General features: G+C 59.4%; 41 protein-coding genes and 1 pseudogene (1 of these 42 running past the window's edge). 17 read left to right on the top strand and 25 right to left on the bottom strand.

Annotated features, from left to right (window positions below):
• Together U1A24_RS16230 and U1A24_RS16225 are read left to right on the top strand one after the other, a co-directional pair.
• A protein-coding gene (locus U1A24_RS16230) for a hypothetical protein (RefSeq protein WP_322323024.1) crosses the window boundary here: on the top strand, nt 1–195 show its 3' end. 858 nt of this gene lie to the left of the window's left edge; 195 of the gene's 1,053 nt are visible here — the last part of the coding sequence; its start codon lies off the left edge, out of view; it ends in the stop codon at nt 193–195.
• Between the two features lie 74 nt (nt 196–269).
• Complete coding sequence (locus U1A24_RS16225) at nt 270–557, top strand: ATP-binding protein (protein ID WP_322323023.1); 288 nt, start codon at nt 270–272, stop codon at nt 555–557.
• A gap of 69 nt (nt 558–626) precedes the next feature.
• Here U1A24_RS16225 and U1A24_RS16220 read toward each other — a convergent pair whose 3' ends face one another.
• The 3 genes from U1A24_RS16220 to U1A24_RS16210 form a co-directional block, all read right to left on the bottom strand.
• Nucleotides 627–1,670: a hypothetical protein gene (locus U1A24_RS16220; protein ID WP_322323022.1), complete on the bottom strand. Its 1,044-nt coding sequence runs from the start codon at nt 1,668–1,670 to the stop codon at nt 627–629.
• Nucleotides 1,670–3,403, bottom strand: a complete 1,734-nt coding sequence (locus U1A24_RS16215; protein ID WP_322323021.1) for a site-specific integrase — start codon at nt 3,401–3,403, stop codon at nt 1,670–1,672. The genes U1A24_RS16220 and U1A24_RS16215 overlap by 1 nt, the downstream gene beginning before the upstream one ends.
• 139 nt (nt 3,404–3,542) lie before the next feature.
• A complete protein-coding gene (locus tag U1A24_RS16210) occupies nt 3,543–3,911 on the bottom strand; it encodes a hypothetical protein (protein ID WP_322323020.1) in 369 nt (122 codons plus the stop codon).
• Between the two features lie 1,837 nt (nt 3,912–5,748).
• On the opposite strand from U1A24_RS16210, the gene U1A24_RS16205 reads away from it, so the two are divergent.
• The 4 genes from U1A24_RS16205 to U1A24_RS16190 all read left to right on the top strand — a co-directional run bounded on the left by U1A24_RS16205 (nt 5,749) and on the right by U1A24_RS16190 (nt 9,128).
• Nucleotides 5,749–6,858, top strand: a complete 1,110-nt coding sequence (locus U1A24_RS16205; RefSeq protein WP_322323019.1) for an AAA family ATPase — start codon at nt 5,749–5,751, stop codon at nt 6,856–6,858.
• Nucleotides 6,859–6,901: 43 nt separating this feature from the next.
• Nucleotides 6,902–7,375, top strand: a complete 474-nt coding sequence (locus U1A24_RS16200; protein WP_322323018.1) for a DUF6634 family protein — start codon at nt 6,902–6,904, stop codon at nt 7,373–7,375.
• Between the two features lie 249 nt (nt 7,376–7,624).
• Nucleotides 7,625–8,533 carry a metallophosphoesterase gene (locus tag U1A24_RS16195; protein ID WP_322323017.1) on the top strand — a complete coding sequence of 303 codons (909 nt, stop codon included), beginning with the start codon at nt 7,625–7,627 and terminating at the stop codon, nt 8,531–8,533.
• Nucleotides 8,526–9,128 (top strand): DUF6634 family protein, encoded by a 603-nt coding sequence (locus tag U1A24_RS16190; RefSeq protein WP_322323016.1) that lies wholly within the window; start codon nt 8,526–8,528, stop codon nt 9,126–9,128. The genes U1A24_RS16195 and U1A24_RS16190 overlap by 8 nt, the downstream gene beginning before the upstream one ends.
• A 376-nt stretch (nt 9,129–9,504) precedes the next feature.
• On the opposite strand, the gene U1A24_RS16185 is transcribed toward U1A24_RS16190, so the two are convergent.
• The 4 genes from U1A24_RS16185 to U1A24_RS16170 all read right to left on the bottom strand — a co-directional run bounded on the left by U1A24_RS16185 (nt 9,505) and on the right by U1A24_RS16170 (nt 13,044).
• Nucleotides 9,505–9,711, bottom strand: coding sequence for a hypothetical protein (locus U1A24_RS16185; RefSeq protein ID WP_322323015.1), 207 nt, complete (start codon nt 9,709–9,711; stop codon nt 9,505–9,507).
• Between the two features lie 106 nt (nt 9,712–9,817).
• The gene (locus U1A24_RS16180) at nt 9,818–10,414 is read right to left on the bottom strand and encodes an Isoquinoline 1-oxidoreductase subunit (RefSeq protein WP_322323014.1); all 597 of its coding nucleotides are present in this window, start codon (nt 10,412–10,414) and stop codon (nt 9,818–9,820) included.
• Nucleotides 10,415–10,425: 11 nt separating this feature from the next.
• Nucleotides 10,426–12,582 (bottom strand): xanthine dehydrogenase family protein molybdopterin-binding subunit, encoded by a 2,157-nt coding sequence (locus tag U1A24_RS16175; RefSeq protein WP_322323013.1) that lies wholly within the window; start codon nt 12,580–12,582, stop codon nt 10,426–10,428.
• A gap of 3 nt (nt 12,583–12,585) precedes the next feature.
• The gene (locus U1A24_RS16170; protein WP_322323012.1) at nt 12,586–13,044 is read right to left on the bottom strand and encodes a (2Fe-2S)-binding protein; all 459 of its coding nucleotides are present in this window, start codon (nt 13,042–13,044) and stop codon (nt 12,586–12,588) included.
• 303 nt (nt 13,045–13,347) lie between these two features.
• On the opposite strand from U1A24_RS16170, the gene U1A24_RS16165 reads away from it, so the two are divergent.
• A complete protein-coding gene (locus U1A24_RS16165) occupies nt 13,348–14,733 on the top strand; it encodes an amidase family protein (protein ID WP_322323011.1) in 1,386 nt (461 codons plus the stop codon).
• A gap of 312 nt (nt 14,734–15,045) precedes the next feature.
• A complete protein-coding gene (locus U1A24_RS16160; protein ID WP_322323010.1) occupies nt 15,046–15,879 on the top strand; it encodes an OST-HTH/LOTUS domain-containing protein in 834 nt (277 codons plus the stop codon).
• A 51-nt stretch (nt 15,880–15,930) separates the two neighbouring features.
• On the opposite strand, the gene U1A24_RS16155 is transcribed toward U1A24_RS16160, so the two are convergent.
• The 16 genes from U1A24_RS16155 to U1A24_RS16080 form a co-directional block, all read right to left on the bottom strand.
• Nucleotides 15,931–18,069, bottom strand: a complete 2,139-nt coding sequence (locus tag U1A24_RS16155; RefSeq protein ID WP_322323009.1) for a hypothetical protein — start codon at nt 18,067–18,069, stop codon at nt 15,931–15,933.
• A 222-nt stretch (nt 18,070–18,291) separates the two neighbouring features.
• Entirely contained in the window at nt 18,292–18,870 is a 579-nt protein-coding gene (locus U1A24_RS16150) for a metallophosphoesterase (RefSeq protein WP_322323008.1), read from the bottom strand.
• A 75-nt stretch (nt 18,871–18,945) separates the two neighbouring features.
• A complete protein-coding gene (locus tag U1A24_RS16145; RefSeq protein ID WP_322323007.1) occupies nt 18,946–22,065 on the bottom strand; it encodes a DEAD/DEAH box helicase in 3,120 nt (1,039 codons plus the stop codon).
• A gap of 2 nt (nt 22,066–22,067) precedes the next feature.
• Nucleotides 22,068–23,378 carry an EH signature domain-containing protein gene (locus U1A24_RS16140; protein WP_322323006.1) on the bottom strand — a complete coding sequence of 437 codons (1,311 nt, stop codon included), beginning with the start codon at nt 23,376–23,378 and terminating at the stop codon, nt 22,068–22,070.
• Nucleotides 23,375–24,343 (bottom strand): OmpA/MotB family protein, encoded by a 969-nt coding sequence (locus U1A24_RS16135; RefSeq protein WP_322323005.1) that lies wholly within the window; start codon nt 24,341–24,343, stop codon nt 23,375–23,377. Before U1A24_RS16135 ends, U1A24_RS16140 begins: the two co-directional genes overlap by 4 nt.
• Entirely contained in the window at nt 24,343–26,310 is a 1,968-nt protein-coding gene (locus U1A24_RS16130) for a hypothetical protein (RefSeq protein ID WP_322323004.1), read from the bottom strand. Before U1A24_RS16130 ends, U1A24_RS16135 begins: the two co-directional genes overlap by 1 nt.
• 188 nt (nt 26,311–26,498) lie before the next feature.
• Nucleotides 26,499–29,132: an AAA family ATPase gene (locus tag U1A24_RS16125; RefSeq protein ID WP_322323003.1), complete on the bottom strand. Its 2,634-nt coding sequence runs from the start codon at nt 29,130–29,132 to the stop codon at nt 26,499–26,501.
• Nucleotides 29,129–30,253: a metallophosphoesterase family protein gene (locus tag U1A24_RS16120; RefSeq protein ID WP_322323002.1), complete on the bottom strand. Its 1,125-nt coding sequence runs from the start codon at nt 30,251–30,253 to the stop codon at nt 29,129–29,131. The genes U1A24_RS16125 and U1A24_RS16120 overlap by 4 nt, the downstream gene beginning before the upstream one ends.
• 157 nt (nt 30,254–30,410) lie before the next feature.
• The gene (locus U1A24_RS16115) at nt 30,411–31,736 is read right to left on the bottom strand and encodes an McrC family protein (RefSeq protein WP_322323001.1); all 1,326 of its coding nucleotides are present in this window, start codon (nt 31,734–31,736) and stop codon (nt 30,411–30,413) included.
• A complete protein-coding gene (locus U1A24_RS16110) occupies nt 31,733–34,237 on the bottom strand; it encodes an AAA family ATPase (RefSeq protein WP_322323000.1) in 2,505 nt (834 codons plus the stop codon). Before U1A24_RS16110 ends, U1A24_RS16115 begins: the two co-directional genes overlap by 4 nt.
• A gap of 403 nt (nt 34,238–34,640) precedes the next feature.
• A complete protein-coding gene (locus U1A24_RS16105; RefSeq protein ID WP_322322999.1) occupies nt 34,641–35,348 on the bottom strand; it encodes a metallophosphoesterase in 708 nt (235 codons plus the stop codon).
• Nucleotides 35,341–36,585 (bottom strand): MBL fold metallo-hydrolase, encoded by a 1,245-nt coding sequence (locus U1A24_RS16100; RefSeq protein WP_322322998.1) that lies wholly within the window; start codon nt 36,583–36,585, stop codon nt 35,341–35,343. The genes U1A24_RS16105 and U1A24_RS16100 overlap by 8 nt, the downstream gene beginning before the upstream one ends.
• The gene (locus tag U1A24_RS16095; RefSeq protein WP_322322997.1) at nt 36,582–37,643 is read right to left on the bottom strand and encodes a hypothetical protein; all 1,062 of its coding nucleotides are present in this window, start codon (nt 37,641–37,643) and stop codon (nt 36,582–36,584) included. Before U1A24_RS16095 ends, U1A24_RS16100 begins: the two co-directional genes overlap by 4 nt.
• An 83-nt stretch (nt 37,644–37,726) precedes the next feature.
• Complete coding sequence (locus U1A24_RS16090; protein ID WP_322322996.1) at nt 37,727–38,755, bottom strand: PD-(D/E)XK nuclease family protein; 1,029 nt, start codon at nt 38,753–38,755, stop codon at nt 37,727–37,729.
• Nucleotides 38,756–38,836: 81 nt separating this feature from the next.
• Complete coding sequence (locus tag U1A24_RS16085; RefSeq protein WP_322322995.1) at nt 38,837–39,004, bottom strand: hypothetical protein; 168 nt, start codon at nt 39,002–39,004, stop codon at nt 38,837–38,839.
• Nucleotides 39,001–39,399, bottom strand: coding sequence for a hypothetical protein (locus U1A24_RS16080; protein ID WP_322322994.1), 399 nt, complete (start codon nt 39,397–39,399; stop codon nt 39,001–39,003). Before U1A24_RS16080 ends, U1A24_RS16085 begins: the two co-directional genes overlap by 4 nt.
• 145 nt (nt 39,400–39,544) lie before the next feature.
• On the opposite strand from U1A24_RS16080, the gene U1A24_RS16075 reads away from it, so the two are divergent.
• From U1A24_RS16075 to U1A24_RS16045, 7 genes are all read left to right on the top strand, one after another.
• Entirely contained in the window at nt 39,545–40,480 is a 936-nt protein-coding gene (locus U1A24_RS16075; protein ID WP_322322993.1) for a WYL domain-containing protein, read from the top strand.
• Nucleotides 40,481–40,556: 76 nt separating this feature from the next.
• Nucleotides 40,557–41,252, top strand: a complete 696-nt coding sequence (locus U1A24_RS16070; RefSeq protein WP_304925860.1) for a HEPN domain-containing protein — start codon at nt 40,557–40,559, stop codon at nt 41,250–41,252.
• A gap of 63 nt (nt 41,253–41,315) precedes the next feature.
• Nucleotides 41,316–43,886: a PD-(D/E)XK nuclease family protein gene (locus tag U1A24_RS16065; protein WP_322322992.1), complete on the top strand. Its 2,571-nt coding sequence runs from the start codon at nt 41,316–41,318 to the stop codon at nt 43,884–43,886.
• Complete coding sequence (locus U1A24_RS16060; protein WP_322322991.1) at nt 43,879–47,019, top strand: UvrD-helicase domain-containing protein; 3,141 nt, start codon at nt 43,879–43,881, stop codon at nt 47,017–47,019. Before U1A24_RS16065 ends, U1A24_RS16060 begins: the two co-directional genes overlap by 8 nt.
• Nucleotides 47,019–48,209 (top strand): DUF6361 family protein, encoded by a 1,191-nt coding sequence (locus U1A24_RS16055; RefSeq protein WP_322322990.1) that lies wholly within the window; start codon nt 47,019–47,021, stop codon nt 48,207–48,209. Before U1A24_RS16060 ends, U1A24_RS16055 begins: the two co-directional genes overlap by 1 nt.
• Complete coding sequence (locus U1A24_RS16050; protein WP_322322989.1) at nt 48,196–50,061, top strand: phospholipase D family protein; 1,866 nt, start codon at nt 48,196–48,198, stop codon at nt 50,059–50,061. The genes U1A24_RS16055 and U1A24_RS16050 overlap by 14 nt, the downstream gene beginning before the upstream one ends.
• A gap of 94 nt (nt 50,062–50,155) precedes the next feature.
• Nucleotides 50,156–53,152 carry a helicase-related protein gene (locus U1A24_RS16045; protein ID WP_322322988.1) on the top strand — a complete coding sequence of 999 codons (2,997 nt, stop codon included), beginning with the start codon at nt 50,156–50,158 and terminating at the stop codon, nt 53,150–53,152.
• Between the two features lie 400 nt (nt 53,153–53,552).
• Here the strand turns inward: U1A24_RS16045 and U1A24_RS16040 are convergent, their stop codons facing one another.
• Nucleotides 53,553–54,989, bottom strand: coding sequence for a DUF6880 family protein (locus U1A24_RS16040; protein WP_322322987.1), 1,437 nt, complete (start codon nt 54,987–54,989; stop codon nt 53,553–53,555).
• Nucleotides 54,990–55,191: 202 nt separating this feature from the next.
• Entirely contained in the window at nt 55,192–56,748 is a 1,557-nt protein-coding gene (locus U1A24_RS16035) for a D-aminopeptidase (RefSeq protein WP_322322986.1), read from the bottom strand.
• A 207-nt stretch (nt 56,749–56,955) separates the two neighbouring features.
• Here U1A24_RS16035 and mads1 point away from each other — a divergent pair, with 207 nt between their 5' ends.
• Complete coding sequence (gene mads1 / locus U1A24_RS16030) at nt 56,956–57,165, top strand: methylation-associated defense system helix-turn-helix domain-containing protein MAD1 (protein ID WP_322322985.1); 210 nt, start codon at nt 56,956–56,958, stop codon at nt 57,163–57,165.
• Nucleotides 57,158–57,671 (top strand): annotated as a pseudogene (locus U1A24_RS16025) (restriction endonuclease); the annotation flags it as partial. The gene mads1 and the pseudogene U1A24_RS16025, both read left to right, overlap by 8 nt.

The following is a 57,671-nucleotide window of genomic DNA, read 5'->3' as shown; positions in this document are numbered from 1 at the left end:
CGCCTACACAATTTCGAGCACATTGGATCGGTTGCCTCAGACTGCGACTTGCACCTGGATTTCACACGCGATGAGTGGGAGGTTGGTGGAGAAATCTTTGAGATTGACTATCGGGAAAAAGTTAATGTCCTCGAACGGTTTCGGTTGGACGATGCAGGCGGTCTCCGAAGAGAAGTTTGTGAACAAGTTTTCTAACTTGGCCAAGTTTTTGTCGTGTGGTCATCACGACAAGAACGACCTGTGCTGGGAAAAGCTAACGTGTCGCCCATTTGGGCGGGGGTTTTTATGCACAGGGGAGGCACCGTAATCGAGGCTGGCGGCGATGCTCGACACCGCAGCATCGCCATTGCCGCCAACCGGCCTTCAATGGCTGGGATCAGAACTTCCCTGACAAACCCGTGACGGTCGCCACCATCGACCGCCTGATCCATCGCGCGTCAGTCTTCGAGATGAACGCCGAGAGCTTGCACCAACGAACCGCCGCTGCCAACAAACTGGCACAGGATCATGTCCACCCGACAACCTTAAGCGACAACCAAACCGAAGCAGTAATCTGAACCAGATACCTCAATCTACGCCAACACGATTGGCTCCAAACCGGCCAAGGTGGTTGTCGCGTTACAAGCTTAAATGCGCGCTCCACCGATCGAGATTGAGCTTGGTTTCTGAAGTGCCTTCAGGTGAATTTCTGCCAGAATCTTTTGGCCCTTCTGCGCCCGGAATCGCGCAGCATGGACCTCATAGATTTTTGCAATTTCGACACTGGTCTGACCGCACAGGATGCGCGCCAGATCGGCACCATAGGTCCCATGCTCTGCCAAAGCATCATGCACCAGCGTCCTGACAATATGAGGGGTATGACCCGTCGCTGCCTTGAAGTTGTAGGGAAGCGTTCTTGGGGACAGAAACTCACCCAGTTCTGTTGAAAACAGGGGCGTGCCCATCCGCTGCGCATAATGGAACTCAATAGACCCTTTCGTCCCGAACATGATCAAATCGTCAAGATAGCGGGTGAGGCTGTCATGTAACGGCCCGTTATGGCGATAACCCGTCTTCCCTGACGTCATTTGAAGCCTCCACTGTCCGTCCTGCCGGGAGATACCTTTCCCAATCTCAAGGCGTGTCACGTCTCCGATACGGGCAGGAAGCAGCGACAAAAGTGCGAGAACCCCAGAGCGAATAAACAGGGTGCGGCGGCGGGTTGTGGTCGCCGCATCGTAGGCCTGTTCCCGTGCCTTGACAGCGGCTCGCCCGATGTCAGCCAGAGTGATCGGATTGGCTGCCAGTTTTCTGATCTTGGTCGGCACCTCCAGTTTGAAAGCGTCGCGATAAAATGCGCAATCGCCCAAGATGACCCTGCGTGCTGTTGCAGGATATTTTACCTCTTTAGCGACGGCCTGAACCCCTGCCATGTAACTCAGGCAAGTGCTGTTGCGGAGGCCGCTACCGTCCAAATAGTCTACGAAAGCTCCCAGTCCGTCATACGACAATTCCGGAGGCAATCCCGCTCGCCCGAGGACATAAAGATACTGCCCAACGGCGTTGATGACTGAGCGAATAGACGTTTCGGAATACCGCTTGCGACCGCGGCGCGGGTTTTTCATGCCGTTGATGGCCATCTTGAATTTGCGAGGAAACATCTCAAAAGGAATGGATTTACGCTGAGGCATTACTTCACTCCACGCTTGAGAATATTGTTCTGCAAGTTCGCCAGAATATTTTGGCCTTCTTCGTGCTTTTGAGCCTGGTCGACGAAAACATAGTTCTTGCGAACGGTCGCTTCAGTATCGCCCAGCAAGGCGGAAATGATCGCATAATCAGCCCCCTTCTGATTGGCCATAATGGTGGCGAGTGCATGCCGAACTTGGTGAGGTGTCATCGGCACGCCGTTATCCAGGGTGGTCTCACGCCAGATCGAACTCAGCCGCGAATAGGAAATTCCGCCGAAGAGCAGATTTGGACGTCTGAGGTCCGGTGCCAGATAAGCCTCCATAAGTTTCGGGCGAACCGTAGTGACGAACCATGAGACAATTTCCTGTGGGTCTCCTCCCGGCTTGCTCGTCAGGGTGATGTAGCGGTGAGAATATTTGTTTTTCACGATTGTCGGAGGAGTGGTAAGAACTAGGCCCTTGCGCGGTCCGTGCAGCTGAACATCGGCCTCCACACCGCCATAGGTCAGTCGCAACAAGGTGGAAATGCGCAAGGGCAACGACGTCCAGATGGCGGCTGCACATGCCGCAATGCCCATTGCAATGGCTGCGGCTTTGTGATGTTGGGATGCACTGTCAAACGTAGACATCGCCTTACGGGCATCCCTAAAAATAGTGTCCGGAAGGTTGAGGAAAGCGATTTGTTTCGTGCGGTTGCCAAGAAATTCTTCGCACCAGTCCCTACGGCCACTGGACATCGTCTTGACGTTTTCAAAGGCGTCATACTCCGAAATCAGTTCCCGTAGAGGTTCACTGTCAGCTCCGGCGCCAGCTACAAAAAGCTTCCAGTGGCTGAGATATTCGAACAAGGTCGTGGCCATGATCGAAGTCCATGGAAACTCATGCTCGAGCTCTTTCTCGATGATCTCTTCGAGCAAAGACGGGTCTGCCAGATCTGCGACCGAGCATTCAGCGGGGCAGTTCACGAGACCGGCGGTAACCATGGCGGTGTAAACATAGGATACGCCGTCGAGCATCTTATCGGCGCGGGCGGTCGAGCAGGCGCCCCGACGCTTCAGGCGATGCCCCACGCGATCGCCTTCGATGCGCTGCTGGCGCCACTCCTCGAATTCCGCTGCAAGTTTAGCTGGAAGAGGTAGCCGCTTGCAGCACGACCGCGACTTGCAGATCGATGTTCCGTCGAAGGCGGTTGAAATCTCGACCGAAACCTCAGTGCGATGCTTGCTGATTAGTTTGGCGGCAGCCTGCAGGGCCCGATACCGACCGATGGCCTCTGGGTGGTCGATCTGCTCCTGCAGCCATGACTTAGTGATCAGTGCAGGGCTGAGCGAGCGTTTTCTGGCCGCCTCAGCCAGCACGCCGACAGAAATGAGTTTCTTGGGATTTACCCCACACTTCTTCAGCTCGTTTTCAAGATCATACCAAGCGTCCCGCACCACAACGGCTTTGGTATTGGTTGCAGACTCGACAACTTTGGCGATCGCGCCCCTGACCTGAGAACGCCAGACGGTAAATTCCTGTTTTGCCTTGAATCCGACGGGGAGCATCCGGGCAGGCCCATGGCCCCACATCACATCAAACGTCGCCAGATCTGCAGAAATCTGATCAAGGGGAAGGCCATACTGGGGCATGCGCCGGATCCGGCGTAGCGACCCGAGAACCTTCTTTTGAGAGGCGGGTGCATACAGGCCATCGGCCTGAACTTTCTCGATTACATCGGCGATGGTTTTCATGGTCACAAGCATAGTCATAGTCTAAACCTACAAGTCAATATGATTAATGGATTATTTCTCTGGTGAGTGTGACACTACACTACACTTCGACAAACATCTTAGTGTGGTGAATGCATCACCTTTTGCCCTATCCTCACTTTTAGGGAGGATCGACAGATTCCGTCTCACTTTTGCATTTTCGCATAGGCGGGAACATGTAGCGGACGGTGCGCTCGGTGATCTTCACGATGTGCAGGCGGCCCGCACGCCCATAATTACGCACGGTTTGTGGGGTCACACCAAGATGGTCCGCCAGTTGATTGGCACAGAAAAGGCGATCGGAGAGATGCATTCCAGAATGCATCTCGTCAGGAACGTTTTCGATTTTTCGCAAAATTTCCCCGAAGCTATAGTGGGGAGATGTGTGAAAAATGGAAGGAGCGATGTCGGCCTTCACCAAAGCGATACGAGCTGTAGCTCGATCGACTTGCCAGCGGCGGGCCAACTCGGAAATTGTAGCGTATGTCATGTTCAATCCGCACAGAAGATGTTGTGCGAAATTCTGAATTTTTCCTGATGCAATCAGTCGCGCAGGTCTATGCGCTATCAGGTTATCAAACAGATTTCGCAAACCACATCAGGGAGCGGAGGGCCCGAGCCATGTCTGCAAAAAGCAAACTGCGTCGATATTTATACTGTGAAGATGACCTTTAAGGCGATCCGCTCTACTGGCAGGGCCCGAGGCTCACCAAAGAGCCTTGTCAAGACAGACTATATTCCAGCCCGCACCGCCTGTCCAGACGCTGTTTCCGCGAGATCGGAAGCGGAGACCGCGTATGGCTGGCTGGAGTCGGGTCTGCGATCAGATCCCGCGATGAAAAATAGCGAACCGGCATTTGTCGATTAAAACGTCTGGGATGGCGCACTCGGGAGTCTGCGATCCTTCAGCGTCACGAATTATTAATTGGACAAGCCTATTGAATGTTGTTTTCTTCCATGGATATCACATCCTGTGAAGGCCGCAGCGACGTCAGATTTGCCGGTCGCGTTCCATGGTGATCATCTCGAGAAGTTTTCGACACCGAACGGACTGAAGGCGAGCACGTCGACCTCGGCGGTGCCGTAGACTCAGATTATGCCGTCGTCGAGCGCCATCCCGATGGCGAGATCAAGAAGCCGATTGACGGTTTCGCCCATCTCGGCGGCGACACGATCGACGTCCTTATGACATAAAAGCCCTGACAGCATCTGTCTTCGACATTCAGCCTGCGGGACATGCATAAATTCCCATGAATGCAGAACCACCGCTCACGAAGGGGAGTGGTCCGCTCGGCTTCACCCGCTTTTCCAAGCACAGAGCTCTGAAAAATTTTCGCATATTCCGCGTCATTCTCCATTTTTTATAGAAACTACCCCGGCCCAGAATGTGAATAATGATCGCGCGCTTGGATTGTCAGTTCGGTCGGTCGCTGGCATCCTCCATGTATTCATCTTGCTAGTGCCAAGATCCTCACTGATCGCCGTTGCGAATAGTGATCGGTCGGGCAGCTTTCTTCCTCCAGTCATGTGACGCTCGATGAGCCCCGCCAGAGACAGAAAGCCATACCCGCAAGGGTTTGCGCAGCGCCCTACACAAAGAAGTATGCGTGAAAGCTGAATCCCCCTACTAAAATAGCTTGCCTCGCGTGGAGATAAATCAAATCGAAAATAATGATTAGAATTTATATTTTCGCATTCTATCGCTCGCCTTGAATGAAGATTTGGAAAAAGTAGCCCCAAGCACCGCACATTTCTCCTGATCTTCTTAACGGGAAAAGTAGATAAATTCTTATTTTTTTCGCATGTTATCAATGCCATAGCATAAAAATAAAGTGCTGGACTCTTTCGCCGCCTGCCCTTACTCATAAATGGAATCAGGCCGATAGCAGGAGGTGAGATGGACTGGCTTTCTCAGTTTAAATTATGATCAATGGCACCAATTTTTGCCCTAGAACTGCCCTTGGGATTCAACGCCAATGTATATTTGCGCACAGACCTTTTGATAGGTGAATCCGTCCAGCATGAAATACGCCATTTCAAGGTCGTAGCTCTTGCCTGGGATACTTACATGCACCCAGAATATTGTCCGCCCCGGGCGCTGCCCGACACCTACTAATCCTACTTGCCGCGGCACCCATGGCACCAATGCCTCCCGAAGATCTGTTCCACATCAAACGGGCTCACCTGACCGCGCCGGAACGGTTGGACCTGCCGGCAGTGCTTTAAGAAGCGGCTGGCTGCCTTTTTGGCTCTGACCTTCCGAACCATTCCTTCTGACGCGGCCGGGCCTTCCTGTCCGACGGCATCATCATGCCCGGAGTTTCACTATGACTATAATCCCCTTTATTGAGGCCCGTTTCTTCGATCCCAAAGAAGATCGCTTCTCTCTTGAAGATCGCTTCATCCGCTACTTGCGAAATGTGCGGCGCAAAAAAATGCCGCCGGAACGCCTAGTTCATTTTGAGGGTGGGGACGATGTCGACAGCAGCTCGGACGCGGGCATTCTGCCGAGCATTTCTTTGAGCGATGTGGACGAAACGCGCATCCGGCGCCGAGCCGAACGCATTATCGAGCGTCGCAAGTCGACCTCGGGATTGGAGCATCTGAAGAAGGAGGATCGCGCGCGGCTTGAGCTTCTGAAAGCGGGGGTTAGCGTGATCTCGATACCTAACGAACATCGCGCCGATGAGCTTGCGGCGGCACTGCACGAGGATATGCCGTGGATGGCCCCGGCCACAGATGTGGTGTGGCGCGCCATGCGTCGGTCCGTGCAGGAGGGCTGGCCGGGTCTCGAGATTCCGCCACTCCTGCTCAACGACCCACCCGGGATTGGCAAAAGCCGATGGGCGCGGCGGCTCGGAGAACTGCTGTCTGTGCCGACCACAGTGATTGAAGCTACCACCGAGAACGCGAGTTTCGGCCTCGTCGGATCACAACGCGGCTGGGGCAGTGCTTTCCCTGGGCGCCTGATTGAGACTGTGCTGCAAGGCCGGATCGCCAACCCGGTGATCGTGATCGACGAGGTGGAAAAGGCGGGCCAAGCCATATCCACGAAAGACCACATCTTCGGGCTGGCCGAGGCACTATTGCCGCTGTTGGAGCCGCTGACTTCTGAGCATTGGAGCTGCCCTTACTATCAAGTTAAGTTCAATATGAGCTACGTAGCGTGGGTCCTGACCTCGAACACCTGCGATCTGTTGCCCGCTCCCCTGCTGAGCCGCTGCCCGCCAATTCGGCTGCGGCACCTCACCCGCGCGGAGTTGACGCAATTCGTGCGGCGCGAGGGTATGAGGCGGGTCCTGTCCGATATCGCTATAGAGACCATCGCCGAAGTGTTGGCCCATCCATCCGTGCTCGGACATAACCCCAGCCTACGTCTCGCCGCTCGCATGCTGCAGCGCGCCGCCGATTTTGAGCGTGCACCGCTGCTACACTGAACCGCGGTGTTCCCTCTCATCCCCTCAATCCGGAGTTAAGCATATGACACTGCCCCCAGATCTGCGCGCTTGGCTAGAAAAGATTCTGGCCTCCTTCGCCACCGCGGAAGCGGGTCCAACGGAAGCGGATCTCGCCGCTGCGCCGACACTTGATAACTGGCGTCCGTTCGTATCCAAGCGCGGCGGTGTTATCTTGTGGGGCATGGTAAGTGGCCATCCGAGACTTAGCATTGGCCCCATGACCACCTCACAGCTGCTTTGGATTTGCCGCGACGAACAATGGGCGCGCACCGCGTCGAGGTGGTATCGACTTGGACAGCCCTTTGCTGAATTTGAGGCGGAACTCGCACATAGTCTTGGAGCATCAGGCACGCCCGCAGCGTTCATGCAATTTGAACTGGACGGCTTTGAGCCGGTCGATGATGCTGATCTGCTGGCCAAGTTCATGACGACCTATATCACCAAGGTTCGTGCATTTGTTGCCGAAGATCGCGCCGCTTGTGATGAGGGTCGCTGACATGCATGTTTTGGTTTCGTCTGATTGGCACCTTGATCTGTGCCAGCACTCCGGCATCGATCCGATCGCAGGCCTGGGGCCACTCTTCGATAGGTTGGACGCTCTAATTATTGGCGGAGATCTCGCCAACAACCCAGCCCGTAATTGGCCGGATCCCGTCGATGGCGGTCGCCCTTGGCGCTAGGCCATCTCGATCAAAGCAGTTTCCAATCGCCGGGTTGATCCCTGCACCAAAAAGGAAGGCGGCCAATGACCCCGCTCACCATCCCGTATCGCACGGGGCAGATCATCGTTTTGGCGGATTTGCATTTTGACCACTACGTCCGCCAAAACCGCGATCCGTTCTCGGCGCATGATTTACACGTCAGACTGAATTGGGATGTCGATGCCCTGATCATCGCGGGTGACCTTGTCGATGCCTTGGCGCAGAATTGGCCGAGGGGTCTCGGATTTCTGAAGCGGTATGTGCCCGTGCAAAAGATCTACATCATGCCCGGCAACCATGATTATTACGGCCATCGGCTGGATGCTGACACCGATTTTCAAGCGTGCATCGAAGCGTCAGGCGCGCATTTCGTGCAAAAATGCCTGCTGCTGCATGGCGTAACCCGGATTTTGGCCTGCACGCTTTGGACGGACTTTGACCTTCTGGGCACGCCAAGGCGGTCAATGGCCTTGGCACGACGCGGGATGCGCGACTATTCCGCGATCGGCAAAATCGACCCTTCGCAAGAACTGCTTCAACTGGATGAGGTCATCCGTCCTCGCGAGCTTGATATCACGCCGCAAGACACGCTCGATCTTCACCATGACCAGCGGGCTTGGCTGGAAGCCATGCTTGCCCAGCCGCATTTTGCCGGCCAGCAGGGGCAAACCGTGGTGATCACGCATCATGGACCGCATCCCGTTGCCGCGGAGCCGATAGGCGAACTTAGCCCGGCATTTTATTCCGATCTCAAAGCGCTCATCCTGCGCCATCAGCCTGACATTTGGTTTTTTGGCCATTCGCATCACCGCTTCCGCGGCACGGTCGGGCGCACCGATCTGCGCAATGTTGGGATCGGATATCCCGGTGAGCGACAACCTGACCGCTCTCTGTATCTGGAAGACATCTGCACCATAACCTCTGACCCTTTCAAAAGAGACACCGATGACTGATGCTGAATACCTTGATTTTCTGCGCACCCTAAATCTGCCGCCGATCACGGAGGATGGAGTGCCAATCGCCATTCGATTTGCGGATGTGCCACCGGTTCTGCAAAAGGCGTTTGACACCTTTATGTTCGGTGCCGCTTGCCCCGTCATCGCGGGTGAACGCTGTGTGTGGACGCAGGATTGGCAGCTATTTCTCAGTCAAGAAAAGAGCCGCCTCCAAAACGGCGCGTGGAAAATCGCCCTGATCGAAAGCCAAGCCGGGCCCACGGCGGCCGATCTTGCAACCGCCCCAACGCTCTCAAATTGGATTGTCGCGCGTGATCGGTATTTTGGCGGTGCGGTCCTGCTGGGCACCCCTTCCGGTCATCCATTGCTCCAAAGCCCCCTGATCGCCACCTCGCGGCTTTGTGGATTGGATCAAGGCCTCACTTGGGCGCGCACCGGGTCCCGCTGGTATCGCCTTGGGGAGATGTCAGATTTTGAAACCCTCAAGGCATCCTATCCAGTTAAACTGCGTGATTGGGCCGACGTTGCGCTGACGGTCATGGAGGCCCGAAAAATCATCAAAGAAGATTTTGACGCGGCGGGGCTGCGCTGACGCGCTGTGATCTTGTCAACAACAACTACAGGATGTGGCCCATGGCGCATTGGTATGCGTTCGATCCGCACTTTGATCCTCCCCATAAGGTCAGCTATGCGGACGTAGCTACGCTTTGCTACTTTAGAGTTGGAACAAGCTGTGTGTGGCCTGATCGACATGAGGGGCGGAGAGCCGCCTGACGGCGGAGCAGCGTGGCTCTTGCAGCGACACCTGAAAAGCGGGCATTCACGCAAGGCGCGGCTAAGCTGGAGCTTGATGACAGAAAACGGGTGGAGAGCAAGCTGACCGCGCTGCGGCATAGCGACCGCAGCAGTTGGTCAAACTGGACGTTCGTTCATCCTGCAGCATTCTCGGACTTGGATCGACTGGCAGGTCAGAGGGAGAGATCAGCTTGATGGTGCCGCAACAATGCAAATGCAGGATCACCCGATAGCCTGATGATAAAAGCAAAGCCACGATAGGTTTCTCCGAATTCAGCACAGAAGGGACAGTTCTCTGCCGTAATAGGTTTGCCCTCACGCACAGCGAGGCTGGCCCACTGAGCCGCATTCTCGTAGTTGCGGCCCTTGGCTTTCAACATATCTGCCACCAAGAACTAGGTAATTTTGCTCACGCCAACGGCATGTTCTAACATGTCTAGCAACCCAGTGAAGCGGCGCGGCGTGGCGCGCAGCCATGGTCGCGCTTTATTGTGGACAGGCTGATCCGGTATCAATCCATGCGCGGGTCAATGCGGCGAATTCGGCCTGACTGCCGGGCGCGGGTGTGCGGCCTTCGCCGGGTTCCCAGCCCCAGCCGACCAGCCCATCAGTGGCGTTGTGCTTATACAAAGCCTCAAGATCGCGATTGCCGTTACGCGCGGGGTCTTTGAGCTGAACGCAGATCTCTGACAGGCTTAGCCCCTGCCAACCCATCGACAGCGGGGCGAGCGCCCATGGCTCGTGGCCGGGAATACTGCCCGGCCCGGTGGCAAAGCTGACGTTCTCGCTGCCGTGGCAGGTGCTGCAATTCATGCCGGGTGCGCCGAAATCAGCCTCGCCCCGCACGACGGGCGGCATGTGGGGGTGCATATCGTCGCCCTGCGTCGGGCCGCCGGTGACGGGGTGGCAATTCAGGCAGCGCGGGCTTTGCAGAACCTTGCCCATTTCTTCAAACAGCGCGGCAGACCGCGCGGTTTGATCGGTGATGCCGTCGAAAGCCGCTGGCGGTTGCAGCGTTTCCTGTGCGGTGGCAGGTGCTGCCACCATCAGCAGGACCGCAAGGGCGCGAAAAGAGGTTTTCATGCTGTGTCCTTTCACGCGACTGCGGCTGCAAATGGCAATTGATAGATGGCTTTGCCGGTCAGCGCGCGCCAGGCATTCGCCAAGGCCGGGGCCAGCGGTGGCACGCCGGGCTCGCCCACTCCGGTCGGGTCGGCGGTGCTGGCGATGACCTCGACCTGCACGGCGGGCATTTCGTGAATGCGCAGCATCCGGTAGCTGTCGAAGTTGCCCTGTGCCACGGTGCCGCCGGGTTCCAGCGTGATCTCGTTGAACAGCGCGGTGCCAAGGGCATAGCCGATGCCACCCTCCATCTGCGCCCGTATGATGTTGGGGTTCACCGCCACCCCACAATCAACGGCGCACCACACGCGGGTGACTTTGGGAAAGCCGTTCTGATCCTCGACTTCAACGATTTCCGCCACATAGGTGCCAAAGCTTTTCGCCATCGCGATGCCATAGCCCTTGCCGTTGGCGGTGCGCGCCGTCCACCTAGCCAGTTTTGCCACCGCTTCGATGACGCCGCGTTCGCGGGTCGCTTCGGGGGTCAGCAGATCAAGCCGGCCTTGCACCGGGTCTTTTCCGGCCTTTTCAAGCAGTTCGTCCAGAAACACCTCGACCGCGTAGGCAGTGTGGGTGTGGCCGACCGAACGCCACCACAGCACCGGCACAGGGCTTTGCGCCTGCGCCCAGCCGATCCGGTGTGCGCCCACCTTGTAAGGCAGCGCATAGGCGCCTTCATAAGACGTGCTGTCCATGCCGTCTTTCATCATCGCAGCCATCGGAGTGCCTGCCATGATCGACTGGTTGGCGATGGTGTTTTCCCAGCCAACCAAGGCACCATCCGCATCCAGACCCGCCTTCATGCGGTGGACGGTTATCGGGCGGTAGTAGCCGCCGCGCAGATCGTCTTCGCGCGTCCAGACCAGTTTGAAACAGCCATCCCGGCCCGCAGCCTTGGCGATTTCGGCGACCTCTGCCGCCAGATGGGCAGAGCCTTGCGCGCGGCGGCCAAACGAGCCGCCAGCCAGCAGCACGTTGATTGAGACATCTTCCGGCTTCAACCCGAGCGCCGCAGCGGCGGTGGGCTTGTCAAAGGTTGGGAACTGGCTGCCGAACCACATCTCGGCCTTCCCGGCCTTGACCTCGATCACCGCATCAAGCGGCTCCATCGGGGCGTGGGCGAGATAGGGAAAGCGGAACTCGGCCTCGTGCAGCGTGGCGGCGGATGACAGGGCGGCAAGATCGCCGCTTTCTTCCACGACGCGGCCACCGGTTTTGGCCTCGGTGGACAGCATGTCGTAAAGCTCGGACGAGCTGCGGGTTTCGGCCTTGCTGTCATCCCAAGTGATGCTTAGGGCATCGCGGCCCTTCATCGCAGCGAAGGTGCTGGTCGCATAAACCGCAACGCCGCTGGAAATCTGCCGCACCATTTCCACGCCCGGAATGGCCAGCGCGGCCTTGTCGTCAAGGCTGGCCACCGTTGCGCCGAATTTCGGCGGATGCGCCACCAGCACGGTCAGCATGCCGTCGCGGTAGACATCCATGGTGAATTGCGCCGTGCCGTTTGATTTGGCGACAGTGTCCAGTCGCGGGCGGTCGGTGCCGATCAGCGTGAAGGCAGAGGGGTCTTTCACCGGCGGATCGGCGGGCATCTCCATCGTCGCGGCGGCTTGCGACAGCGCGCCAAAGCCCGAGGATTTGCCGCTGGCCGCGTGTCCGATCACACCCTTTGACACGGTGATTTCGCTCGCAGGCACGCCCCATTCGGCGGCGGCGGCGGCGATCAGCATCGCCCGCGCGGTGGCGCCTGCCTTGCGCATCTGCATGTAGCTGTTGGCCATGGCGGTGGACCCGCCGGTGCCCTGCGCGCCAAAGGCGAGGTTTGCATAAAGCGCGTCATTTCCGGGCGCGGCTTCGGCGCGCATTTGCGCCCAATCGGCGTCGAGTTCTTCGGCCACCAGCGTGGAAAGCCCGGTATAGGGGCCTTGGCCCATCTCGATATGCTTGATCAACACCGTTACAGTGTCATCGGTGCCGATGCGGATAAAGGCGTTTGGCGCAAAGGGGGCAGCCGTTTCAGCCATCGCCCGACCACGTGCCAGTGGAAGCATCAGGGCCAAGGTCAGCCCCGCACCGCCTGCCAGAAAACCGCGCCGCGTCGCCTTGAAGCCATTCGTTTGCGTGGTCATGGCTTAACCCTCGAGTGTTTTGGCAGCGGTGTGGATCGCTTCACGGATGCGGACATAGGTGGCGCAGCGGCAGACATTGCCTGCCATCGCGTTGTCGATATCCTCATCCGTGGGGCTGGGGACCATTTGCAGCAACGCCGTCGCGGACATCACCTGGCCTGACTGACACCAGCCACATTGCGGCACGTCAATTCCGGCCCAGGCGGCCTGCACGGCGGTCACTTCGGGGCCCTGCATCCCCTCGATCGTGGTGACTTCGCTGCCCTCCACCGTCGAAATCGGCGTGATGCAAGACCGGCGCGGCATCCCATCCAGCATCACCGTGCAGGCACCACATTGGGCAACCCCGCAGCCAAATTTCGTCCCCGTCAGGCGCAATTCGTCGCGCAAGACCCAGAGCAGCGGTGTGTCGGGATCAAGATCAACCGTCACCTCTTTGCCGTTCACGGTCAGAGTGGTCATGCCTAGCCTCCAGCTGGGTAGAGTGTGGTGTTATCAACACATCGAAATGAGCAGCCGTCGATGCTTGGCACGAATGTTGGCCATTGTTGCTCTAACTATCTTGGGCAGATCCGGTTCCGCATGGTTGGAAATAACTTTCTACATTTGACAGGGCAGCGATTTGGTGTTGCACGATGCCGACGCAAGGTCGCTTGTTGCCTGCATCCTCCTGCAACGAATGATTATCGCACTTCGGTTCGGCTGCCATCTTGCCCATGCCACCTCGGCATCAAAAGCAGTCGCTGCCCCTAACGGAAAGATCACATGACCGAACTTTGGAAACTGACTGCAAGCGAAATTGCGCCTTTGATTGCGGCGCGGCAGATTTCCGCAATGGAAGCGGTCGCTTCGGTGCTGGAGCGGATCGAGGCTGTGAACCCCGCACTCAACAGCATTGTGCAGCGAATGGATGAGCAAGCCCTTGCAGAGGCACAAGCCGTCGATAACGCTCTGGCCCGTGGTGAGGCTGCGGGGCCGCTGACTGGCGTTGCGGTGACGATCAAGGTGAACGTCGATCAGGCTGGCTTTGCCACCACAAACGGTTTGCGCAGCCAGGCGGGGTTAGTGGCAGAGGCTGACAGCCCCGTGGTCGCCAACCTGCGCAAGGCCGGTGCGATTGTCGTGGGTCGCACGAACACCCCCGCCTTTTCCTTGCGATGGTTCACGCGGAACAGCCTGCACGGTGCCACCACAAATCCGCGCGATCCAGCCCTTACACCCGGGGGGTCTTCGGGTGGGGCTGGTGCTGCGGTGGCATCTGGCATGGGGGCGATTGGCCATGGCACGGATATTGCAGGATCAATCCGATACCCCGCCTACGCCTGCGGCGTGCACGGCCTGCGCCCTTCGCTGGGGCGGGTTCCTGCCTTCAACCCGACGGCCGGAGATCGCTTGATCGGGGGGCAGTTGATGGCGGTGTCCGGGCCATTGGCGCGCTCTATCCCTGATCTGCGACTGGCGTTGGCTGCAATGGCCGCGCGCGACATGCGAGACCCGTGGTGGCAGCCGATGCCGTTGTGCGGGGCGGATGTGCCACGCAAGGTCGCTTATGTTGAGGCGCCCGATGGGATGCAGCTGGTGCAACCGATCCGCGATGCGCTGCGTGTCGCAGCAGCCAAACTCAGCGACGCGGGCTATCAGGTTGAAGAGGTCACACCGCCGCCCTTGCGCGAGGCGCGCGACATGCAGTTGCGGCTCTGGATGGCAGAGTTCAGACAGGATGGCACAGCGGCGTTGCGCGCCGAAAACGACCCGGATGCGAATTTCGTCTATGCACAGATGACCCGCCATTGCCCCGAGATGGATCTGCCCGGCATGATGGCGACATTGAAGGCGCGTGCGCGCCTGACCCGGCTTTGGCGGACCTTCCTAGCGGAGTGGCCGCTGATGCTGTGCCCGGTGTCGGGTGCGTTGCCGTTCCCTGATGGTCAGGATGTCGCGTCGCCCGCAGGCTTTGATGCGGTGCTGGAGGCGCAGCTGACCATGATCACCATCCCCTTCATGGGCTTGCCGGGGTTGAGCGTGGCCGTTGCCCCTGTGGGGTCAACGCCGGTTGGAGTGCAACTTGTGGCCGATCAGTTTCGCGAAGACCTGCTGCTCGCGGCTGGCGAAGTGCTGGCACCGGAACCCGTTGGACTGGCGATGGCGTAGCGAAAGCGAAGCGTGCACCGGTGCACTCGTGTGCACGAAGGCTTTGGCTCCGGTGGGCAAACAGTTGGCCCCGGATCACCACTCTCTCTTGGCTTTGACTGGATCTATCCACTGTGGCTGCTTCACGGTGATGTGCAGAGACGTGCTAAGGTGTCAAATGTCCGCTCCGGACCGAAAAGCTTGATGCGCCCCTCAGCAACAGTAGGTTCTCGCAAATGCTGCTGCTGGCCATGTAAGAGCTGAACAGTGCCCCGTTGATCGAAGGTGCACCTTCGGGCAATGTGCGTAAGACGACGGATCAAGGGAAGCAAGATGACACCGGAGGGGACCGCCCTGTCTGCGCAGCGTGGGGATGTCGAAAGGCTCTACGGGCACTGTGTTTTACTACTGCAAGCCTTTGAGCTCAATCTGAAGGCCGTCGTCGCAACGCACCGGTTCTCTGGCGCCATCGGGACATTCGAGGTCGGCTTGGCAAGGCGGTTCAACGAAACCCGGCGGAAGACCATGGGCTCTCTGGTTGGCGAAATGCTGGGATCCGTTCTCGCGCCCTCAGGACAGGAAGGCCTCCCTGACACGGAGGACAACACACCCGGAACCAGTGTCGCTTTTTCACGACAGATCGTTCTCCCCACCGAGGCGTTTTCGCGGATCGAGGGCGAGCACCGCGATCTGGTCGCTCTACGGAATTCCTTGGTCCACAATTTTCTCGAGGAACACGACCTCCGTAGCGTGAAGGGCTGCCTCATGGCGCAGCAAGCCTTGGCATCCGTCATTTATCGTGTCAAACGCGCCGACGACCAACTTGCGGAATGGACAACGGACTGGGCACGGGTCGGCGAGATCTTGACCGAAAAGCTTAACTCGCCAAAGATCCGCGACTGGATCATCACCGGCAGAATTCCTTGGCCCTCCACAATAATCGTGCAGGCTTTGCTGGACGCAGCCACGGAGCTGGCACCGGGTGGCTGGGCGTCTGTAAAAACCGCTGCGGCCTTAGTCGCCCGTCGCCACCCCGACGAGCGACCCGAGAATTATGGATGTCGGACATGGCGACAAGTCATTCATAAATCTGGCCTCTTCAATTTGCGGTCAGTCAAGATAGATGGACGCGGCCACGCACGCTACCGCGCGCGACCCAAGATCTGAACTGTCGTGAGGCGCCGCGAACTCTGGCATCGCGCCGATAGGCCGTGCAAGTCAACCACGCCGGGGAATTGACTGGGTAAGGGTAGTGATCTTCTCACCGACTTGCCGCAGCGATGCCATGGTTGAGGGTTTTGCTTCGATCAGCGATGTCAGTTGCCTGCGTGCTGCAAGAACGTCCGGATCCGCCATCCCAATTGCAGAGGCGTGGATTAATAGCTCAATTGCGTCACGGAGCGTCGAAACTGGCCCGTATCCATCCAGAATCTCCCAAACGTGTATCACGTCATCGGCCATGCGCCTGTCGAGCCAGCTGATCAACTCTATGGGCATGGTCTGGGAGGAATCTCTCAAACGGAACTGGCGTTCCAGCATCATATCCAGCCGCCGGTTACCGGCATTCACAAGGGCGCGTCGGAGGCGCCCAGCCGTCTCCATGACCGACGCATGCCAAGGGTTCCGGATTGCCCTGTCGAGTAGACCGTGAAGCTGGCTTGTCCCGAAAAGCGCTGCAATACCCACGACAGGCCCAATCACCAGCGCGCCCGCGGGGCCAATCATGAGCAAGCCCACGAAAGCGCCGCCAATTTGGCCAACTGACGACAGGCCACCCCGGACGGCAAGATCAAGAACCAGCCAGGCAGGCAATTCCTCGATAGGGATTTCTCCGGCCCAAGCCTTGCTCGCCGCACGCGCGCTTCCAACGATCACGGCATAGACCGGCACGACGCCCTGGCCCAATGCTTCGGCAGCGCTCAGTGACCTATCAAGGATGCTTTGCACGTGGCCGAGATCGAAGCCCTCGACCGAACTCACCAGTTGCGCCCATGCTTCACCTGACGCTTCAGCCATTCTGGCAAGGTCAGCGTCGGCAATCACGGGGATATCAGGATACCTCGAAAAGTGCTCGTGCAGCAGCGACAGGCTCGCTCCACATTTTACCTGCACGGCGTTGCCATCCACAAGCAGATCATATCCCGGCATCGTGCTGCTGGCGGCGAGTTCGACGATGTGTCCTTGCTCGACCAGGCTGGCCATAACCAGTTGTTCAGCCGTATAGCCTCGAACTGCGATCTGTGCGCCCGCTGCGGCGAAAGATTCCACGTGTGCCGCCAGATCCAGCGGGCTGTCGAGCTCGAGCAATCGAGAGAAATCAGCCGCCTTCAGCACCGCCGGGTCAATTGCTGCGGCATGGTAAAGCATGTCGCCGGCGGTCAATCCTGCAACTACGCCGACGTCCAGGTCCGTGGGCAACGCCGCCCGCTTTATCGGGATGCCCCAAGTTCCTGGAGCTGACGATGCTGGCGATGGAATCTCGCCAGACAGCCGACGTTCGATCTGGCGTCCACGTAAGATCAGTCCGTCACGCGCATTTCGGCTCATGTGGCTCAACTCCGCCTCGGTGAGGCGATGGCCACGGCGAAGCACACTCGCCAGAGCGGCAATTCCGGTGTCTTGATCTTGCAGCCCCCTCACCGCCAGAAGAATTGCAACCCGAGCAGCTGCCGTCTCTCTCGCCGATACGCTCTGCCCTTTGATGGCCCAATAGCCCAAGGCAGCGGTGCCGGCGACGACGGTCACTGGGTTGGTCATGACGGCAAGGAAGGAAACCAGCGCGGGACCGCTGACAAAGGGAATAACCGCCGAAAGCTGCGCTGCGGCAATGAAGGGCGCGAAGCCCGCTGATCCCACGGCCGAGGCGAAAGCGGCCCAACCGCCAGCAGCGACGGCCACGGTGGATATTGCTGTCCGGCCTTTTTGAATAGCCGCGGCGACCTCAGGGTCGACAGTTCCGCTGAGATCGGCCTGGCTCAATTTGTCCATCAGTGCCTTGAGTTCAGCGGCGGCGACATCCTGAAAGCTGACATTCTCATCACGAGAACTGCGCAGACCTTTGGGAAGCACCCTCAAAAGCTTCCGACCGAATTTTATCGCGGTGCTGGTGTCCTCGCCAGCAGCAGTCACACGCGCCGCAAGGACAGAGGGCTTCAATAACTCGGCTGCGCGCACACCAAGTGCAGCCGCTGCGCTTTTGATACCGCGCAGCGAAAGGGGGATGCGATCCGGAAGCCCAAGATTTTGTGAAACCTCGAACCAAAGCTGGAGTCTAAGCGCGTCGGTCGAGCGGGCTGTATTCAGCAAAGCACTGCTTATCTGCGCCAGGCGGTCAATTTCCGGTGCCTGCGTTTTCATGAGTTTGGACTGAGTTGCTACTGCGAGGCCTTTGAGTATCTCTGTGGCTCCTGATACCTCGAGGAGCGCCAATAGGCCGCATATCTCACGACGGTCGGCCAGCCCGATTCCAGCAGCTATGTTTGCAGGCGAAATATTAGCGCTCGCTGTAAGGTTTTCCATGATTCATCTATCTTTCCCCGTTTTCGCTTTAAATGTAGCGTATCGAAACATTTCGCGGCCTCATCCCAAAGAAATTGTTGGACCATCGACCGTCACTCCTGGCTCTACCTCATCCCAGTGCGCATTTACCGGCAGTAATTTAGCCCGATCCAACACTTCGGACAGCGTCACGGGCCGGAAATCGAAGACATCGACTCCAACGTTGACGCTGTTGCGTGACCCACGCCAATTTTGGTGAACATGACCGAACATTTGGATGGCGCCGTGCCGGGCACCTGGAAAAGTCAGCATCGGATAATGAGAAAGCGACACCCTCCTACCGTCAATCTTGATTTCTTTGAAGTCGTCTATGCTCTCCCAGCCCAATTCCTTGACCCACGGCAGATCGTGATTGCCCAGGATCAAATGTTTCTTGCCCGGGATGCGGCGGAAGATATCTCGCACTACATCGCGCCCGCCGTCTGCGGTTTTGGCAATCGCAAAATCCCCCAATACCCATAGATCATCGCCTGATAAAACGCGGGCAACGCAAGCATCTAGCATATGGGCGTTCATCTCCGCTACGTCGGAGAACGGTCGCCCACAGGAAGGGATGACATTGAAGTGACCAAAATGACAATCGGCGGTAAACCATTGCATCATAGCAATCTTTCTTAAAGCTCGGCGAGCACTTTAGGCAAGTCCGTGTCAGTCGCTCCGGGGAGATTCGGCAATTTAAACATAACTCCAAGCTCCGTGTTGGTCCGCACCAGCAACCTCTATGCCATCGCGCTCAAATAATGCTGCCATGGACGTTCCGATCACATCACCGCTTGCAGCTACCACCGCTCCTTGAAGCATCTTTTGAAGCTGCGACACGTCGCCATCGTCGTCGCCCATCGGCCAAAGGGCTGCACTGGCCAGACGCCGTTTGCGTTGCATCAGGCTTTGCAAAAGCAAATCAAACGATTGCGCGCGATAGCCCGCATGAATGGCCAGCGGAACATGAACCGTCACGGGTCGAGTTTGGCCGATGCGGTGAACGCGGTCGTTGCATTGCTCTTCCACCGCCGGGTTCCACCACCGCGAAAGGTGAATCACATGCGTGGCGGCTGTCAGCGTCAACCCCGTGCCCGCCGCTTTCGGTCCCAGCACCAGCAAATCAAAGCCGCCGTCCTGATCGAGATGGCGTTGAAAACGGTTCACGATGGCCTGACGTTTGGTGATCGGGGTGGCGCCATTGATCAGATCAATCTTCGCCATCCCAAACTCGGCCTTGGCCAGTTCGATGAAGCGATACTGCATTTGCAGGCTTTCGATGAAGACCAGCGCCCGCTCACCGCGGCTTTGGATCCGGCGCAAGATGTCGAAAGTGGCTGACAGACGCCCGGAGGCCGCGATGAACGCGGCGGGCTCTGACGGCTCGGCCAGCGCCGGATGCACCGAGACGCTGCGGATATGGTGCAGCATCTTCAACGCCGCCCCCATACCACCGCTGGAAAGCTTCACCCGCGCTTCTTCATAGTGGTCGGCTTGCAGCTTGGGCATGGCACGCGGATGCAGCAAGCGCGATTTGGCGGGCAGATCGCGGGCGACGGTCTCCTTCAGCCTGCGCAACGCCAGCGGGGGGGCGCTGCCATTCGGGCGGAAGGTGCGGGCGTAAAGTTCGGCCATATTGCTCTCATCCGGCACCGCATAACTCTTGCGGAAATCGCGCAACGATCCCAGCGCGCCGGGGGCAATTTGGTCCATGATCGCCCAGAGATCCGTGGTGCTGTTCTCAATCGGCGTTCCGGTGAGGCCGATGCGGAAATCGGCGTTCATCGCGCGGCCGGCATTGGCGGCCAATGTGCCGGGATTTTTGATGTTTTGAATCTCATCAAACACCGCCACGGCGAAAGGGATGCGGGCCAGTGAGTGCTGGTAGTTGCTAAGCGTGGTATAGGTGGTCAGCACCCATGTCAGATGGCCCGCACCCTGATCAATCGCGCGGGTGATGTCGGAGAAATCCAAGCGCGCCTCGCCGCTTTCAGTATCACGCCCCCGCGCCCCTGCCAATTTGCGCCCTGCCGTCGCCGATCCATAAAGCCGGATCAGATGGCCCAGTCCGGGCGCTGCGACATGGCGCTTCACCTCTTGCTCCCAGTTTTCCAACAGCGAGGTGGGGGCGACCACCAGCATCGGCCCACGTTTGGGGCTGCGCTTCATATGTTCGTTCAGCCAGACCAGAAAGCTGATGGTTTGCAAGGTCTTGCCCAAACCCGGTTCATCCGCGTTCAGCACGCCGGGCAGCCCCACCTTCCATGCCTCAATCTGCCAGCCTAGGCTTTCAACCTGATGATCTTTCAATCTGGTGCGGATACTGGATGGCACGACCACCGCCATATCAGAGTGACGCGGTTTCAGCTTTGCATGCCACGTCACATCATCAAAGTTCTCGGCGGTTTTCAGAACAACCGGGCCATCCGGTTCGTCAACGACATCGTCTTCGGGCGGCGCTTCGGCGGCATGACGCTCTGCCAGCCGTGCATCCAAAAGTTGCAGGGTCAGCGGCGTGGCGGGCAGCGGCATGCCTTCAAAGTCAATTTCTGGCGGGGCAGTCTCGGCACCACTGTCGCGGCGGAGCGCCTCTGCATCATCCGCCACCACCTGAACATGGTCCCGCAGAGCCTGCAAATCGGGCGTCGGCAGTTCCGTCAGACGCTCTAGCAATTCCGCCGAAAAAGTTTCCGGCAGCCAAGTCGTGCCGCTGGGGTCAAAATCCTTGAGAGGGTTGCCGCGATAAACCTCGACCCCCATCACCCGGTCGGAAAACTGAGTGTATTCCTCGGTTTCCACAAACGCCGTTCCAGCGGCGGCCTCGACGGCTTCTTCTTGGGCAGCAGGCGGCAATTCGTCAAATCCGCCCTGCCCGCGCAACCGTGCCTCAACCGCATCGGTGATCCGCGCACGGGGGTTGCGGATGAAGGCACGGCGCTCTTCAGAGCTGGCGCGCTGCATCTCGGCCATGACCTGCAACGCAGGGGCAGCACTGCGATCCACCACCAGAAAGCGGCCCGGTCCCAAGCGAAACGCATTCAACGCGCCACGTTCGCGGACCCGGCGCTGAAACTGCTGCAAGTCAGCCCCCACCAATTCGGCCATCGACTCGGCGGGTTGCTGATTGTCGCCCAGACGGTCAGACGAGAACGGCACCACCTCAAAATCATCGCCCGTCGCATCGGGCGAGATCGACAAACGGTCAGTCAGCGAAACTTCTAGCCCCTGCAGAAAATCGGTCATCGAGCCACGGGCGGCATCATTGTCGCCCGCCATCGTCACGCCGGGTTCCAACGCTTTGCGAAACCGCGCCAACGCCTCCCAATGGGCGGCGTCATCGGTCGAGGCGGTGAAATCCTCGGCCACAACAACCGCGTCCAGCATCCACAACGGCAGACGCTGCGGGCCGCGGTCGGTTTCCAAAATCGCCCCCGCCCGACGCGGCATTCGCTGCTGTCCCGCACGCAACCATTGATAGCGCAGGCGGAACCCGGAGCTGCCGAGAACGCCTTCAGCATCGGTGCGCAGGGTCAAATCGGTCAACGGTGGTAGGCCAAGCGCTGTGGCGGCCTCAGCATCTAAACTTGCGGCCAGACGGTGCGAGAGCGTGATGCGGTCGCCAACAATCTCTAGCGGCTCGTCGAGCGTTTCCGCCAATGTGCGCAGATCGGCCAATGCGAAGGCCAGACGGCGGTCTGTGGGCGTCAGGCGGTCAAGATCCGGTGCTTTGCCGGGCATCAAGCGCCCCAACAGCCCGCTGCGGGCAGGAAGCAGGCGTAAAGCGATGGCATCGGGGGAATAGGTGAATTCGAACATGGTCAGAAATTCCTCATCACTTTACCTTGCCAGCCACCCAAGTGAACCTGCTTCCACAGCACCGGCTTTTTTTCCCTGATGTCAGACACATCGTAGCGCGGCTGATACAATTTCGGCGCGCCAGAACTCCGCGCGTCGAAAGCGTGGACCATGAAGTTGTAAGTGCCCTCAATCACGATCTTATCGCCGATCCGCATGAACAGCAGCGACTTATCCCTATCGCCAACCTGCCGCCCAAAGCGTCGCGCGCCTTGGCGGGCATCCGGGGGCAGTTTCGCAATTGCTGCGCGATGGCCAGCCTCGTTAAACGCAATCCAAACTTCGTCAATTCGGCCCTGTTCGTGCAGTGTCCACCAGAAATCTTCTCGATCCGCCCACATGTGATTGCGTTCCACTTCAGTCAAGACGCGGAACAGAAAGCGAATATCTGCGCCCATCAGCCAGCGCAGAAAAACCGCCTCCATCGCCGGATCTACCTCGTTCCACGCGGCATGGCGCCCGACGCGCGGGTGGCCGTAATTCTCGGTCAGGCGGTCGATCAGCAGGGCCATGATCTCTTTGGGTGGTTGTCGCTGCATCCACGGGCGCATCATCGCGGTGATCGCGGCCCCTGCCCCGACATTGCGCACCGTCTGCGCATCAGGTTTCAGCCAGCCCAGCAAGCGGTCGATCTCGGCACGTTGGTCCAGGCGGGGTGCGATCCGCGCGAGGTAAGCCAAATGCGCCGCATCCATCAGGCCCGGCGCGTGGGGTTGACGCAGGCCAATCGCACGTAGCCCGTGCCAAGGATCGTCCATCGCCTCCATCCGTGCCGCGATGCTGCGCGGGGCGGTATCAGCATCAAAGAGGTCAGGGATATTTTCCAGCAGCACCTGCCAGCGCGGGCCAGTCCGGCTGCGCGCCGCTGCCAAAGCGCGGGCCAGCGCGCGGGTATGTTCGGCCCCCGGCGCATAGCTTTCCATATAAATCCGCACCATCGGATTCAGGAACCCCGCCTTAGTAGATGCTACGATCTCAGCCAGCAGAAACTGCCGCACTTGGGCCAGATCGGACCTCTCACGATACTTGGCAGCGAATGCGAGGCCCGCAACCCGGGTCGCAAAGCTCAGCGGCACCTTGTGCCAGTCATCGGCCAGAATACGGCGCAGCATTTCTGCAAGCAGTTTTTCGGCCTCATGCTCTGGCGGCGTGGCCGGGGCATCATATCGGTCGATGATCCGCTGGATGGATCGCTGGATCAGGGCGAAAGACGGCGCTGTTGGCGCCGAGAGCGGGCGCGGCGCTGCAAGACGCTCTGATAGCGGAATGGTCATGGCGCAACCGTGGCATTTAAGGCCGCGCGCACGGTTTCGATTTCTTCCGACCTGCTTGGCACATACATGATGATGCGCAGGTCAATCCGGCGGTTGGCGGCCTTATCCTGAACAGTATCATTGGATTTGATCGGGCGCATCCGACCATAGCCCGCCACTGACAACACTGGCTGATTGCGGAAGTTCAAGTGCTGAACCAGCCCCGGCTCTTGTTCGGTCATAGTGCGGAACGTGTCGTTGGCTCGCGCGGTGGACAGAACGAGGTTTGAAAAGTCCTGCCCATCGCCATCGGTGTGTCCCTCTATCTGCACCGCCTCGATCAAAGCATGGCCGGGATTGCAGCCATCCGACCAACGCGAGCCTGTTCCCAGCGTATAGCAGGGCAACAATTCTTCCAGCCGCGATGCCACCGCGCGCACAAAGACGACGCGATCTGGCCGCAACACAGCCGAGCCTGATCGGAACAACCCATCGCCCTGAAAGCGCAGTGCATCGGATTCTTCGCTTAGGATCACATCCAACTCGGGGAAGTCAATCATGATACGATCGCGCAGTGTCTCCAGAATCCTTCTTCGCTCGGCAAGGCTACGATTAATATAGGTTTCCAGCGGATCAGGCGCTTTAAGTTGGGCTATTTCGGCCTCCAACTGCACGATCTTCTCGCGTAGTTCGGTGACGGTCGCGCGGGTCTGATCCAGTTCTTGCCGCAGGGCCACGTTGATCGTCTCCTGAAGCTTCAGTTTCTCCTCAAGCGCTCTGAGTTGTTGGAGCAAGGCATCGCGCTCGGCAATGACGGACTTATGCACGGGAAGCGGCACGCTGGTCGACGGATCATACTGGCTGGCAAAAAATGCCAGCAGCAGGATGACGATGAACAAAAACCCCACGGTCATATCGGTCATCGAGACGAAGGCGGATTCCTCTTCGTCATCGTCATGCCTACGCCGGATCACCCCGCCGCGCATTATCGGCGCACCTGCTGCGGTTGAAATTCTTGCAGCCCATCAAGAATGGTCTGCAATGTCGCCAAGGCAGCATTCAGACCCTTGGACATTTCTTCTACATGGCTGCGCACCGATTGCATCGCCTGTTCGGTCTGATTGGTGTAAAGATCAAAGGCCGTTCCCAGCTTTTGATCAATGGTGTCCATCCGATCACCCTGCCCGCGCATCCGCCCCAGCATGTCAGTGACCGCGGCCAAGGAGGCATCAATGCCACGTCGCTCGGCTGCCAGTGTCTCGCGTGCTGTGGCAAGTGTCTGGGCGGCACTTTCTGCCGTCGCCCGCGCGCTTTGGGTGACGGTGGCAACGGCATCCCTTGTGCCATCGGCCATTTGGCGCAAGGCATCCTCGATGCGTTCCGAGGTTGCCCGCACCGGGCCCGCCGCCGCCACCAGATCTTGCGATGCGCCACGGAAACTGCCCGCAGCCTCGGCCCCGGCTTTGGCACCATCGCGCACACCATCCACAAGGCGGCGCATCTCGGTTGCACTATCTGCCAGTGCGGTCACCATATCTTCCAGTTGATCGGCGATTGCCCCGATCGGTTGCACCAGATCCGCCCCGGCTTTGGCTGACAACTCCTCGGTCAAGCGCGCAATATCGCCGCCTGCCTTGCCAAAAGCCGCCATCATCGAGTGGCCTGCGGCGCCGATGGCGACCCCGGCCTCATCCCCCGCGACCTGCATCCGCGCCCGCGCCGCATCTGCCCCCGATTGCGCCGCACTTTCCATGTCGCTGCGCATTGCACCTGCGGCATCGCGCATATCTGTCGCCGCAGACGAGATCGCCCTCGCACCTTCAGAGGTATTGTCGCGGATGCCCTCCAGTGTCTGGTTCATCACCGCCAAAAGCTGCTCGGCACCTTGAGTAAACGCCCCCGAAGTGCTTTGCGCCGTGTTGGCCATCGCCCCGCGCAGATCATCCACTGCTTGCGCCACCCGAGCGACCGCGGTTTCCATCTCGGTTCCCATCCGCCCCGAGGATTGATCCATCCGATCCGCAAGCTGGCCAATCTTGTCACCCGCTGTGGCCAAACGTTCACTCGCCGCCGTCAAGGCATTGCCGACACCCGAGGAAAGTTGCTGCGAAATATCCGCCGCCATCGTTGACATGCTGTCCGAGCCCTGCTGGCTGACTTTATCCAGCAAAGGCTGCATCGCGTTGCTGATTGACGTTGAAATCGCCAACGGCAGCTCGTTTTTCAACGGTCCCCCGATTTCCGCGATCATCTGAAGCGTCAGCTGGCGATGATGCTCGCGGTCTTCCACCATCGCGGCTAACTGGCGCATGCCAATTTCTTCAAGGCTGGCAAAGGTCAGCTGCTTTTCCAAGACCCGGCACAGCTTGTGCAAAGTGTGATCCAAAGCCCCGGTGCGCTTGCGCAACAAGATGGTCAGCACAATCGAACAAAATAGACCAGTCAGCGACATAATGAACTTGGCCGAGGCGATGCCGAGCAACCGCTTCATCGTTTCATCGTCGATGCGGTCGCCTTGTGACATCTCTGTCAGTGCCGCGATCAGGCCAAGAAAGGTCAGAGCGAGGCCAACCGATACGAACACACCGGGCAACACGCGATAAATGCCGGGGCCGAAATGCAGATCATCAAGATTGAAAAACGCAGCCGGGCGCACGGCATTGCGCAATAGAGGTGCGCCTTGGGTCTCATCAATGAACAGCGTCTCATTGAACTCATGCCAAGCGTCCGACAACGACTCGGTGGCGATGCCGTTGGGTTGACCGATAAACCAAGCCGAGATCGTCTCACGCCCCTGAAGCAACGAGCTGCCAGCCTCTGGCTTTGCCAGCTTGGCGGTCAGGCGGTTCACAGCATTGATACGTCTTTGGAAAGTCGCGTAGGCCAATGCCCCGCAGATCAGGGCCACCAAGCCGATTGCCAGAACCACGAGCCCCGGAAAAGCATCGCCCACCAAAAGGGAAGCAAAGGCAAGAATGTGGTCTTTAACAAAAATACCTAAAACAATAAAATCTGGCATGTGGTCCTGTCTAATTTTGGCGCATTTCATTCGTGCATTGTGGGCGTTCGGCCAGCAAGACTAGCAAAACACTATTTTTTTCTTTGCCCCGGTTGTCACTGCATTGCCACAACCCAAAGCCGTCATGCGGGCGTCACAACCACCTTGGCGCGCTCGCCGCCTAGCGCAGCAAAGGCGCGTTGACGGCAGGTCAGCACCAGAATTTGCTGATCTTTCGCCACGCGGTGTAGGGCGGTGAACATCGCCTCGATGCGGTCATCGTCGCTGTGAACCAGCGCATCATCAAGGATCACCGGCACGGTTTGACCGCCGCGCGCAAACAGCCGTGCGAAGGCAAGCCGTGTGAGGATCGCCAGCTGCTCGCGGGTGCCACCCGACAGGATATCCAGCGCTTCGGGCTGACCGTCGCGGGTCAGCGCCACCGGCAGCAGGCTTTGATCATCAATCTGCAAGGCGGCGCCGGGATGCAGGATAGCAAGCAGCGGTTCCAACTCACGCATCACTGGGCCGAAATATGCGTCGCGCGCTTTGGCGCGGGCATCTTCCAGCGAGCGGCGCAGACGGCTTAACGCCTGCACTTCAGCCTCGTATCGCGCCGCACGCGCTTTGGCGGCGCTGCGGGTGCCGGTGATCTCGTCCAAGGTTTCCTCGATGCCTTGCTCGGCCAACAACTCGATCCGGGTGTTCAGGCCGACCAGTTCCTCGCGCAGCAGATCGGCTTCACGCCGCGACTGATCGCTGGCAGAGCTTGCCCGCGCCAGCCGCGCGGCTGCCGTTTCCAGATCAGGAGCGTCGGCCTTAAGCCGCGCCGAAAGCGCCGTCACTTCTGCCGCGCGTTGCTTCAAATCGGGCAAAGCCACCCGCAGATCGGTTAAGGCTTGGGCCAAAGCCGCCAGATCTCCCGCCTCATCCGCAGCCTCTATCGCCGCGCGTTCGGCGGATTTCTGATCGGCCTCGGTCTGGGCGCGATGCTCGCCCGCCGCCACAGCCAAAGCATGCGCGGTTTTGGCGGTGGCCAGCTGTTCGGCCGCTGTCACTTCCGCAGCGGTGACCAAGGCTTCCAACGCGGCGGCGTCTTCGGCGGGGCCGTCCGCATCGCCCGCCTCGGTTTGCGCCGTGACATGCGCTTGACGGAGTGCGTCCACGCCGTCAGGTGCGACATCGGCCAAAAGCAGCGCGGTTTGCTGCAAGGCCCCGTCCAGCCGCTGCGCATCTGCTAGCTGCCTGCGGGCGTCGGCAAGATCCGCCGCCCCACAGCCCGCAAGGTGTTTGGCAAGCGCTGCCGTCACCTCGGCCAAGCCGGCGCCAAGATCAGCGCCGCGTGCAGCGCCGGGGTCAATCCGTAGGCATCCCAAGCCGGGAAGATCGAAATCGGTCGGATTATGCAACTTTTGCGGCGCATCATCGACCACACCCGCAGGTGTGACCGCCCGCGCGGCCCCGCTATAGCTGAACTGCAACGTCACCGCTTGGGCTTCGGATTGTGCGGTCAGCCGATCAAGCAGCGTCTGGGATTTTTCCGCTGAAGCAATGGCTTGCGGTGTGACCTTTAACAAGCTTCTCAAGGCACGGTCGGCTTGCAGGTGCTGCTGCAATTCCATCGCGCGGGCCAACAAGCGCGCCAACTCTCCCGCTCTCTGTCGGGCAGAGTTTGCCATTTGCGCCTTTTGCGCGGCCGCCAGACGTTGCCGCAAGCCGCGCACCTGCACAGCGGCGGCGTCGGCGGTTTCAGCAGCGCTGCGATGCCTCGCTGAGATTTCCTCGGCGCGCGTAAGTGCCAGACTGGCCTTGTCCACTGCGGTTTTTTGCGCCGCAGCCGCCACCCGCACCCGTTCAGACAGGCGCTCCAACCGGGTGATATCTTTGGATGCGACATCCACCGTCAGATCGGCGAGCGTCAGATCACGCGCGGTGGCCAGCAGTTTCTCGGCATGTGCCACAGCGGATTGATGTGCCGCCCGCGCCTCGGCAACAGCAGTGTCACGCGCGGCGACGGCTTGGGGATGCGCCAAAGCTGCTTGGCTGCGCATCACCTCGCTGCGCCGCCGCAGACCGTCGCCCAGTTGCAGCATCTTCGCGCGCAGACCATGTTCTTGCGCATCCAGTATCGCGGCTTCATCCACTGCGCGCGCCCATTCACCACCGGCTTTCGGCTTGCCGGTTGTGGTAGCCAACCGCGCCAGCGCCGCATTGGCGCGGTCCAGCACGCCATCCATCCGACGCCCGCCGGTCATCATATCAATCTCGCCCGCGACCGACGACATCAGATCGCGCCGCGCCGCAAGGCCGCGTTCGCGCTCGCGATTATCTTCGGCGCTGCGGCCTTCGGGTTCCAGCCCCATCAGCCCCTGCCGGACCCACAACAGCCCCGACGGCCCCGCAAGCCCTGCTCCGAGCAGCTGCGATATCCACGCCTCGGCCTCGTCATCCAGCGCCACAATGCGGCCATTGGCATCGTTGACGCGGGCGGTGGCGCGTGACAGCCAGCGCTTGGTGATTTGAAAGCGCCCCTCTGGCAGATCAACCTCGACCGTGACTTCCGGCGCACCGCCCGCATGCGGTTGCAACGCCTTGACCGGAGCTTTGCTGCTGCGGTGCTTTTCGAAGAACAGCGCGTGAAGCGCATCGAAAAAGGTGGATTTGCCGAATTCATTCGGTTCGGACAGCACAGTGATGCCATCGCCAATGCCCGACAAGCTGGCGCGACGGCCTGCGAAATGGCGGACGTTGCTTAACTCAATCGCGCGGATCTTCATGGCCGTTCCTCTTGCGCGTAGGCATATAGCCGCGACAGCGCACTTGCGGCGACATCGCGGGCTGTTTGCGCAAGGCTTGAGTCGTTGGCCTCTGCCATAAGCGCCTCGGCGGCCTGACGCAGCGCCCCAGCGCGGTCGATTAGGTCCAGATCATCGGGGCGCGCGTCAACCGCCAAAGCCGCAAGATCGCTGGAAAACCAGCCGAAATCGGGGGCAATGCGCGCCAGCTCGGCCTCAAACGCCGCGCGTTCGGCCAAGGCCAGGCGGCCCGTCGCGGCAAGCCGGATCAACTGATCGCGCCGCCCCTGTGGCGCGGGCAGACTGTCTTGCAAGCGGGACAGCACATCATCCCCCGGCAGCAGATCAAGGCTGGTTGCGATCCAAACCAACGCCCCAGTTTCAACCACGGTCACGCTCGGCACAGCGCCCGGCCCCTCCACCGCAACCAGCAACGCCCCCGGCGTCAGCGCATGTTTGAAGCCGTCGCATTCCGGCGTGCCCGAATACCACGTCGACAGGTTCACCTGCATCCGGCCATGCCAATCGCCAAGCCCCAGATAATCCAAGCCCGAGCGCGCAGCCCGATCTGGTGGAATGATGCCCGCAACGCCTTCCTCGCCCGAAAAATCAGTGATCGCGCCATGCCCTAGGCCGATGCGGATCACAGCCTCGGGCGTTGCCGCAGCCATCGCCTCGGTCAGATCGCGGCCCGGACGGCGCTGGGTGCAAGGCGCTGGCAGCAGATAGGCGTTGAGCGCAAGGGGCAGTGGATCGGCTGTCAGGATCGGGCGCAGGTTGGCAGGACCATCGGCGGCGATCTTGCGCCAAAGCTCGGTGGCCGCCAGACTGTCATGATTGCCCGGCATCATCGCCCAGGTGATATCGCCCTCGTCAGCCATCGCACGCAGGGCGTGCCGCAGCGTTTCGGGCGCAGGTGTTTCCGCATCAAACGTATCGCCCGCCAGCAAGACAGTCGCCGCCCCGCCCTGCCGCGCCGCTTGCGCCAACCGGGCGATAGAGCCATGCCGCGCCTCGCGCAGACGGTTACGGATGGCTTCGGGATAACCGCCAAACGCCTTGCCCAGATGCAGGTCTGACGTGTGCAAAAACCGATAGCTCATGTGTTTTCCTTCTCAAAGCGCGACGCTAAAACAAGCCGTCCAAAATTATGCCAGCGGACGTCGCACACCACTCCAGCCACACAGGAGTTTGCTGGCCTAGCATGCCGCGTGTAGACGGCAGTCCGGCACCCAGAATCCAATACGATGGCCAAAGCCCTCACTCCGTTGTTCCGGTGACGAATGCGCCGCCCGCCAAAAGCAGGCGCAACCGATCAAGCATGTTCCGGCTATCGGACACATCAATGCTGGCTGTCTCTAGTATCACATCACTCCCGGAAATCTGATGCCGCGCGTGGATGGCTTCTACGTCCCCCAGCCCAGCGTGATGCGGATAAAGCAGCGTCAGCCGCGCTGCACCATATAGCTGGCTATACGCCATCATCTGATAAATGTCAGCCTGCGCAACCCCCTGTTTGGGATCATCAATCCGCGCCGAAAGCCGTTTCCACTTGGTATCAATCACATGCGTGACGATGCCAGCGCAGCGGATAAGTATATCGGGCTTGGTTTGGAAAAGCCCGCGCTGGCTGTCCTGTGCCGCCAGACAATAAAGCCGCCCGCCTTGCAACGAAACGCTGGTGCCCGTGCCCGCAACCGCGCGCATCAGCAGACGGCCGATATATTCTTCAAAAAGCGCATTCATCTCGAACAACAGCGCAGTGCCCTGCCCCGCGCCGCCCGTTGTCGATTGATACCGGTTTTGCAAGAAAAGCCGCGCCATGCCGAACAGTTCCTGCCAACGCCGATTTGTGCGGTCGATCACAACATCATCCCAGCGCAGCGCCGAGACTGGAACATCGGTGATCTCTGCATAAACAAAGGAAAGCTCGCGCAGGCGGCGCTGGTTGGCTGGGCTTCGCGACAGCCGCGAAAGTTGGCCAACCGCCACCTTCATGACGCGGTTGAGTGTGATGTCCTCGGACAGAATATCAAAGCGGCACGCCAGTTGCGACGGATTGACCGCATGCCGGGTGAACTGGCGCGTGGTGTTCAACGTGCCGCGCAGCGCCGCAAGATCATCCTCGTGCTGCAGATAGCGGCGCGGCATACCCTGACGGACCGCATCAGCGAGCTTTTCACAGAAAATCCGGATCAGGATTTCCAGCAAAGTTTCGCGCTGAAACTCCAGTTCGGTGATCAGCCCGGTGTCGATCTTCAGATCAAGTGCCACCGCCAGCATATGGATCAAGCGCCGCCGGATCGCAGCATTCTGCTGATCGGTGGTCTGTGCCGCTGGGGTGTCAGCGAGAATTTCAATTTTCGGCAGTATCTCCAACGTGCAACCCTGCACCGCCAGCACCCCAACCACACCGCGCGCCCGCAAGGCGTGGCGGCCATGCTCCAACACGCCCCCACCGCCCCGGCCCGCCAAGGACGATCCCGCAGCGACAGCCGCAAGCTTATCCGCCAGACTGGCCGGAATTTGCTGCGCGCCATCGCCGTAAGGCAAACTCTCCCATTCGCGGATGGTGCGGCGGATCATGGCGCTTGGAATTTCGCAAAATCGAAGTCTGACCTGACGCTCCAGCGCCATTTTTCTTCGCCCATGTCATCTGCTGCCAGACTGTCGGGGGGTGCAAGACGCTTGGCCTCTAGGAAATAGGTCTGCCCCGAACCAGCACGATCCCCCAAAACCGCAGCCACTTTTGACCAGTCGTCGTAGAAATATTCAGACAGCAGCGGAATGACCTTGTGCCGCATCACATCTTCAACGCCCGCTTTGTCAGTGCAGCCGGTGAAAAAACCGTGGCCGATCTGATGATCACGGTCAAACAGATATTCGATCCGCTCATTGAGGGTGGTCAGCAGCCTGCACAGATTGATGCCATCAAGGTTTTCCGCATCAAGGCCACGCGCGGCCAAAGCAGCGCGCAGGGCGCTCACATCTGGCATAAGTTCCTGAAACGTAAACCTTCGGCGCAGCGCCGTATCCAACAGCGCAATCGAGCGGTCAGCGGTGTTCATCGTGCCAATAATATGCAGGTTCGACGGCACGCCAAAACTCGTCGCCGAATAGGGCAGCCGCAACCGCACTTCATTTAGACACCCCAGACGCTTATCGGCCTCTAGCAAAGTGATCAACTCGCCGAACACTTTGGAAATATTGGCGCGGTTGATCTCATCTATGACCAAGACGAAGTCACGCGCCCCTATGGTGGGTGGCAGGGCATCACGATTGTAGACAATGCTTTCCAACCCGTCCCAGTCGATTGACGTTTCATCCAGCTTGTAGATTGGCTGAAACGAGCTGAATTGTTCGGGATAGAAGGCCGATCTGTCCGCGCCCTCGAAATCAGACCAAATCCACTCCACGCTGCGCGCATGGGGGAATTCTTCCTCGGCCGCAATAAACTCGTAAGCACCAGTCACGCGCCCGATCGCCACAATCTGATTTTTGCCAACGGTGAGAACGACATAATCGCCGGTTTCAACGCCAGCTCTGAAATACCAAGTGCCACTGATATCCGCATAACGCCCATTCGCATCGGGATGGTCGTCGCGCCACCGCGCTTTGATCGCCTCGAACTGTTCATACTCCTCTGGCGACCAGTCGACTTTGCCGCCAAATCCCCAAAAAATCTTGCTGTCTTCAAGTGATTTTGCCAGTCGTGCCCGCCAATCGCTTCCGATCAAACTCAGCTTGAATAGGTTCCGATTTCGCTCAAGCCGACTTTCGGCTATGCTGCCCGTGTCAAGGCGCGCACGTTCGCTGATCTGCTTAAAGACCCCGGCGTAAGGTTTCAGACTGAAGCCAGCCGATGCAGGCGCCTCTGACTCAGTGTCATCTTTGGCTTTGTCGGTGGTCGGTCGCAGCCCCTCAACGAAATCCTCATAGGAAAACGATTGGTGAAACGTGACAAACTCGATGCGCCCCTCACTGACCAGTTTTCGGTAAAGCATCATCAGCCCAGCACGATCGCCCCGCAACGGCACGGCAATCGCGTCACCCAAGCAAAGGCGCACGGCTTCATAGGCTGTTGCGAAGGTCTTGCCGGTGCCGGGGGGGCCGTAAAGGATGGTGTTTGTGGGAGACGGCTGCTTGAATGCGGTATCTTGTGTCACTTTAGAGGCACTCCCATCTTGTATTAGATTGTAAGTAAAAGTTGTCGAAGTGCTTTGGTCCGGGCCTGCCTGATCAGGAGGAGGGACATCTGCGAGAGTTTGAAATTTAAGGCCACGCAACGCTTGGCAAACATTGGGCCAAGCGTCGCTTAAGCCCATCTCATTGTTCAAAGTCCCCGCCCGAATGACAACTTGCGCATCACCGCGCTCGCGAGCGGGCGCAATGTAGTAATTCAAGGCACATAATCGGATTCGATGGGCGTCCCGAATCAAGTGCTCATACTTATCGGGAGGCGAAACGGGCCTGTCATCATTATCAACGATAATAAAACCTGAATTGTGAAGCTGAGCAGCGGCACTGGTTGGAAGGCTCCACCCGCCTTGAGGTTCACGACCAGCGCGCGCAAACGCGACGATCGGTTTTGTTGGGTAAACAGGGCGGGATCGAAGGCGTGTTGACCTCACCCAATAATCTCGAGGCTCACCAAAAGCGCTGAAAATATCGCCATGCTCCCCTGTCGCCCGATATCTCTCATATGCATCAATCGCCTCCTCGACAGCTTGCCTAGACAACGTTACGGCGATCTCGCCAACTCTCCCGGCATTCGGAATACCTAGCGCTTGGGCGATCTCTTGGCCAATCTCGTAGCGCAGCAGTTTTTCTGCCCCATAACGCAAATAATTCACAGGCCCACCAGCCAAGGCCTTGCAACGCGCCGCAAGTCCGTCAACCAGCATCGCACGGGCAACCTCGAGGATATCTTCAGTATGAACTGCAGCATCGGCGTGATTACTCGCCCCCTTAGGCTTGATCTTAAACACTGATTTACCCGTCGCCCGGTCACCGTGTCGGACCGGCTGATACGCTACGCCTTCGGCATCATAAAATATAATACGTCGGGACTGTGTAAGTGCGGTCATAATTTATCCTTTAAACACATAGGGGATCGCCCTCCCTTGAAGCAATGCTGCACCGTCACTGTCCCCTAGCAGGCCCAAACCGATGCCCCGCCCGGGGGCCATAGCTAGGATCGCTGCATGCGCGCAGCCCATAGAGCGCTTCAGGTTTGAACCTGACAACAATGTGCGACCGTCGAGAATTTTCATTACTTCTCCAACATTTACCCAAAATCAATCGCCGAGGCGATCGTCTCGACGGACCGCAATTTCAGCAATAACCGAACAGGGTGACATTTTTTGGCATGGCCAAACCGCGCCACGAGAATAATTTCTGTGCTTTGCGTTTGCTTGGTGGCGGCTTTGCGGCCCTACGGCGAAGCTTAGCGCGTCAAGCCTTCAGCCAATCGCGCACGCTTGCCGCCGACTACAAGATTTGCGTTACCTTTGGATCCCAAGGCAATGGCACCACAAAACTCTCCTGATAGCCCAACGCCCGGAAATGCGTGTCATCAAACTGCGCGCCCCACCCGTGATGCCAGTGGCCGAACATCAACAACTGCGGCGCTAGAATCTGCGCCACTTCGGCAAGAAAGGCGCGGGTTCGGGTCGGGCGAATTTCCAAGCCCGGCACGGCCCTGTCGCTACTCATGTCTGCGTGCAGCGATTGGGCCACAAATTGTGGAGCATCGTGGCTGATCACAACCCTGATCTGTGTCTTGACCTTGTCCAGTTGTGACAAAATGTGGTCGGCCGCCCGTGCCGTTATCTCGGTATCCTCGCCGAGCAGACCGCCGTCAGCCCCACCCAGAAACAAAACCGACCCGGAAACCGCCCCATCCGGTAAAAACCCCGGTGCCGCATGGATCAGCGAGGGCGCGTCATGATTGCCACGCAGGAACCGATGTCTGGTATGCCTGCGGTGAAACTGCTGCACCTCGCGATCTTCGCGGGGCGAAAAATGGCCAAACCCGTAGTCACCGACATGGATTGACGGCAGCGGCCCGCCAAAGCGCGCCTCCTCTCGGTCAATCAATGCGCGATAGGTGTCAATATCAGCATGCGTATCACCGATCACGATGGTCGGGATCAAGGGCAGACGCACCCGGCCCTGCGCATCATCCCCTTCAAACATAGACAGGTTGACCGTCTGCAACGCGGGCAAGACCGGTAAATCCTTGTCCTTCGTGGTCCCAGTTCGTGCCATGCACTGGCACAATCTGACGTGCCGCGATGGATGCCGCAAAGGCGCGCAGATCTGCCGGGCTGGCATGGCCGCTGGTGTGAATATACCGTAAATCTGCGCCACCGCTGCGGCACCACTCAACTGCGGTGGAGGGTTTGTCGAGATAGCCGCGCCACATCGACCAAACCACAGCATCCGCCGCAGTCGGGTCCACGCCGCTGGCACGATAGTCGCGCACCAAACCATCGCGCAGCATCACAACAGTCCGGCTGCCCTTGATCGCCCGCGCTGACATGCCATACTTGGCCATTCGATCCACGAACGCGCCACGCCCGGAATTCCGGTAGTGAATTGCAAGACCTCGTGTGATCACAACCTTCAGCTGATCCATGCCCGGACGTGGCAGGCGCGTGCCTTGTGCAATCGTGTCCAACACCTCTGCCGTGTAAAGGTCAATAACCAGAGTCCGCCCCGTCTTTAGCGCCGCCCGGTAAAGTGTTACGGTGCGGTCAATGTTCTGCCCAGACCAGCAACAGAACACCTGACCCTGCACGCGGCTGAAAAGTGACACGAAATCCGCCTCAAGCGATGCTTCAGAAATGACAGGCTTGTCGGTTCCAAGGTTGGTGCCTTCAAGGATCAGCAGATCAACGGTGCCAATTCCAGCCTGCATAAGCCGATCAACAAGGGCTGATTTTCGGCCATGCCTGCGAAAATCGCCGCTGTAAAGCAAGCGCTGGCCAGCGCCTTCGATCAGCAGCATATAGGCATCAAAGGCCGAGTGATCCGTCAGGATTGGCGTCACCCGAAACGCCCCAATGCTGAATGCACCGCGACTGTTCCAGCGGTTCAACACCCGCCCAAGTGGGGCGCGCGCCAGCCCCGCAGTGATCTCGATCAGCCTGGCCGAAGCAGCACCGCTCCACACCGGCCAGGCCAATGGCAGCTCGTTGATCAGCCCCCAATGATCCTGATGCGAGTGGCAGATCAGCACCGTGGCTTGCCCCGAGAGACCAAGCGTCCTAGGCAGCAACCCGGTTGCGTCTTTCGGGGCGTCGAGCGGCTGCCCGGCATCAAGGATCAGCCGTTCGCCATTGGGGTGACGGATCTCGATGCAAGTGCCACCAATTTGGTAGCCGCCACGATGCACCGTCAATTCAAGCTGCGTTGAGGTATTCCGGATCAAGGCAGTTTCAGCGCATCATTTGAGTTGACCATATGCACCGAAACCAACTTTTGGCCTTCGGGCAGGTGGCGTGGATCGGTCAGTCTGGGCAGATGAGCAGTGCAGAAATGTGTGTCAATCTTCCCGTCAGCAGGATCAGGGCGGTTGTCGATCAGCAAACGCACAGTCGAATCGATTCCCACCAGCTTTGACGGATCAGCCGCGACGGCACGAATGGCGGCAGCCAAATCAGGGATTGTCTTGCCCTCACTGGCCCAAACCGCTGCGGCGATCTTTTGCAATGCCACCAGAACCCGGCAGTTTTCCCGGTAAGCATCTCGCACCACGTCCAGCGATCCGGGCGCATCGAACCATGTCGCATAGTTGGCGAGTTGCGTGAAAACCTTTGGCGTGGTGGTGGAACGGATGCGCCCGTCCTTCACATGCTTGGCTTCCCAGAACACCACTTTCCATCCATCGCCCGATGGCTCCAGTGCCACCAAATCAATGCGCGGAGCCACCCGTTCGCTGGCGTCGTTTAGGGCCGGAAGTCCCATCTCCAGATCAATGATTTGTCCATTCGCACCGACAACAAGATCAACAAATGTCTTCTCGATGCCTTGATAGCCATGCGTGCGGCGGATCCAGCAGTCCAGATCACCCGAATCCGGGAAGGCTTGCGCAATCGTATCGAAACGGGTGTATTTCTGCGCATCGGCACCGCCAAGGTATTTATTGTGGATGCGCGCGGTAATCTTTGGACCGAAAGCAACCTTAGCCACCGATTGTCCGCCGCAATAAAAATTCACATAGCCATTGCGGATCGCAAGCCGCAGCTGAACTGGCCGAGCTCCCTCCGATTTTTTATCTCCGTTCTTGGGCTTCCAATTTTCAGTTTGGGCCGCCGTCCCGGCTGGCTGCCAGCGCAGCAACAATTCCCGCAACCAAGGATGCGTTTTCAACTGTGGATCAGCCTTCAAAGCATCTAAATTTACCGCCCGCTTGAAATCACTCATGCCTGCTCCTTCGCTATTAAAATCACCGCCGAGAATCACTTCGCAAGCCGTCAGCCGATACATCGCACTGAATGGTGTCAATTCTTGTCATGGCACGCGTAGCTTTCGCATTACCATCGGCTGAAAATCATAAGTCCTTGTGAAACCTAAACTTTCGGCACCAAGTTTGACCACCTGTGCACGGTCTGCTCGCGGCTGGCAATCCAATCGCGCAGGTCACGCGTCGCAAGAATGCCTGTCCGCACGGCGTCAATCTGCGCGTCGAAATCAATAAAGTGATCCAGTTTTGGCGTTTCCCGAACCAACATCAGACCAGCGCGGCCCGCATTACGCTTGTTGATCGACGGGATGACACGGATGCCGGTTCCGGCGAGATCGGCAGAGATCATCGCCACCATTTCATTGAAGTGATCGCCCCAAGTGTAAAAGCAAATATTGGCATTGCCTTCGCGCAACTGATGCACAATCCGCATCTGCGGCAGGAAAGCCCAATTCGGCAGGCTTGCAGGACCAAAAATCATCGTCACACTGTCTGCCGCACTTTCACGCAACATTGACGGGCCGGGCACCAGCTCTGGCGCAATTTCGCGTGCCAATGCGACGTAGCGTTCGGTGAATTGCCGTTTGGCCGGATGGATCACTTGTGTATAGCCACGGCGCTGCTTATCAATCGCTTGCCGCATCATCCGCGCGCGATGGCCCAGCCGCGCAGCCAACTCTCCGGTTTCGCGCAGCACGCGAGCCTCGAAGAACGCGGCGAAACTTTCATAGCTCATGACGTGGTCAAATCCCTTGGAAAATATCGGATTCTCCGCACTGTAGGTCTTGGGACAAACTAGGATTGTGCGCACCAGATGATGGTTTGCGGCCTGTTCCTCAGCCTCCGCACGATAAGATTCTGCCTGCCGGGGCTGTTCCGAAGTGTCGAGCTTGTTCTCGATCAACAAAAGCACGTCGCCCGCCCCAGTCTGCACGCGCACCGAAATGTCGATCTCACGTCGACTATAGATACGGCGCACCGAATGAAGAACCGAGGCTTTCACAAAGCCAAGCCCCCCCAATCCGATGGCTTTCATCACAGTGGAGGCAAACAGCGTCGACGCCGCGAATTCTTCAACCAATAGCAAGTCGATGTCGCGCTCGGTGGCATGGGTTAGAACAGGGATTTCATTCATATCTTTGGCACTCAATCAATGGATATAACGGACAAAACACGCCATTGTGGCCTCAACCGGGCGTGAATGTGGAGAGCCGTATTACGGCTGATGAAAGATCAGGCCCCAAAGGAATAGCCCCAGTATCGCTAGGAGCCCGCCGCCCAGCATTAATAGGCAGAGCCCCCAAGCCAAATCGCCCAGAAACACGATAAGACGGAACGGGAACAAAATCAGCCGGACGAGAAACGCTTCCTTATCATCGCTCATTTCAGGCTCGCCCAAGCAGCAGCGCCTGCGGCACGTGCGTCGGCCACATGGTGAAAGCGCCCCGCCAATGCCACCCCCATCACCTCGACCGAATAGACCTCTTTGTCTTCAGCTTTATGCGTGGTGCGTTTCAGGATGGTCGCAACGCGGCGGGTGGCTTCGGCGTCGGCATAACCGTGACACTGCGGAAAATCAGCGTCATGTGACTCCCACCACAGATCGCCCTCCCGCTTAATGCGGGCAACACGGCGCCGCACAAACTCGGCTTCTATCCCAGTCCGCAGCCGTGCCGCATCGTCCCGCCCGCGCATTTCAGGTCGCCCAGTATTTTCCAACAAACCCTTCAGCGCTGCATCCGTCATACTTGGCAGTTCGGCAATTCTCTTCTCGATCATCATTTTTCCTCTGGCCCCCTTCGGCTTGGCGAAAGAATCACCTTTGCCACCAGTGCGATCAGGTCTAGCGTTCAGCCATGTCAGAACCTGTCATGGACCCGCGATGTCATTTTCCAAAGCTCAGGATCTGCTGCGTCTCGCACTGATGGCATCAGCGCGCCACGGCGGCGTCAGCCTTGAAGAAATCGCTGCGGAATTCACCATCTCGCACCGCACAGCGCAGCGTATGACCGATGCGATGGAGACGCTGTTCCAAACCGACACCCAAGACGGCCCCGACCGCAAACGCCGCTGGAGACTGCACGATCAGCGCCCGGCCCGCCTGGCGACACGCGCCGAACCCGCAATAGAGGCGCTGGATCTGGCCATCCGCGCCGCCCGCAGCGAAGGCCGCATTCCCCACGCCGACACCCTGTCGATGCTGCGCGATGAGTTGGTCGGGCGGATGCGGCCCAGTGACGCCCGCCGCGCCGAAGCGGATGCCGAGGCACTGCTGCAATCCATGGGCCATGTCGCCCGCCCCGGCCCCCGCGCCGTGATCCCGCCCGATGTGCTTGCCCCGATCACCGATGCTTTGCGCGGCCCGTTCCAACTCCGCGTCCGCTATCACAAGGATACCGCGCCGCGCGTGCTTGAACCGCATGGGCTGCTGCTAGGCCACCGCGCCTATCTGGTCGCCCGCCAACCGTCCCGCAGTGATCAGCTGATCAACTTCCGGCTTGACCGTATCCACGAAGCCCAGTGCTTGACGACAAGTTTCGCCATCGACGCGGGTTTCACCATCGAAGCACATGCAGCGCAGGCGTTTGGAGTCTGGCAGAATCCCGATCAGCTTGGCGAAGTGGCCTGGCGTTTCGCACCGGACGCGGCCGACCATGCGCAGGGTTTTCGCTTTCACCCCAGCCAAACGCTGGAACCGCAGCCAGATGGCAGCCTGATCGTGCGGTTTGAAGCCTCTGGCTGGCTGGAAATGGCTTGGTTCCTGTATCAATGGGGCGATAAAGTCGAGGTTCTGGCCCCCGAGGGCTTGCGCAAATTGGTCGAAAACCACCGCCGCGATGATTTTGACGGATTGCCGTGAAATTATCACCCTGATTTCGCCTGATTTATCGTAGCAACTGATTTCGCGTAAAGATTGTATGGGGACGAGATAGGGTATGCTGACATTCACAGCTTTGAAGGAAAAAGAACGCCATCTGCGCGCTGATTTCCCCGAAACCATGGGCCTGCGCGTGCATCGGGCGATTTCATGGATCGGGCGGGCGCAGAAAGAACCAGACGACCCGGATGCGGCTTTCCTGTTCCATTGGATCGCCTTCAACGCGGCCTATGCCGACGAGACAGAGTTTCAGTCGATCCCCTTAGGTGAACGCGCTGCTTTCACCGATTTCTTCAGCCGTGTGGTGCGGCTTGACACATCCCGCCGGATTTATCGCGCGATCTGGAGCACTTATACCGGCCCGGTGCGCCTGCTGTTAGAGAACCGCTTCGTGTTTCACCCGTTCTGGCAGCATACCAACGGCATCCCCGGCCATGAAAATTGGCAAGACCGCTTTGAGGCGTCGCGCAAGGTGTTCCACAAGGCGACGCAAGATGGCGATACTGCAAAGATGCTCAGCTTGGTGTTTGATCGGCTTTATGTGCTGCGCTGTCAGTTGGTGCATGGCGGCACAACTTGGGGCAGCTATGTCAACCGTGGGCAGGTCAAAGACAGCGCCGCGATCCTTGGCACACTGATGCCGCTGATCGCCGATATCATGCTAGACAATCCCACCGAGCCTTGGGGACGCCCGTTTTACCCGGTGATCGACGCTCCCGAGGCGGGCGTGTCCGGGTCAGCAAAACTTGGGTGACAGATTTTGCCACCCGTTAGCCGCCTAATGGCATCATAACTTTCTCTGATTCTGGTTGATTGAATGCGCATTGCCCCGTTAATGACCCGCGCGCCGCTGACAGGTGCGCTACGGCCCGTGACCTCAGGTCTGCTGCGCGACGCCTATCTGGTGCCCGCAAGCCAACCCGTTGATCTGCAAAAGCTGCTAACCGGGCGTGTAGCGCCTTGGTCAGACAGCTTTGACGCTGCCCCTGACGCCACAACCCGCGCTGTTGAGACCGCCCTCACCAATGTGATGCGGGCCACCACCGCCCTAAACTTCGACGAACTTACCCCCGAACGCCTCCCAAACTGCCGCGCCCGCACCCATCTGACCGCGTTGCGCGCCCTGTGGCGCGATGCCGATCCATTGCCAGAAGCGCTTTCCACCTTTCGCCATATCCTTGGCGCAGACGCCGCAAGTTGCCTTGAGCCGCTGCCGCTGCTTGGCCCCAATGACGATGCGTTCGCCGATCCGGTCGAGGTCGCACTGGCGGCGGCTCTGATCCGCCACCACGGCACAGCAGCACCTGAACCGCTACCACCGACCGAAAACAAATCCGGCGCACTTAGCCATGTGCAGTCCTACCTAGGCCGGTCAGCCCCGCCAATCGCCCCCGACGACAGCCTGCAGTTTTACGGCCTGCGCGATGCCCGTGCCGAGGCAGATTTTGCCGCCGCCCTAGCGCAAAGCCTTCTGCAGCAAGGCGAAATCTCAGCATCCCGTGACATAGGAGTGCTGGTCCCGGCCACCTCTGGCTATACTGCAGCACTGGCCGAAGCCTTTGACCGCGTTGGCCTGTCGCTGTCCGGCCAGCCCGTCGCGGCCCCGCGCGATCTGCTGGGGGAATTGCTGTCCGCCCTGCTGGCAGTCCTTGAAGGCCCCGCCGCACGCACCGCACTGGCGACACTGCTCTCCTCGCCGCTGATGCCTTGGCCCCCCGAGTCCGGCCGCCACATGGCGCGTGAGGTCATTGACCGCGGCTGGTCGCGCAGCGCCACAACTCTGACTGGACCGGAACGCAGCCTGTTCGATGCCTTCCGCGCCGTCACATCGCCCGAACAACTGATCGCACGGCTGTTCTCGGTCGCCGCCGCCTTGCCCAACCTGCCACTTGCACCGCGCGTAGCCGCGATCCGCGCAACCCTTGGTGATGATATAGACTGGCCCCTGTTGCACCGCATGGTAGCACCCTTGCCGCAACAGCCCGAAACCCCTGCCCCTTTCGTCGAAGGCGTCAGCCTGTTTGACGCCGACAGCCTGCCATGGCGCCCGGTCCGCCATCTGATCGTGCTTGGCCTGTCAGGCGCAAACTGGCCGCGCCCTGCCAGCAACAGCCCAATGTTCACCGAATCCGAGATTGCCCTGATCCGCCGCGACACCGGACTTGGTCTGTTCGGTCGCCAACATCACCTGGCACGCGGCTTGGAACTGTTCCGCCGCCAGCTTGGCGCGGCAAGCGATGCGGCCACCCTGCTTGTGCCGGCCCGTGGTCTGGATGGCAAAGCGCTGTCGCCCTCAACCGGCCTTGCGCTGATCGCGCACCTGCTGGGCCAAACCGACCCCGCGCGATTGATCCGCGATCTTGCCGCCGAACCGTCCGCCAGTTGGCCTGTGCGCAGCACCGCGATCACCCCGCTGCCAAACGGCGGCGCACCCGCACTGCCCGCATCAGGCAAGCTGCACCTTGACGGCGATCTGCTGCGCCTGCGCGAGAAAGACACGCCTGTCCCGCAATCTCCCTCGCGTCTGGAAACCCTCCTCTACAGCCCGCTTGCATGGCTGCTGGACGAGTTGGGCGCAAAAGACCGCACTTGGGCGCCTGAAACCTTGGATGTGCTGATCCTAGGATCGCTGATCGGGCGGGTGCTGGAAGACCTGTTTCCCGCTGCAGCCCCGCTTCCCGATGATGCCACCCTGACCACCGCCACCCCCATCGCGCTGGACCAAGCCATCGCCAGCGTGGCGCCTTGGCTGACCGGCCCGCAATGGACGGTAGAGCGTTCTGGGCTGGAATGTGAAACCCTGTCGAGCGTTCTGGCATGGGCGCGCTTCCTGCGCGGTAGCGGCGCTGTGGTTCTGGGCAACGAGATGGATCTGGCAGGCGAACATGACGGCCTGCTGATCGCCGGACGTGCCGATACGCTTTTGCAGCTTCCAGATGGCAATCTACTATTGATCGACCACAAACGCTCTGGCGCGCGCGGGCGGCGCGATCGCATGTTCAAGGCTTGGGATCTTCAGGTGGCGCTTTACCGCGCCATGCTGCAACGCCCCAGCGTCCAAACCGATCTGACCCGGCAAGTGGCGCAAGGCCGCCCGCCGATCACCGGCTACCACACCACGCTTGACAGCACCGTGCTGGTCGAAAGCGCGGGCGCGGGTATTCCGGGGGCCGAAGTCGTCGCCGAAGATATCTCGGGTGCTGCGATGGCGCAGCTTGTCAAACGGGTGGCCGAGGTTGGCATAGGCTCCATTGTCTTGAACAGCACAGGCGACGCCAAACGCTTCGACAAAGACTGCGGCATCAAAGCCTATGCCCTGCGCGACAACGCGCTTTTGCTGGCACTGATGCTGCCAGAACAGGATGACGAGGAGTTTGATGATGAGTGATGGTTTAACCCTTGTGCCCGCCGGTGCAGGCGCAGGCAAAACATGGCGGATTGAAAACACCCTTGCCGACTGGGTCGAGGCGGGCAAAGTCGCCCCCGGTCGCATCCTTGCCGTCACCTTCACCGAAGCCGCCGCATCGGAATTGCGCGGCCGCATCCGGGCCGAGCTGATGCAGCGTGGCCGGGTTTCAGACGCGCTGGAAATCGACCGCGCTTGGGTCGGCACAATCCACGCGCTTGGCCAGCGCATCCTGACCGAACACACCTTCGCCGCAGGTCGCTCTCCCGACAGCCGCCTTGTCACCGAGGCCGAGCGTGATCTGCTGATCAGGTTGGAGCTGACCCGCTCTGAAAGCCTTGCACCCGTGATGCGCGATCTGGCGCGCTTTGGCTATGCTTGGAATCCGATGACCGAAAGCACAGCCGAGGATTGCTTTCGCAGCGATCTGCTGCGCACCATCGACATCTTGCGGGGCTTGGGCGAGCGTGGCCAGAACCCCGACATCCTTGCCCAGGCGCTGGCACAGCTTGACGCGGGCTATGGCGCAACTCAAGCCCCCGAACCGCTGACGCAAGCGCTTGTGCTGGCCGCAAAAGATCTATTGCAAGCTTTCCCGAATTCGCTGGCACAAATCGCCGGAAACACCGCTGCACGCACGGCTTTCGCCCGCGATCACACCAACCTGCGCCGCGCGGCCTTCAACGATGCCCTCACACGCGATTGGAAACTGTGGCAAGCCCTGCGCAAATTGCGCCAGACCAAACCGCTGCCACCCGGTTATGATACGCTTTCCAGGCAAGTGATTGAGGCCGCCGACGGCCTGCTGCACCACCCCGGCCCCTTGGTCGATGCCCGCGCGCATCTGCAAGCGCTGGTCGTAGGCGCGCAAGAAATCCTCAGCTCCTACGCCAGCGCCAAACGCCGCGCAGGTCTGGTCGATTACGCCGACATGATCACCGAGGCCGAAGCCCTGATCCGTCTGCGCCCCGAAATCCTGAGCGCCGTGCTGGGTGAAATCGACTGCGTGGTGATCGATGAATTTCAAGACACCAATCCGGTGCAGTTCGCCCTGCTCTGGCGATTGGCCGAAGGCGCGGGCCGCGCGTTGATCGTGGGCGATACCAAACAGTCGATCATGGGCTTTCAGGGCGCAGACGCACGACTGTCCACCGCGCTACAAACGGCGCACCGGGAAATGGTTGATCCGTTGACGCACAACTGGCGTTCGGTCCCCGAAGTCATGGCGCTGGTCAACGCGATTGGCCCGGCGCTGTTCCCCGAAGGCTACGGGCCGCTGACCCCCAAACGCCCCTCGGCAGGCACCGTGGCGCTAGAGGCAATAGCCCTACCCTCAAGTTGGGCCGACAAGAAAAACCATGCCCCCGACTGCATTGCCGACCGGGTGGCGAGCATTCTGGCGGGTGGCGAGATGATTGTGGACAAGGCCAGCAAAACCCTGCGGCCCGTGCGCGCCTCCGACATCGCCGTGCTCTGCTACACCGCTGCGAATTGCGGCAGGGTCGGCGATGCTTTGCGCGCCCGCGCGGTCCCGGTGCGCATTCAAGCGCAGGGCTGGCTGACAGCCCCTTCCACCCAAGTCGCGCGCTATGCCTTGGCCTTCGCTGCCGATCCCGATGATCTGCACGCAGCCCTTGGTTGGCTGATGCTCGGCCCCGCCCAGATGCCCGCCGAAGATGCTTTGCGCAATGCGGTCGAAGGCGTGCTGCCCACCCATGCAACCCTTTCTGCCTTGGCGGCTGTGGGTGCCGATTGCAGCGTTGCAGAGGCTTTAGCCCGTATCATCGCGCTGGCTGGTCTGCGCGACTGGGCGCTTGGCCTCGCGGAACCCGAGCAGGCGCTGGCCGATCTTGCCCGGCTTGAAGCCGAAGCGCAGACCTTTGACAACATGGCCGCCGAGCTGAAAGCAGCCGCCGGGTTTCATGGCACCGGCGTGCAGATATTCCTCGGCTGGATCGCCGCCCAAACCGACAAGGATTGGGATCGCCACCCCGACCCCGATGGCTGGACCGCCAGCGGCGTCGAGGTGTCAACCTGGCACGCCGCCAAGGGGCGCGAATGGCCGATCACCATCGTCGCCGGACTGGATTTCAAATTCCCCGAACGCCCCGGCTCTTTGCGGGCCGAATTCGACAGCTTCGATGATCTCGCCCATGTGCTTGACCACGCGGGCCTTGACTGGTTGCCAAATCTGGCAGCACCCGAAAAACAGCAAATCTACGCCGATCAACTGATTGCCGTCGATGAAGACCGCGCCGCCCGCGCGCTTTATGTGGCCCTGACCCGCGCCCGTGATCGCTTGGTCTTGGTGTTGCCGTCAGAGCCGTCAAAGCCAAAAGACCGACCAACCCGCATGGTTGACCTGCTGCGCGTCCGCAGCGGGCTGACGCTTGGGCCGGGAAACATCACGATTTGCGGCGAAACCCTGCCCTGCCGCATCACTTACGAGCCGAAAGACCGGGATTTCCCGCTGCCCGATCTGCCGCCACAGCAAACCCGGCACCGCTTTGGCGCCGCCGAAACGGCCCTGCCGTCCGTGCGCACCCTGTGGCGGCAGCAACCCTCATCGCTGTTGCCGCAATCACTGCAAATTCCCGCGCTGCAGCACATCGACCTCGGCGCGCGGGTTGGCGGCCAGCGCGATGGCTTTGCGCAAGCCACCGAGCGTGGCAGCGCGTGGCATCTCGCCTTCCGCTGCTTGGTCGAGCGACCTGATCTGTCACAGCAACTTGCAGCCGCCACCGGCCTCAGTCAAGGAACGCTCCACCAGATCGACGCGCAGGCAAAAGCCCTGCGCAACTGGCTGACAGCAGAAGGCTACGACCAGTTGCATTTCGAGCTTCCCCTGCAACAGCGATTTGCCGATGGCTCCGAAATCAACGCGATAATCGACTGCCTTGCCGAAGGTCCGGCAGGGGTGCTGATCCTTGATCACAAATCCGGCCCCTGCCCCGATGCGGCCGTGCGCTTCGCGGGCTACCTGCCGCAACTTGCCGCCTATGCAGAACTGATCGCGCGCCTTTGGCCAGACAAACCCCTGCGCGGCATTGCAATTAACTGGATGAACGAGGGCCGTCTTTCCATCGCCCCGCTGCCCGAGATGGAGAAAGCTTGATGTCCTTTCTGGCATGGATCGACTTCGACCAAGCAGACCGCGACCGCACACGCCGGATCATGGACCTATTTGGCACCGAAGAATCACGCGATGAACTGGGTCTCGGCAGCATCCGCGATGCCTTGGCTGATCTGATGTTTCCGGGCACCAGCGTAATTCAGACCCGCTTGCGCTATATGCTGTTCGTCCCGTGGATTTTCCGCCTCGCGGCCTCCCGGACAGGCAGCGCCGCAGCACGGCTTGATTTTACACGCGGGTATGAGATCCGACTGATCGATGCCCTGCTTGCCGGCGGTGAGACTACTGGCATCATCGGCAGTGAAGCCCGCGCGCAGCTGAAGCGCCTGCCGAGCGACGTTTACTGGGCGGGCCTGCAACGCTGGGGCGTCCGTGCCGAGCCGGGCAGCCGGGCCGATTGTCTTTCTCTGCCGCCGGATAGTCCGGCTTGGATTTCAGGATTGCCCGATATGCCTGACGAAATGCCCCCAGATCCGGCAAATTTGAAGCCATGCGACTTCATTCTGAGGTCCGAAGAGGCTAGCTTCTTGAAGGATCGGCTGGTTATCACTGCCTCAGAAACGCTGCTAACAACTCTGGCGCTCTCGGGATGGCGACCGACCTACACCGAGGGCAAGTTGGATGTAAGTGCGGTTTGGCTGCACTCTGACCGCCCCAATTGGTCAGCCCGCAATCGCGGCATCGTCACCCAGGCCGAGAGCTTTGCCCGGGTCATGCGAGGGGCTTCACTGCTCTACAATCTGGTGTTGGCAGAACAGTCCGCCGCCGCGCAAGGGGCAGAGAACAGCCAATGGCGTGATCTGGTGGCTCTTTACCGCCAATCCTTGACCGACTGGCAGGAGGATCTGCGCACGCTTTCCATCTCAGATTGGAAGCTTACAGAACTCTGGACACTCGCCGAAGACACCTCCCACCGCATCGCACCCTTGACCATGCGTTTTGTCGGCGATTGGCGCGAGATCGCGCTGAGAAGCGTCGGGGCCGTGGCCGACCTTTCCACTGCCCGGTCTTTGGTCGAGATGCGCGAAATACGCCTCAAGGGCTCAAAGTCGCGCCTCCGAAACGCCTCAGCTCTTTCCCGATGGAACGGGGCGTCGGGCGCTGGCCTGCTGACCTATCGCTGGAGCACCGTCGCCAGTCATCTCGGGGACCTTGCCAATGTCGCAGGATAATGCCGCGCTCGATCCCGAAAACCGGGCGATATATTCCGAGATCCTGCGTGCGCCGCCGGGATACGGGCTCGATGCCGCCGTTGCTACGACTTATTCGCTGGATTTCGAAACCGCGCTCGTCATCCCCGCTACGCTAGCCTTTCAGGCCGCTGAGAGCAGGCAACAGGTTCTCGACACTCCGCTGGCTCTGCTTGAGGGGCTGGAACGCCTCGCCGGGCGGATCGTGATCTTTTGCGAGGCCGGGCGGATCAAAGCGCTGCCCACTCAAGCGAGCCGATTGACCGCTCTTCTTGAAGACACAATCACTGAGGTCCTCGCTCCCGCTGGCGGGGCATTTCACCCCAAACTTTGGGCGCTACGATTCACGACGCTGCAAGGCGACGGCCCGCCGCTTTTGCGGCTAGCGCTGCTGTCGCGCAACCTGACCACAGATCGCAGTTGGGATCTGTCTCTTTGTCTAGACGGTGCGCCCGGCCCTAGACCCGAGCCGGGCAATGCGCCAATAGCAGAGCTGTTGCGCCGTTTGCCCGATCTTGCCTCGGGTCGCACCACACCACCGCGTGCCCGCGCGATTGCCGCTACCCTAGCCGATGACATTGATAGGGCGATCTGGACTCTGCCAGCGGCGATGCGCGAAATTAGCTTTGCCGTCAACGGTCTGGGAAGTGCCGTTTGGCGACCTAGAGTCGGACGCAAGCTCGGGATCATCTCACCTTTCCTATCAGCCGATGCACTTGAAATCCTAAGCCGAGGCCTCGCCCCCGAGGATGCACGCCTTCTGTCGTGTAGCGAAGAACTGGCACTGTTGCCCGAAGCAACGCTCGCACGGTTCGGACAAGTCACCGTGCTGGACGAAATCGCCGAAACCGAGGATGGCGAAGATACTACCCAACCCGCAGTCCGCGGGACCCCGGCGGTTGGGCTACATGCCAAGGCCTTTGTCACCGAACGCTATTCAACGACGGAAATCACGCTGGGTTCTGGCAACGCGACCGCTGCGGCACTGCTGTCGGGTGCAAATTTAGAAGTGTTTGCCACTCTGTCAGGCCCATCCCGACTGATTGGAACCGTCGAGGATCAATTGGCACCCGAGCGGCTAGGCCGCTTTCTGCGCCCCTTCCAGCCGTTTCCAGCCACCGAGACGCCGGCTGAGGCCGCTGCCGAACTTGCTGCAGAGGCGCGACTAGATTCCGGGCGGAAGGCATTGGTGCGCTGTGATCCCGTTCTACGCTGCAAAGTAGATTTTGACGGGCTTATAGAACTGACCTTGACCTCCGCCCGTTCGGCTCCTCTGCCACAAGGGGTGAGCTTGACACTTTGGCCCCTCGCCATTGGCGCGATGCATGGGATCACCCTGTCCGGTGGACTGACGCGCGGAACACATGGGTTGGGGCGCATCGCTCTGCGCGATGTGACCCGTTGGCTAGGTGTCCGGCTTGAGGATAGTGCCACCGGGAAGGAGCAGATATTCTCGCTTGGAACAAGTCTGCGGGATCTGCCTGAGACGCGCAGCGCCGAGATCCTGCGCACTATCGTCGAAAACCGCGAGGCTTTCTTGCGCTATATCCGGCTGCTCCTGGGTGACACAACCGAGGCAGCCAAGGCGATCTTTGCAATGAGTAAGGGCGGGGCTTTCTTCGGCATGGCCGGATTTGCCGAGGATGCACCAATCCTTGAGGACATGGTGCGTGCTCTGTCTGGAGACGGCCGCCAACTTGGCGATATTGCGCGACTGATTTCGCGCCTCAGAGATGCAAAGGACGCCAAGGGCGATTCCGTGATCCCTGAACGCTTTGTCACGCTATGGCAGGTGTTTGAACAAGCTTTGCCAAAAGGAAAACACCGTGGCTGATGGCGCAGACCTGCCCCCGTTTAATTCTGGCCCGGCGCTTGCGCCCCTGAAGGCCTTTCAACGCGCTACGGTTGAGCATGCGTTTCGGCGCTTGATGACCGACCACGACTCGGTGCGCCAGTTCCTCGTGGCGGATGAGGTTGGATTGGGTAAGACTATGGTTGCCCGAGGAGTGATCGCTCGCACGATCGAGGCGCTTTGGGACAAGGTGCCTCGGATTGATATCATCTACATCTGTTCGAATGGCGCAATTGCAGAGCAAAACTTGGCGCGACTGAATGTGATGGAAGATGCTGCGCAGGTCCTGCCGACGCGGTTGACATTGCTGCCCTTGGAACTGGGAAAACGTGACAGCCTGCGCAACAATAAAGTGAATTTCATCAGCCTAACACCCGGCACGACCTTCGATCTTAAATCCTCAGGCGGTCTGGCGGTAGAACGTGCGCTGCTCCTGCGGCTGCTGGCGGACATGCTGCCGAGCGATTTGGGGCCTATCCATCTGTTTCAGGGCTGGTCTGGCGATGCAGGCTGGGCATGGGAGCGAAAGCGCATCGCCGAGGCTCCGGTGGACCAAGATATCGCCGAAGGGTTTCGCGCAGCGGTTAAGGCGGAACCCGGTCTTCTCGATCAGATTACGGCCCTCGCCGAAAGATTTCGCACGACCAGCCCCGACGCCAATGTGCGTCGCGACCGCGAGACGATAATTGGAAAGTTGCGAGGTATGCTGGCCCGGACTAGCGCCGCAGCGTTAGAGCCGGATCTGATTATTCTTGACGAATTCCAGCGTTTTCACGGTCTTTTGCATGATGACAGCGAGGCGGCAGATCTGGCCCGCCAACTGTTTGATTTCACCGATGCGGCGGGCAATGCCACGCGAACCCTACTGCTGTCCGCCACGCCTTACAGGATGTTGACCTTGGCAGGAGACGAGCCAGACGCTGGCGATCATTACAATGAGTTCCTTGAGGTGCTGGAATTTCTTTTCGGCAAGGCCGAGGGCAAGACACGGCGCGACGAGATTGCTACGGAAATGCACCGTTTTCGCACGGCGATGCAACTCCTGCCCAAAGGCTTCGATGCAGCCTATGATCTGAAGCAAGGCATAGAGAACAAGCTGCGCCGCGTCATCGCGCGAACCGAGCGCGTTTCGGAAAGCACCGATAGAGACGCCATGGTGCGCGAGATCCGGCACGAAATCGACCTCCGCCCTGAGGATCTACTGGAAGCCCGCGCCATCGCGGCTGTTGCCAAGGCCGCCAACGCCCCCGGCACTGTGGAATATTGGAAATCCGCGCCTTATCTTTTGAACTTCATGCGCGACTATAAGTTAGCAGAGCACATCAAGGCGCAGTCCACTGGACCTGATGCAGCCCTACGCGATGCTATGCGCGCCGCACGCCGCTGCAATTTGGACCGCGACAAGCTGGACAAATACGCGGCTTTGCAGATCCCGAACGGCAGGATGCGCAAACTGATGGAGCTTGCGAGTGAAAATGACTTAAACCGACGGCTTTGGATGCCGCCCGCCCTGCCCTATTTCGGCAACGCGCTTCGGGCGAGCAAGATCCTCGTGTTTTCGGAATGGTCGATGGTGCCCAATGCGATCGCGGCCCTGCTGTCGTATGAATCAGAGCGTCAACTGGGTCTAGGCGAAGGTAAGCACGGCTATTTCGATTTCACCCGCCCAAGGCCTTTGCAGTTCCGCGAGGCGCAGGGCCGAATGGCTGGCCTCCGTGCTCTGCAACTGGTTATCCCCTCACCAACCCTTGCCAAGCTTATTGATCCGCTGACGCTGCATCTAACCGCGCGGCCTGCCAGTGCCGATGCCATGCGACGAGCAGCCATGGAAACGCTCGTTGCCTCTGCACCCGACATCAGCATGGACGTCGCCGATTGGGCAGCGCCTGCAGCGCTCGATCTACAATTGACCAGCTTTCGTGCGTGGCTTTCAGGCCCTGCCGTGAGCCAGATCGGCGACGAAGAATCTTGGCCCGGACATCTCACCGTCTTGAAGCTGGCGGCCAATGCTGGGTCGAGGAAGATCCATGCTGATACCGCACTCATTTCGCATCTCGTCGAAGTGGCACTTGGCAGCCCGGCGACTTGCGCGCTGCGCGCTCTATCGCGCGTGTGCCCTGAGTTGCAACTGGACCATCCCGCGTTACTGTCTGCCGCAACGCGGATCGCCATGGGTTTTCGCACGCTCTTCAACCAACCCGAAGCACAATCCCTGCTGCGCGAGGAAAGCGCCGATTTCTACTGGCGCGCGGTGCTGCGCCATGCCGTAGAACACGACTTGCAATCCGTGCTAGACGAATACGCCCATGTTTTGCTGGAATCCGAGGGTCTGCTTGGCCACTCCCCCGAAAAGAGACTTGCAGGTCTGGCCGAACGTATCGTCGAGGCACTAAGCCTGCGCCCTGCGCAGATAGAGGTGAATGACTATCATGTTGGGCGTCGTCGCATAAGCAACGCCGTGCTGAAAATGCGGGGCCGCTTCGCCATGCGGCTGTCCAACAAAGGGGAAAGCGAAGATGGCATTCTGCGCACGGGCATCGTGCGAACCGCTTTCAACTCGCCGTTCCGCCCCTTTGTTCTCGCCTCCACTTCGGTTGGACAAGAGGGCTTAGATTTCCACCCCTATTGCCATCGCCTCGTTCATTGGAACTTGCCTCCGAATCCGGTTGACATGGAACAGCGCGAAGGCCGCGTCCACCGCTACAAAAATCACGCTGTGCGACTGAACCTAGCCGAAGGCTTCGCCTCGACTCTAAGGGTCGACAACTCGGCAGACCCTTGGGCTTTTATGTTTGCACTCGCACATGTCCAAGCCACTCGACCCGGTGATCTTGAACCGTTTTGGCTGCTAGAGGGACCGAACCATATCGAGCGTCACATTCTGTCGCTCCCATTTAGTCGAGAAGAAACCCGTCTTTCTTGGCTAAAACGGTCCGTTGCAATTTACCGCTTGGCCTTTGGTCAACCGCGACAAGACGATTTATTGATCTTTCTGGAGGCCCTAGCTGAGAATTTTCCCGCGAACAAACTTGCAGAACTGCAAATCAACCTGCGCCCGGAAAATCAGTTATGAACTACCGCGATTGCGTCGGCGGCCGGATCTTGATCTGATGATGTGACCGCCCCCCGACGGGATCAAAGTGCCAAGGTGGGGCGGCACCGTCCAAACTGCCCTCCCGACACCGCGCACAGCGTGGCGGCAGCAACCGTAGTCGCTTTTGCCACCAGCACAGCCGAATTTACCCGAGCTGCAACATATCAACCTCGGCGCGCGGGTTTCCTTCGCGCCAAAGCTCAGCGCGCCAGGCGATGGTTTTGTTCGGGGATCGAGGTGCAAAGCTTGAACTCAAGGACACGCGCCCATTTAAGAGTAACGTGGTGATAAAAGAGATCCTTGATCTCGCCATTCAGCTCAAGGTTGATCTGATCTGATCAGGCCACTCTATGGGCATGGCTCAATATGAGCCATGGCATCAAGCAAAGTGCGCCCAGAAGCCCGTCTTGCGGCCATGGTCGCGCTTCAAATGGGCGACGTAGGCAGCATGCCGTTCTAAGGTTCCGTAATCCTCGATCTGGCTGGCCAGCGCATCGCATTCGGCCAGATGGCGCGCCGCGTGCTGGTAGCGGCTGGATTTTCCGGCGTTCAAGGTGAAATCGATCATCGCCCGCAAGGCCAGTGTGGCTGCCAAAGGAAAGCGCGCGGCCAAGACTTCTGCTGCCGGAGTCAGGATTTCATAGTGATCGCCGTCCAGCTCGGTGAATCGCTGTTGAACCAGCTGCGCAGCCCGGTCCAAGGCGGGCCAGCGGAGCAGAAATTGCAGCGCCGAGAGTGCTATGGGATAGGCCATTGCATAGGCCATGGCCCGGTCCTCGGCGTCGATATCCTCGAAATCGGGAAGCCGCTTCAGAAAGGCGCGCAGGTAGTCAGGCGAGAGATCGCGCTCGAAACAGGCCCAACGGAAAGCCTGCGCCTCGTCGTTGCGATCAAGCGCCTCCAGCACTTCGAGGCGGGCATCCTGCCATTCGTGCGGCATCCAGCGGCTCTTGTCCACCTCGGCCCGCTCAACAAACCCCAGCGCATCCCCTGCCCTGCCCGTGGCCAGCAGACGCGCCGCAATTTCGGCAGCGATCTTCGGCACCTTGCGCGTGGCGGGATCGTATTGGGCGATGAAGGCATCCACGTCGCCCATCGCATCGGCGATGTCCTTCAGCGCCATACGCACCAAGCTTTGCCGGGCGCGTTCCTGCATCTGATGCACATAGGTCGCGCCGCCCAGGCCATAGCCCACCGCCTCCCATTCGGTTTTTGGGGGCACAGGCACCGGCGTTGCGGCCAGCACCTCAATCCGCTGCTTGAGATGGCCAAGACCCTCGGCCCCCAAGGCAGGCGTCAGGATGGCGATCAACCCGTCATATTGGCCATAGCCATTGTCGCGCAGGGCCTCAATCGCCGCATCGGCCAACGCCTCGGGCGGCGTTCCGGCGGCAAGTGCGATCTCGCCCAGTAGCACGCAGGCATCGTGAAAGACGCCAATGACGATGCCGCTGCTGTCGTCGCACCGCTCGAACAGCGGCGTGGCGATCTGCATGAAACGCCAGGTTAGCGCCAGCGCCTCGGTCGGGTCGGCGGGTGCAATCTGCTCCTTGATCGCCCGAATCTGACTTTGCAGATCGGTGACCAGTGGCTTGCGGTTTTGCCAGTTCACAAAGCTGCGCGCTCGCGCGATGCTGGTCAGCCGCTTGGCCACTTCGCGCCCCGCTTCTTTCGGGCTTTGCGCCCCGGCCAGTTCCAGCCGCAAGCGTCGTTTGGCCACCGCAGAGCCAGTGCTGATCTCGATCAGCAGGTCGGCCAGACGGGCAGCACCGAGCGTCTCGAGATTCTTTGCATTGAGGGTCGACTTCGATGCCATTGGAAATCCGTAATGGTTCAGCCGCACCCTATTAGCGGTCAAGGTTGAGCGAAATACCAATACCAATTCAACAACGGAAACCAAACCCGAGAAACAACTCGTTGAAATGGAGGCACTTTAGCACTGCATCTTGCGGCATTCGGCAAGTCTAAACGGTGAAACTAAGCAGACAGGTTGTTTTGGCGCAACCCATCAAACTTGCTCAGACACGCTGATAGACAATTTCGCGGGCCAGCCAGCATCCTAAAATTAGCCCGTCGATCGCACCTTTGGTATCTCGCTTTATCATCATCGTCCAGTCACCCGGCGCAGGCGCATCCATTGATCTGCGGGTGGCGACTGTCCACACATCAAGGCCAGCGGGGGCCATTCGCTCCATCCGACCACTGCGCAGCAGGCCACTGAACCGCGCATAAACCGCGCCGTCCCGCGCCACAATTTCCATCGTGGCTTCTAACTCGGCCGACTGATATTGCCCGGCAATCTCGACCGCGTTGGCGCTATCCATAACCGCCAAAGGCAGCAATGTGGCTTCGGTGTTGTCCTTAGCGCGCTTCAGGGTCAAGCCAGTCGCCGTTCGCGCAAGCACCACCCCCGGCGAAGTCAGCGTGCCATCGGCGGCCAGCGTTAGGCGCTCGACCGAAGTGGCATGGCGTAGTTTGGCAGAGTTGCGCGCACTTTCCACGCGTGTGAGCAACCTATTCGGGCCAATCCACTGGCCATCCCAGCCGTCGGGCAACGGCGGCTCGGCCGGAGCTTTTAGGCCCATCGCTGCATGAACCAAAGCCTCTGCGGCGCCATGTGCATCTGCCTCGTGGTTGAACATCACCACTACTGACAACCGCGCCGCGCGGGCATTCAACCGATGCGCCCGGAACCCGCGTAGGGCACCGCCATGGCCGGTGAATTCAAGTTCGGAGATCGTTTCGCGGGAAAGCCCATAGCCATATGCGGCAGGCTTGCCATCGGCGAAACTCGGTGGCACCGAAGCACGCCGGTAAAGGCTGCTTTCATCGTTGCGCGTGGCATCAATCCAAGCCTCATACGCGAGCATGTCCAAGAGCGAGGCTGAAATCCCTGCATCGCCCACCCAATAGATTGCATTCTCAGCGGGAAAAAACCCGGTCTCTTCGCTGCCCTCATAACCTACCACACCGTCTTCCGGGCGGCTGGTGTCCGCGGTTAACACGGCGGTTTTCATCTGGGCCGGACCCCAGATGTGCTGCTTGTAAAGCACATCTAGCGCCAAGCCGGTTTCGGACTCGATCATCTCGGACAAGATGCGGAAGTTGCAGTTGCAGTAAGAGTATTGCGTGCCGGGCGGGAAATGCCCGGTCTTCATTCGCGCAATCAGCGGCAGCGCATCCTCGCGCCGGAACGGCTGTTCAGCAAAAGCACCCTGCAAAACCGTCAAGGCCCAGTAGTCGCGTAAGCCCGACTGGTTGTCGCACATCTGTTTGACGGTTGGCAGCAGTCCCGTAAACTGCGGCAAGAATGCAGCGACTTTGCCATCCAGCTTGGCAGGCTCGCCCATTGTGGCCAAAAGCACCTGACAGGTGAATTGCTTAGAGATCGAGCAGATCGGCAGACGCGTGCCGGTGGTCATTGGCTGCGCGGTATCAACATTCGCATAACCCCACGCGCGGGCAGCAATCACCTTACCATCCAACATCACCCCTGCCACGCCACCGGGGCCGGGATAGAGCTTGGGCAGCTTATCAAGGGCTGCAGTCACGTCATCAAGGTCGATCTTCGTCATGGCAGGTCACCTGTTGGCATGTTGAGAAACCGACGGTCCCATCTTGGCATCGCAGAATACCTATGACCATCCGCTGAAGCTGGGGTTTGTGTGCAACTCGATAACAATATTTCGCAGCTGTCGGCGCAAACCGCAGCAATCATACCCTAGTAAAGTCTGGAAAAGTCTGCCAGCCTTTGTCTGAATATTTTGAAAGGGAGCAGGTCCATGTCTGACCCTATTCTCACTTTGCCAGAGGTCGCTGTTTTGTTGAAGGTTGCAGAGAAAACCGTCTATACGATGGCGCGCGGCGGCCAGATTCCGGCATTCAAGGTCCGCGGTCAATGGCGATTCAAGCACGACGATATTGATCGCTGGATCGATGAGCAGAAGGCATCGATAAAGGGAAACCTCGGAAAAGGTGCCGTGGATGTCTGAGCAGTTCTTCGAAAAACCGATTCTGAATTCCCCTTATGCGTATCCGGGCAGGCATTGGGAACTTGATCCGGATGGTCAGCCGACGAACCGCATCCTGGATAGCCGTCGGCGCTCGGATCTCATCACACCTGTTCCAAAAACCAAAAAGCAACGGCAGAACACGAAACAGGGCGCCCTGCTGCTTGGCGCCAATGACGATCTTTCGACGACGGGTCAGGAATACAACCCCACCCCAATCATCAATGAAGTTCGGGGCTATGTTGAAACTTGGCGCGGCCTGCCAAACCCTGATCAATGGCTGGTGACGCCGGAGACGGTGCGTCTGCTGCAACACTGGAGACACCACAAATTCGAGGGCATTCGCCCATTCTTCTGCCAGATCGAAGCTGTGGAAACCGCCATCTGGCTGACAGAAGTCGCGCCCAAGATGGGACCGCGCGTCGCCAAGTTCTGGGCCCACATCAAAGGGGCAAATGAACAGGCTAACCCGGAACTGACGCGCCTTG

Origin of the sequence: Cypionkella sp. (assembly GCF_034376685.1) — a bacterium.
Classification (GTDB): Bacteria; Pseudomonadota; Alphaproteobacteria; order Rhodobacterales; family Rhodobacteraceae; genus Cypionkella.
The sequence above is the reverse complement of the archived record's forward strand: the minus strand, read 5'-3'. Positions and strand labels throughout refer to the sequence as shown.

Bases quoted from the DNA above. Each gene is read 5' to 3' on its own strand.
- U1A24_RS16210 (WP_322323020.1), bottom strand. From the start codon at position 3,911: ATGACATACGCTACAATTTCCGAGTTGGCCCGCCGCTGGCAAGTCGAT.
- U1A24_RS16095 (WP_322322997.1), bottom strand. From the start codon at position 37,643: ATGTATCGGCTGACGGCTTGCGAAGTGATTCTCGGCGGTGATTTTAAT.
- U1A24_RS16070 (WP_304925860.1), top strand. From the start codon at position 40,557: ATGCTGACATTCACAGCTTTGAAGGAAAAAGAACGCCATCTGCGCGCT.
- U1A24_RS16145 (WP_322323007.1), bottom strand. From the start codon at position 22,065: ATGTTCGAATTCACCTATTCCCCCGATGCCATCGCTTTACGCCTGCTT.
- U1A24_RS16205 (WP_322323019.1), top strand. From the start codon at position 5,749: ATGACTATAATCCCCTTTATTGAGGCCCGTTTCTTCGATCCCAAAGAA.
- U1A24_RS16050 (WP_322322989.1), top strand. From the start codon at position 48,196: ATGTCGCAGGATAATGCCGCGCTCGATCCCGAAAACCGGGCGATATAT.
- U1A24_RS16165 (WP_322323011.1), top strand. From the start codon at position 13,348: ATGACCGAACTTTGGAAACTGACTGCAAGCGAAATTGCGCCTTTGATT.
- U1A24_RS16200 (WP_322323018.1), top strand. From the start codon at position 6,902: ATGACACTGCCCCCAGATCTGCGCGCTTGGCTAGAAAAGATTCTGGCC.
- U1A24_RS16190 (WP_322323016.1), top strand. From the start codon at position 8,526: ATGACTGATGCTGAATACCTTGATTTTCTGCGCACCCTAAATCTGCCG.
- U1A24_RS16170 (WP_322323012.1), bottom strand. From the start codon at position 13,044: ATGACCACTCTGACCGTGAACGGCAAAGAGGTGACGGTTGATCTTGAT.
- U1A24_RS16155 (WP_322323009.1), bottom strand. From the start codon at position 18,069: ATGAAAACGCAGGCACCGGAAATTGACCGCCTGGCGCAGATAAGCAGT.
- mads1 (WP_322322985.1), top strand. From the start codon at position 56,956: ATGTCTGACCCTATTCTCACTTTGCCAGAGGTCGCTGTTTTGTTGAAG.
- U1A24_RS16160 (WP_322323010.1), top strand. From the start codon at position 15,046: ATGACACCGGAGGGGACCGCCCTGTCTGCGCAGCGTGGGGATGTCGAA.
- U1A24_RS16175 (WP_322323013.1), bottom strand. From the start codon at position 12,582: ATGACCACGCAAACGAATGGCTTCAAGGCGACGCGGCGCGGTTTTCTG.
- U1A24_RS16110 (WP_322323000.1), bottom strand. From the start codon at position 34,237: ATGACCGCACTTACACAGTCCCGACGTATTATATTTTATGATGCCGAA.
- U1A24_RS16215 (WP_322323021.1), bottom strand. From the start codon at position 3,403: ATGAAAACCATCGCCGATGTAATCGAGAAAGTTCAGGCCGATGGCCTG.
- U1A24_RS16150 (WP_322323008.1), bottom strand. From the start codon at position 18,870: ATGCAATGGTTTACCGCCGATTGTCATTTTGGTCACTTCAATGTCATC.
- U1A24_RS16185 (WP_322323015.1), bottom strand. From the start codon at position 9,711: ATGTTGAAAGCCAAGGGCCGCAACTACGAGAATGCGGCTCAGTGGGCC.
- U1A24_RS16105 (WP_322322999.1), bottom strand. From the start codon at position 35,348: ATGTTTGAAGGGGATGATGCGCAGGGCCGGGTGCGTCTGCCCTTGATC.
- U1A24_RS16085 (WP_322322995.1), bottom strand. From the start codon at position 39,004: ATGAGCGATGATAAGGAAGCGTTTCTCGTCCGGCTGATTTTGTTCCCG.
- U1A24_RS16180 (WP_322323014.1), bottom strand. From the start codon at position 10,414: ATGAAAACCTCTTTTCGCGCCCTTGCGGTCCTGCTGATGGTGGCAGCA.
- U1A24_RS16125 (WP_322323003.1), bottom strand. From the start codon at position 29,132: ATGAAGATCCGCGCGATTGAGTTAAGCAACGTCCGCCATTTCGCAGGC.
- U1A24_RS16115 (WP_322323001.1), bottom strand. From the start codon at position 31,736: ATGATCCGCCGCACCATCCGCGAATGGGAGAGTTTGCCTTACGGCGAT.
- U1A24_RS16055 (WP_322322990.1), top strand. From the start codon at position 47,019: ATGTCCTTTCTGGCATGGATCGACTTCGACCAAGCAGACCGCGACCGC.
- U1A24_RS16195 (WP_322323017.1), top strand. From the start codon at position 7,625: ATGACCCCGCTCACCATCCCGTATCGCACGGGGCAGATCATCGTTTTG.
- U1A24_RS16120 (WP_322323002.1), bottom strand. From the start codon at position 30,253: ATGAGCTATCGGTTTTTGCACACGTCAGACCTGCATCTGGGCAAGGCG.
- U1A24_RS16040 (WP_322322987.1), bottom strand. From the start codon at position 54,989: ATGGCATCGAAGTCGACCCTCAATGCAAAGAATCTCGAGACGCTCGGT.
- U1A24_RS16065 (WP_322322992.1), top strand. From the start codon at position 41,316: ATGCGCATTGCCCCGTTAATGACCCGCGCGCCGCTGACAGGTGCGCTA.
- U1A24_RS16075 (WP_322322993.1), top strand. From the start codon at position 39,545: ATGGCATCAGCGCGCCACGGCGGCGTCAGCCTTGAAGAAATCGCTGCG.
- U1A24_RS16080 (WP_322322994.1), bottom strand. From the start codon at position 39,399: ATGATCGAGAAGAGAATTGCCGAACTGCCAAGTATGACGGATGCAGCG.
- U1A24_RS16090 (WP_322322996.1), bottom strand. From the start codon at position 38,755: ATGAATGAAATCCCTGTTCTAACCCATGCCACCGAGCGCGACATCGAC.
- U1A24_RS16045 (WP_322322988.1), top strand. From the start codon at position 50,156: ATGACCGACCACGACTCGGTGCGCCAGTTCCTCGTGGCGGATGAGGTT.
- U1A24_RS16140 (WP_322323006.1), bottom strand. From the start codon at position 23,378: ATGACCATTCCGCTATCAGAGCGTCTTGCAGCGCCGCGCCCGCTCTCG.
- U1A24_RS16135 (WP_322323005.1), bottom strand. From the start codon at position 24,343: ATGCGCGGCGGGGTGATCCGGCGTAGGCATGACGATGACGAAGAGGAA.
- U1A24_RS16060 (WP_322322991.1), top strand. From the start codon at position 43,879: ATGAGTGATGGTTTAACCCTTGTGCCCGCCGGTGCAGGCGCAGGCAAA.
- U1A24_RS16220 (WP_322323022.1), bottom strand. From the start codon at position 1,670: ATGCCTCAGCGTAAATCCATTCCTTTTGAGATGTTTCCTCGCAAATTC.
- U1A24_RS16035 (WP_322322986.1), bottom strand. From the start codon at position 56,748: ATGACGAAGATCGACCTTGATGACGTGACTGCAGCCCTTGATAAGCTG.